General features: G+C 59.1%; 55 protein-coding genes, 1 tRNA gene and 3 pseudogenes (2 of these 59 cut by a window edge). 15 read left to right on the plus strand and 44 right to left on the minus strand.

The window, feature by feature from the left end:
* The 3 genes in view from wecB to SGN16_RS18855 are tightly spaced (at most 60 nt apart) and all read left to right on the plus strand, a layout consistent with a single transcriptional unit that may run on beyond the window.
* Positions 1-374, plus strand: the 3' portion of a protein-coding gene (gene wecB / locus SGN16_RS18845) for a UDP-N-acetylglucosamine 2-epimerase (non-hydrolyzing) (protein ID WP_335944365.1). 730 nt of this gene lie to the left of the window's left edge; only the last 374 of its 1,104 coding nucleotides appear in the window; its start codon lies beyond the left edge, outside the window; it ends in the stop codon at positions 372-374.
* On the plus strand, positions 371-1,477 hold the full coding sequence (locus SGN16_RS18850) for a glycosyl transferase (protein ID WP_210639511.1): 1,107 nt from the start codon (positions 371-373) through the stop codon (positions 1,475-1,477). Before wecB ends, SGN16_RS18850 begins: the two co-directional genes overlap by 4 nt.
* 60 nt (positions 1,478-1,537) lie before the next feature.
* Entirely contained in the window at positions 1,538-1,801 is a 264-nt protein-coding gene (locus SGN16_RS18855) for a hypothetical protein (RefSeq protein WP_210639512.1), read from the plus strand.
* Positions 1,802-2,140: 339 nt separating this feature from the next.
* On the opposite strand, the pseudogene SGN16_RS18860 reads toward SGN16_RS18855, so the two are convergent.
* A pseudogene (locus tag SGN16_RS18860) lies at positions 2,141-2,340 on the minus strand (type II toxin-antitoxin system ParD family antitoxin).
* Between the two features lie 28 nt (positions 2,341-2,368).
* Between SGN16_RS18860 and SGN16_RS18865 the strand changes: the two are divergent.
* Positions 2,369-4,378: a DKNYY domain-containing protein gene (locus tag SGN16_RS18865; protein WP_335944366.1), complete on the plus strand. Its 2,010-nt coding sequence runs from the start codon at positions 2,369-2,371 to the stop codon at positions 4,376-4,378.
* A gap of 64 nt (positions 4,379-4,442) precedes the next feature.
* On the opposite strand, the gene SGN16_RS18870 is transcribed toward SGN16_RS18865, so the two are convergent.
* From SGN16_RS18870 to SGN16_RS18890, 5 genes are all read right to left on the minus strand, one after another.
* On the minus strand, positions 4,443-5,687 hold the full coding sequence (locus tag SGN16_RS18870; RefSeq protein WP_335944536.1) for an OprD family porin: 1,245 nt from the start codon (positions 5,685-5,687) through the stop codon (positions 4,443-4,445).
* A 206-nt stretch (positions 5,688-5,893) separates the two neighbouring features.
* Positions 5,894-6,823 carry a dihydrodipicolinate synthase family protein gene (locus tag SGN16_RS18875; RefSeq protein ID WP_335944367.1) on the minus strand — a complete coding sequence of 310 codons (930 nt, stop codon included), beginning with the start codon at positions 6,821-6,823 and terminating at the stop codon, positions 5,894-5,896.
* Positions 6,824-6,957: 134 nt separating this feature from the next.
* On the minus strand, positions 6,958-8,349 hold the full coding sequence (locus SGN16_RS18880) for an MFS transporter (protein ID WP_335944368.1): 1,392 nt from the start codon (positions 8,347-8,349) through the stop codon (positions 6,958-6,960).
* A 129-nt stretch (positions 8,350-8,478) separates the two neighbouring features.
* Complete coding sequence (locus tag SGN16_RS18885) at positions 8,479-9,330, minus strand: IclR family transcriptional regulator (protein ID WP_210639516.1); 852 nt, start codon at positions 9,328-9,330, stop codon at positions 8,479-8,481.
* 415 nt (positions 9,331-9,745) lie between these two features.
* Positions 9,746-10,786, minus strand: a complete 1,041-nt coding sequence (locus tag SGN16_RS18890) for a zinc-dependent alcohol dehydrogenase family protein (RefSeq protein WP_335944369.1) — start codon at positions 10,784-10,786, stop codon at positions 9,746-9,748.
* Between the two features lie 115 nt (positions 10,787-10,901).
* On the opposite strand from SGN16_RS18890, the pseudogene SGN16_RS18895 reads away from it, so the two are divergent.
* Positions 10,902-11,300 (plus strand): annotated as a pseudogene (locus SGN16_RS18895) (OprD family outer membrane porin); the annotation flags it as partial.
* Between the two features lie 224 nt (positions 11,301-11,524).
* On the opposite strand, the gene SGN16_RS18900 reads toward SGN16_RS18895, so the two are convergent.
* The 9 genes from SGN16_RS18900 to urtA all read right to left on the minus strand — a co-directional run bounded on the left by SGN16_RS18900 (position 11,525) and on the right by urtA (position 20,321).
* The gene (locus SGN16_RS18900; protein WP_335944370.1) at positions 11,525-12,568 is read right to left on the minus strand and encodes an AAA family ATPase; all 1,044 of its coding nucleotides are present in this window, start codon (positions 12,566-12,568) and stop codon (positions 11,525-11,527) included.
* Between the two features lie 3 nt (positions 12,569-12,571).
* Positions 12,572-13,615, minus strand: a complete 1,044-nt coding sequence (locus tag SGN16_RS18905; RefSeq protein ID WP_335944371.1) for an aliphatic amidase — start codon at positions 13,613-13,615, stop codon at positions 12,572-12,574.
* 14 nt (positions 13,616-13,629) lie between these two features.
* A complete protein-coding gene (locus SGN16_RS18910; protein ID WP_335944372.1) occupies positions 13,630-13,977 on the minus strand; it encodes a zinc ribbon domain-containing protein in 348 nt (115 codons plus the stop codon).
* 36 nt (positions 13,978-14,013) lie between these two features.
* Positions 14,014-15,243: a formamidase gene (fmdA, locus tag SGN16_RS18915; protein WP_335944373.1), complete on the minus strand. Its 1,230-nt coding sequence runs from the start codon at positions 15,241-15,243 to the stop codon at positions 14,014-14,016.
* Positions 15,244-15,394: 151 nt separating this feature from the next.
* Positions 15,395-16,084, minus strand: coding sequence for an urea ABC transporter ATP-binding subunit UrtE (urtE, locus tag SGN16_RS18920; protein WP_335944374.1), 690 nt, complete (start codon positions 16,082-16,084; stop codon positions 15,395-15,397).
* A 10-nt stretch (positions 16,085-16,094) separates the two neighbouring features.
* Positions 16,095-16,853, minus strand: coding sequence for an urea ABC transporter ATP-binding protein UrtD (gene urtD, locus SGN16_RS18925; RefSeq protein ID WP_003203582.1), 759 nt, complete (start codon positions 16,851-16,853; stop codon positions 16,095-16,097).
* Positions 16,850-18,037, minus strand: coding sequence for an urea ABC transporter permease subunit UrtC (gene urtC, locus SGN16_RS18930; RefSeq protein WP_335944375.1), 1,188 nt, complete (start codon positions 18,035-18,037; stop codon positions 16,850-16,852). The genes urtD and urtC overlap by 4 nt, the downstream gene beginning before the upstream one ends.
* A gap of 10 nt (positions 18,038-18,047) precedes the next feature.
* A complete protein-coding gene (gene urtB / locus SGN16_RS18935; protein ID WP_003203586.1) occupies positions 18,048-18,965 on the minus strand; it encodes an urea ABC transporter permease subunit UrtB in 918 nt (305 codons plus the stop codon).
* Between the two features lie 111 nt (positions 18,966-19,076).
* A complete protein-coding gene (urtA, locus tag SGN16_RS18940; protein WP_003203587.1) occupies positions 19,077-20,321 on the minus strand; it encodes an urea ABC transporter substrate-binding protein in 1,245 nt (414 codons plus the stop codon).
* A gap of 320 nt (positions 20,322-20,641) precedes the next feature.
* Here urtA and SGN16_RS18945 point away from each other — a divergent pair, with 320 nt between their 5' ends.
* Both SGN16_RS18945 and SGN16_RS18950 read left to right on the plus strand, forming a co-directional pair.
* Positions 20,642-24,034, plus strand: coding sequence for an ATP-binding protein (locus SGN16_RS18945; RefSeq protein ID WP_335944376.1), 3,393 nt, complete (start codon positions 20,642-20,644; stop codon positions 24,032-24,034).
* The gene (locus tag SGN16_RS18950) at positions 24,009-24,701 is read left to right on the plus strand and encodes a response regulator (RefSeq protein WP_335944377.1); all 693 of its coding nucleotides are present in this window, start codon (positions 24,009-24,011) and stop codon (positions 24,699-24,701) included. Before SGN16_RS18945 ends, SGN16_RS18950 begins: the two co-directional genes overlap by 26 nt.
* Before the next feature lie 145 nt (positions 24,702-24,846).
* Here the strand turns inward: SGN16_RS18950 and SGN16_RS18955 are convergent.
* The 10 genes and pseudogenes from SGN16_RS18955 to thrS form a co-directional block, all read right to left on the minus strand.
* Positions 24,847-25,284: pseudogene (locus SGN16_RS18955) on the minus strand (acyl-CoA synthetase); the annotation flags it as partial.
* Positions 25,285-26,120: 836 nt separating this feature from the next.
* Positions 26,121-26,197 (minus strand) — tRNA-Pro (locus tag SGN16_RS18960).
* Positions 26,198-26,286: 89 nt separating this feature from the next.
* Positions 26,287-26,643, minus strand: coding sequence for a MerR family transcriptional regulator (locus tag SGN16_RS18965; protein WP_003179985.1), 357 nt, complete (start codon positions 26,641-26,643; stop codon positions 26,287-26,289).
* A complete protein-coding gene (gene ihfA, locus SGN16_RS18970; protein ID WP_002553164.1) occupies positions 26,624-26,926 on the minus strand; it encodes an integration host factor subunit alpha in 303 nt (100 codons plus the stop codon). Before ihfA ends, SGN16_RS18965 begins: the two co-directional genes overlap by 20 nt.
* A gap of 3 nt (positions 26,927-26,929) precedes the next feature.
* On the minus strand, positions 26,930-29,308 hold the full coding sequence (gene pheT, locus SGN16_RS18975; protein ID WP_210639543.1) for a phenylalanine--tRNA ligase subunit beta: 2,379 nt from the start codon (positions 29,306-29,308) through the stop codon (positions 26,930-26,932).
* 35 nt (positions 29,309-29,343) lie between these two features.
* Positions 29,344-30,360: a phenylalanine--tRNA ligase subunit alpha gene (gene pheS / locus SGN16_RS18980; RefSeq protein ID WP_210639544.1), complete on the minus strand. Its 1,017-nt coding sequence runs from the start codon at positions 30,358-30,360 to the stop codon at positions 29,344-29,346.
* A 109-nt stretch (positions 30,361-30,469) separates the two neighbouring features.
* Positions 30,470-30,826 carry a 50S ribosomal protein L20 gene (rplT, locus tag SGN16_RS18985; RefSeq protein WP_002553161.1) on the minus strand — a complete coding sequence of 119 codons (357 nt, stop codon included), beginning with the start codon at positions 30,824-30,826 and terminating at the stop codon, positions 30,470-30,472.
* Between the two features lie 30 nt (positions 30,827-30,856).
* The gene (rpmI, locus tag SGN16_RS18990) at positions 30,857-31,051 is read right to left on the minus strand and encodes a 50S ribosomal protein L35 (RefSeq protein ID WP_002553160.1); all 195 of its coding nucleotides are present in this window, start codon (positions 31,049-31,051) and stop codon (positions 30,857-30,859) included.
* A 60-nt stretch (positions 31,052-31,111) separates the two neighbouring features.
* Positions 31,112-31,663, minus strand: a complete 552-nt coding sequence (infC, locus tag SGN16_RS18995) for a translation initiation factor IF-3 (protein ID WP_169432615.1) — start codon at positions 31,661-31,663, stop codon at positions 31,112-31,114.
* On the minus strand, positions 31,663-33,585 hold the full coding sequence (gene thrS, locus SGN16_RS19000; RefSeq protein ID WP_014337550.1) for a threonine--tRNA ligase: 1,923 nt from the start codon (positions 33,583-33,585) through the stop codon (positions 31,663-31,665). The genes infC and thrS overlap by 1 nt, the downstream gene beginning before the upstream one ends.
* A 375-nt stretch (positions 33,586-33,960) precedes the next feature.
* On the opposite strand from thrS, the gene SGN16_RS19005 reads away from it, so the two are divergent.
* A complete protein-coding gene (locus SGN16_RS19005) occupies positions 33,961-34,263 on the plus strand; it encodes a hypothetical protein (protein ID WP_335944378.1) in 303 nt (100 codons plus the stop codon).
* 288 nt (positions 34,264-34,551) lie between these two features.
* Positions 34,552-34,764 (plus strand): cold-shock protein, encoded by a 213-nt coding sequence (locus SGN16_RS19010; protein ID WP_003179963.1) that lies wholly within the window; start codon positions 34,552-34,554, stop codon positions 34,762-34,764.
* A 68-nt stretch (positions 34,765-34,832) separates the two neighbouring features.
* Here the strand turns inward: SGN16_RS19010 and SGN16_RS19015 are convergent, their stop codons facing one another.
* Both SGN16_RS19015 and SGN16_RS19020 read right to left on the minus strand, forming a co-directional pair.
* Positions 34,833-35,147 carry an I78 family peptidase inhibitor gene (locus SGN16_RS19015; protein ID WP_210639546.1) on the minus strand — a complete coding sequence of 105 codons (315 nt, stop codon included), beginning with the start codon at positions 35,145-35,147 and terminating at the stop codon, positions 34,833-34,835.
* A gap of 163 nt (positions 35,148-35,310) precedes the next feature.
* A complete protein-coding gene (locus tag SGN16_RS19020; RefSeq protein WP_109754693.1) occupies positions 35,311-35,616 on the minus strand; it encodes a hypothetical protein in 306 nt (101 codons plus the stop codon).
* 130 nt (positions 35,617-35,746) lie between these two features.
* On the opposite strand from SGN16_RS19020, the gene SGN16_RS19025 reads away from it, so the two are divergent.
* Entirely contained in the window at positions 35,747-35,944 is a 198-nt protein-coding gene (locus SGN16_RS19025; RefSeq protein WP_210639547.1) for a hypothetical protein, read from the plus strand.
* A gap of 48 nt (positions 35,945-35,992) precedes the next feature.
* On the opposite strand, the gene SGN16_RS19030 is transcribed toward SGN16_RS19025, so the two are convergent.
* From SGN16_RS19030 to SGN16_RS19065, 8 genes are all read right to left on the minus strand, one after another.
* Positions 35,993-37,021 (minus strand): nucleoside hydrolase, encoded by a 1,029-nt coding sequence (locus SGN16_RS19030; protein ID WP_210639548.1) that lies wholly within the window; start codon positions 37,019-37,021, stop codon positions 35,993-35,995.
* A 28-nt stretch (positions 37,022-37,049) separates the two neighbouring features.
* A complete protein-coding gene (rbsD, locus tag SGN16_RS19035) occupies positions 37,050-37,454 on the minus strand; it encodes a D-ribose pyranase (protein WP_335944379.1) in 405 nt (134 codons plus the stop codon).
* On the minus strand, positions 37,451-38,365 hold the full coding sequence (rbsK, locus tag SGN16_RS19040; RefSeq protein ID WP_335944380.1) for a ribokinase: 915 nt from the start codon (positions 38,363-38,365) through the stop codon (positions 37,451-37,453). The genes rbsD and rbsK overlap by 4 nt, the downstream gene beginning before the upstream one ends.
* 23 nt (positions 38,366-38,388) lie before the next feature.
* Entirely contained in the window at positions 38,389-39,408 is a 1,020-nt protein-coding gene (locus tag SGN16_RS19045) for a LacI family DNA-binding transcriptional regulator (RefSeq protein WP_210639551.1), read from the minus strand.
* 3 nt (positions 39,409-39,411) lie between these two features.
* Positions 39,412-40,389 carry an ABC transporter permease gene (locus SGN16_RS19050; protein ID WP_210639552.1) on the minus strand — a complete coding sequence of 326 codons (978 nt, stop codon included), beginning with the start codon at positions 40,387-40,389 and terminating at the stop codon, positions 39,412-39,414.
* Positions 40,386-41,939 carry a sugar ABC transporter ATP-binding protein gene (locus SGN16_RS19055; RefSeq protein WP_335944381.1) on the minus strand — a complete coding sequence of 518 codons (1,554 nt, stop codon included), beginning with the start codon at positions 41,937-41,939 and terminating at the stop codon, positions 40,386-40,388. Before SGN16_RS19055 ends, SGN16_RS19050 begins: the two co-directional genes overlap by 4 nt.
* 57 nt (positions 41,940-41,996) lie before the next feature.
* Positions 41,997-42,953 carry a sugar ABC transporter substrate-binding protein gene (locus tag SGN16_RS19060; RefSeq protein ID WP_210639554.1) on the minus strand — a complete coding sequence of 319 codons (957 nt, stop codon included), beginning with the start codon at positions 42,951-42,953 and terminating at the stop codon, positions 41,997-41,999.
* A gap of 134 nt (positions 42,954-43,087) precedes the next feature.
* Positions 43,088-43,534 (minus strand): hypothetical protein, encoded by a 447-nt coding sequence (locus tag SGN16_RS19065; RefSeq protein WP_335944382.1) that lies wholly within the window; start codon positions 43,532-43,534, stop codon positions 43,088-43,090.
* Between the two features lie 197 nt (positions 43,535-43,731).
* Here SGN16_RS19065 and SGN16_RS19070 point away from each other — a divergent pair, with 197 nt between their 5' ends.
* Complete coding sequence (locus SGN16_RS19070; protein WP_176689649.1) at positions 43,732-44,031, plus strand: DUF1654 domain-containing protein; 300 nt, start codon at positions 43,732-43,734, stop codon at positions 44,029-44,031.
* Between the two features lie 5 nt (positions 44,032-44,036).
* Complete coding sequence (locus tag SGN16_RS19075; protein WP_335944383.1) at positions 44,037-44,726, plus strand: endonuclease I family protein; 690 nt, start codon at positions 44,037-44,039, stop codon at positions 44,724-44,726.
* Between the two features lie 157 nt (positions 44,727-44,883).
* Here the strand turns inward: SGN16_RS19075 and SGN16_RS19080 are convergent, their stop codons facing one another.
* Positions 44,884-45,249: an SPOR domain-containing protein gene (locus SGN16_RS19080; RefSeq protein ID WP_210639557.1), complete on the minus strand. Its 366-nt coding sequence runs from the start codon at positions 45,247-45,249 to the stop codon at positions 44,884-44,886.
* Between the two features lie 248 nt (positions 45,250-45,497).
* On the opposite strand from SGN16_RS19080, the gene csrA reads away from it, so the two are divergent.
* Entirely contained in the window at positions 45,498-45,692 is a 195-nt protein-coding gene (gene csrA / locus SGN16_RS19085) for a carbon storage regulator CsrA (RefSeq protein WP_003179932.1), read from the plus strand.
* Between the two features lie 198 nt (positions 45,693-45,890).
* On the opposite strand, the gene SGN16_RS19090 is transcribed toward csrA, so the two are convergent.
* From SGN16_RS19090 to SGN16_RS19100, 3 genes are all read right to left on the minus strand, one after another.
* The gene (locus SGN16_RS19090) at positions 45,891-46,346 is read right to left on the minus strand and encodes a DUF2214 family protein (protein ID WP_210639558.1); all 456 of its coding nucleotides are present in this window, start codon (positions 46,344-46,346) and stop codon (positions 45,891-45,893) included.
* A 193-nt stretch (positions 46,347-46,539) separates the two neighbouring features.
* Positions 46,540-47,922: a cysteine--tRNA ligase gene (cysS, locus tag SGN16_RS19095; RefSeq protein ID WP_135846218.1), complete on the minus strand. Its 1,383-nt coding sequence runs from the start codon at positions 47,920-47,922 to the stop codon at positions 46,540-46,542.
* 21 nt (positions 47,923-47,943) lie between these two features.
* A complete protein-coding gene (locus SGN16_RS19100) occupies positions 47,944-49,641 on the minus strand; it encodes a glutamine--tRNA ligase/YqeY domain fusion protein (protein WP_335944384.1) in 1,698 nt (565 codons plus the stop codon).
* Positions 49,642-49,891: 250 nt separating this feature from the next.
* Between SGN16_RS19100 and SGN16_RS19105 the strand changes: the two genes are divergently transcribed.
* Together SGN16_RS19105 and lpxH are read left to right on the plus strand one after the other, a co-directional pair.
* Positions 49,892-50,395: a peptidylprolyl isomerase gene (locus SGN16_RS19105; RefSeq protein ID WP_210639560.1), complete on the plus strand. Its 504-nt coding sequence runs from the start codon at positions 49,892-49,894 to the stop codon at positions 50,393-50,395.
* Positions 50,392-51,141 (plus strand): UDP-2,3-diacylglucosamine diphosphatase, encoded by a 750-nt coding sequence (lpxH, locus tag SGN16_RS19110; protein WP_210639561.1) that lies wholly within the window; start codon positions 50,392-50,394, stop codon positions 51,139-51,141. Before SGN16_RS19105 ends, lpxH begins: the two co-directional genes overlap by 4 nt.
* A 130-nt stretch (positions 51,142-51,271) precedes the next feature.
* Here the strand turns inward: lpxH and SGN16_RS19115 are convergent, their stop codons facing one another.
* From SGN16_RS19115 to SGN16_RS19135, 5 genes are all read right to left on the minus strand, one after another.
* Positions 51,272-52,801 (minus strand): DHA2 family efflux MFS transporter permease subunit, encoded by a 1,530-nt coding sequence (locus SGN16_RS19115; RefSeq protein ID WP_210639562.1) that lies wholly within the window; start codon positions 52,799-52,801, stop codon positions 51,272-51,274.
* A 196-nt stretch (positions 52,802-52,997) separates the two neighbouring features.
* The gene (locus SGN16_RS19120) at positions 52,998-54,197 is read right to left on the minus strand and encodes an HlyD family efflux transporter periplasmic adaptor subunit (protein ID WP_210639563.1); all 1,200 of its coding nucleotides are present in this window, start codon (positions 54,195-54,197) and stop codon (positions 52,998-53,000) included.
* A 16-nt stretch (positions 54,198-54,213) separates the two neighbouring features.
* Positions 54,214-55,683, minus strand: a complete 1,470-nt coding sequence (locus tag SGN16_RS19125) for an efflux transporter outer membrane subunit (protein WP_210639564.1) — start codon at positions 55,681-55,683, stop codon at positions 54,214-54,216.
* On the minus strand, positions 55,680-56,153 hold the full coding sequence (locus tag SGN16_RS19130; RefSeq protein ID WP_210639565.1) for a MarR family transcriptional regulator: 474 nt from the start codon (positions 56,151-56,153) through the stop codon (positions 55,680-55,682). Before SGN16_RS19130 ends, SGN16_RS19125 begins: the two co-directional genes overlap by 4 nt.
* A gap of 224 nt (positions 56,154-56,377) precedes the next feature.
* On the minus strand, positions 56,378-56,478 hold the 3' portion of the coding sequence (locus tag SGN16_RS19135) for a translocation/assembly module TamB domain-containing protein (protein ID WP_335944385.1). The gene runs 3,586 nt beyond the window's last position; only the last 101 of its 3,687 coding nucleotides appear in the window; the start codon falls outside the window, past its right edge — the gene reads right to left on this strand; the stop codon is at positions 56,378-56,380.

Genomic DNA, 56,478 nt, shown 5'->3' on the forward strand with positions numbered 1-56,478 from the left:
AGGATGTCGCGCATCAATTGCTCGGCCAGACTCCGAACATCATCCTCTGCGCGCCACTGGATTACGCTCCGTTTATCGCGGCAATGAAGCGCTCGTACCTGATCATCAGCGACTCCGGGGGCGTGCAGGAAGAAGCCCCGGCCCTGGGCAAACCCGTGCTGGTTCTGCGCGAGGAAACCGAACGCCCGGAGGCGGTCCACCTCGGCGTGGTCAAGCTGGTCGGCGCCAACCGGGACGCCATCGTCGAACGGGCACAGCGTCTGCTCGATGACCCGCAGGCTTATCAGGGCATGGCACGTGGGATTTCCCCCTACGGCGACGGCAAGGCCACAGCGCGCATCGTCGACGTTTTACGGCAGTATTTCCAGCCATGAGAATGATCTACCTGTCCCCCATGCCATGGGCCAGCTTCAGCCAGCGCCCCCATCACTTCGTCAACTGGTATCACAACCAGACGGGGGCGCCGGTACTCTGGATCGATCCGTACCCTACGCGCTTACCCACGCTGAACGATTTCAGGCGCAAGCCGCCTGTTGCCGACCAGCAAAACGCCACCGTTCCCCCTTGGTTGCAGGTCTGCAAACCCCAGAGCTTACCCATCGAGCCCATTCCAGGCTCGGCAATGCTCCTCAAGCGACTGTGGCGCAACCTGTTCAAACAGGCTGCGGCATTTTCCGCCGGCAGCCCGTGCATGATGTGTGTCGGCAAGCCTTCCGAACTGGCCTTGCAGCTGCTGGCGCTGATCCCGCAAAGCCATGCCGTCTACGATGCGATGGATGATTTCCCGGCCTTTTATCAGGGCCTGTCGCGCAGGTCCATGGAGCGTCGCCAGGCGCAGCTCATTCGACGGGTATCCAAAGTACTGGCGTCCTCCACCCCCCTTTGCGACAGACTCCTGGGCATGACCGACCAAGTAGAACTGGCCCTCAATGCCTGCGACATGCACGAACTGGCGCCAGTCGAAAACCTGGACCTGGGTGCCAAGCAACGGGTACTCGGCTACGTCGGCACGCTGGGACGTTGGTTCGATTGGGACCTGGTCATCGCGCTGGCGCACGCTAATCCTGGAAACCGGATCCGCCTGATCGGCCCCCTCTTCACACCGCCGCCTTGCGCACTGCCTGCCAACATCGAGTTGCTCCCCGAGTGTCCCCACGCCAAGGCAATTGAGGCCATGGCAACGTTTTCCGTGGGTTTGATCCCGTTCAAGCTCAACCGCCTGACCGCCTCGGTGGACCCGATCAAGTATTACGAGTACCGCGCCCTCGGCCTGCCCGTCATCTCCACCCGCTTCGGTGAAATGGCCTTGCGCGACCGGGAACCGGGCGTCTGGATCGTGGATGAAGGCACCGATCTGCGTAAAACCACCGTTGAAGCGCTCGCCAGTCAAAGTGATTGTTCGACAGTTCATCAATTTCGTGAGGCACACCTTTGGACGCAGCGTTTTTCTGCGATAAATCTCAAAAATGGCAAATAACGGCCGATACCCAGGATAAGCCCCCGCGACTGGGACGCTGGACAGAACGGTAGGTCAGTCATGACAGAGATTTATTTGCTGATTGCACACGGCACGGATCAGGGCGAAGCGTACGTCCTGGGTTGGTTCGATGACAGGGCCAAAGCCAGGGAAGTGGCCGAGCAGAAAGAATGGGAGGCTTACCGCGCAAGCCTGAAGGCAGAGCATCCATGGTCAACCCACAAACCCTTGGCGCCGGACCAGACGGACTATCGGCGCTACTGGATCAAGACCATCTCAAAATTCGAGCATGTGCCAGTGCCAAGGTCCTTTGCGGTTCATTGATCACCACGAATGAATATTCAACGAAACGAGCGTTATCGGTAGCGGTCTAGACGATTAAGCCCATCCGATGAGAGCGTTCTTATGTTGAAATTCCTTGGCGGCACCGTAGGTATCATTTTCCTGATAGGCCTGATCGTGGTGATCGCGCTGTTCAAGTTCATTTTCTAAGCGCGGCAGCGGCGGCCATTGGCTTGGCTCTGTAGGCGCTGGCGAAGCCTGCGATCTTTTGATCTTTCGCTTGGGATTCAAAAGATCGCAACCTCGTTGCACTCGTCAGCTCCTACACGGCTGCCACAGGCTCAGTGGGGGCTTGGCTATGTAAATTCGCGGACCTCATCCTTACCCTTCTTTGGCTCGGAAGGACTCAAAGTAGTCGCCATTCACTGGAACAGCGGGAGCTGACTCCGCCCCAGCTAATACCAGGCTACGCAGGTGCTGCCGATTCTGATCGTTGCGAATCAGTTCCCGTGCATATTCACTACGGGTACTGTAATAAAGAATTTGAGAGCGTCTGGCAGGGTGATGCTCAAGGTAGTCACCACCATCAGACGTTCAGGTCGCAATGACATGACAGACTTAGACACGGCTATTGCTGACTGGGAGCCGTTGCAGCTTGAATGGCATCTAGGTTTCGCGTTCATGGACGGTGTGCTGCTGGGCGATGGGCAGGTGCCTGATGTGTACATCATGCTCAACCCCGAAGGCGCACGACCTGACGCGTTAGCTCAATGTGCCAGCGCTGGGCACTATCCGCCCTCGCCTTTGCTGGCCGGTCAGCCGGCTTGGCGGCATCGACGCAACCCTTGGGTCTTGCGCGATGCTCTGCGCGATTACTACCTGCTTCCAGCCTACCGGGAGCGCCATGGCTACCACGCGATTCAGGCCCTGCCGTTTCGGTTCGACAAAGGCCTGGAAAGCCTCGGCTACCAGTACTGGCGTGACGAAACCGGCGCCTATTGGTTCGGCGAATACGCGATCACTGAAATCCCGCAGGCACGCCCCGGCAGCCTGGCCCTGCTGGTATCGTCGTCTGCCTCTTTGACCGCAGCTTCTGCCCTGTTCAGCGATGGTGTGAATATCTTCCTGCATGGGCAATTTATCGCCAACGCCACGGCGCGGGTACGTTATTGCAATCACCCTTCCTATCGAGTGATCGACAATCAGGTCTACAAGGGCTTCAACCCCCTGCACCAGAAGGACGGCACGCCGCTGCCAATCGCCAACCCGGACGACTTCCAGATGCTCGCGCGTCGCTGGGGAACCGATGGGCAGTCAATCATCGTGCAAGCGCAGCAAGGCTCAAGCATTTCATATGAGTACTTCTACCGCATCGACAATGCCGACCTGGCAACCTTCACCGTGCTTAACGAACGCTACGCCAAAGACCGACAACGCGCCTATTACCTGACCGGCAAGAGCATTCGCTACGTTGGCGATTTCCACCTGCTCAAGTGCTGGCAACCAGTGTTCGATGAGTGCGGCCGTGTGGTCAGCGCCAGCGAGCGCGAGGATGACTATTTTGCCGTGGACGAGACGTTCGTCTATGCCGCCGGGACCCGTTTGCGTGATGCCCATGGCCCGAGCTTTCGCCACTTGGGATTCGATTACTACCGCGATCATCAGCACGTCTACAGGCGCCAGAAACGCCTTGATGTCGACGTTGAGAGCTTCGTGGTGACCCAGCTCTATCGCAATGACCAGGATTACTCGCCTGTACTGGCAGGCGACAAGAATGGCCCGCTGGGCTCTGGCGGCGTCATCGATGCGGCCATGCAACTGCAATGGGCACCCTACTTCGAGGCGCATCCACAGCTGAAGGACTATTGGTGGCACCGTCTGCAAGCCCTGCCTGAAGCATCGCAACACCACACCGAAACGCAGCCCTTACGGGCCATCGGCCTCGGTTTCGAGCTGGGCCGCCAAGTGTATTTCCATGGTCGCGTGATCAACGGGCTGGACGCGGCGAGTTTCAAATTGCTCGACACTCACCTGTGCGGCGACGCCCAGGGCTTGTATCTGATTCCGTTTCATAACGCCGAAACTGAAGTACCCGAACGGTTCTCCCAGGAGCCCGCCGAGCATTTCCGCTCACTGGGTGCGCCCTACCTGACTGACGGTAAGACCGTGTTCTGTCACCGGATCTTCTATCATCCCCCCGAACCGATTCGTAAGGCGCAAGCGGCCACGTTCGAGTCCTGCGGGCATGGCTGGGCCAAGGATCGGGACACGGTGTATTACTACGGTGAGGCGAAAAGACATCTACACCCCTCCAATACCCGCATGCTCGGTACGTATGCTGTCAGCCCGACCCTGATCCTCTCGGAAGGCAAGCCGCTGGATGTGCAGTTCGATCCCGACGAGGTTCGCGTGCCGCACCCCGATTTCCTGCAGCTGGGCACGCGTAAGTTGTTCTGTCACCGACGCCCGTTGAGCGCCAAGCGGATCGACCTGGCCACCTTCGAATTTCTGACTGAGCGCTATGCCCGTGACCAGCATCGAATCTACCAGTACGACGGTTATGCGACCCTGACCGAAGTTGACGAAGCGCAGTATCGGGAATCGCTCAGTCATCGCTGATAATCATCTCCCGGTGCCCCGCGCTGATACCGAGCCTCTGCGCCAGCGGCCAAGGCAAACGATTCTAAAGAATACCCAAGGGGTAACTGATGATCACGCGATTCTCATCGTAATCCAGGCTGTTGAATCCACGGCGTACACTTGAGTTACGCCAACGCAAGGCCAAATTTTTCAGCCGACCGCTCTGGATCACATACCCAAGCTCACTCTCCCGCACCCACTCCGACCCATTTTCGACGCGTTGCAACCTCACATCGTCGCCGTGAACATAACGGGTCATAAGCGACAATCCCGGTACGCCATAACCGGCAAAATCCAGGTCGTAGCGCAGTTGCCAGGATCGCTCTCCAGAGTTATCGAAGGCATGGTTGAACGTATTGTTCGCCAGGTAGATACCTCCAGTACCGGAGACTCTCATCCAGCCAGTCTCACCGCTGACCTGTTGCCAACCAAGACTGAACGTGTGCTGATCAATGCCCAGGCCAACCATCAATGACGCCGTGCGATTATCCAAACGACCAGCTTTGGCGGCACCGTCGTGCTTACCCCAGAAATACCCCAGGTTAGTATTCAATGCGACGCTCGAGGATAACGACCAGCGCTGGTTCAGACCGACATAATGCTGCTGGTAGATATCCTTCAACTGCCCACTCCATAGACGAAATGTGGTGTTTTTAGATGCTGAACGGTAGTCGGCCCCCAAATAGTTGAACGCGTCGCTATGAGCACTACCGAAAGCCAGATCCTCCATGGATGAATCGTTACGCAGGCTGGTTTTATTGAATTGCCCGGCGAAAAGTGTCCAGTACTTCACATCCTGCGAAGACAACTGCGTCCCTTCGAACGTTTGTGGCAATGCGCGAAAATCGTCGGCGGTGATAATTGGCAGATTGGGCATCCATTCGCCTACCTTCAATTCGGTGGCGGAAATTTTCGCTTTAAGGGCGACGCCAAGTCGGCCAAAGCTGCCCGCCGGCTCCCCATCACCATCCTTAGGCAACAACAACGCACCATAACGTCCCGCCCCACCGTCCAGCTTGACGGCATACTTGCCCAATACGTCGGCACCCACACCCACGGTACCCGAGGTAAAGCCGGATCGAAGATCGAAAATAAAACTCTGTGTCCACTCCCGTGCCTGGCCCTGTACGGCATCAGGCGCAGTGAAATGACGTTCGAAGAAGAAATTTCTGAGGGTTAGCGTTGCCTTGCTGTCATCAACCAAACCTTGGGCGAACACCCGAGGCGACAGCAATCCGACGCACAATAAAGTGCCAGCGAGACGCAGCGTTATTGTTTTCACGACCATGATTCCCCTGTTGTTGTTATTGAAGGGCACACGCGGTCTGCTCTCCCCCAGGAAACGACTTATCGAATCGCGCAAGGGATGGAGCTGATCGATGGTTGGATCGGATATTTCAGTAGGTGCTAATCGAGCAAAAGGGTCCCGAGATCACGGAACCCTGTTCGGCCAGGCACAACAGGAGGGGCGCATTGTCAGCGCCCCTCCTCGGGTCAGATCAGCCCAGCGGAACGCAAGGCGTCGGCGATCTCGCGATCAGCACCTTCCGCCAGTGGCAGCAACGGCGAACGCACCGTGGCGTGGTCCAGAATGCCGCGCGCCACCAGGCCATGCTTGAGCGCCACCGTGCCTTCCATGTGAGAGCCACGGTGGTAGACGTTGCGCGTAACCGGCAGCAATTTGTCATGGATGGCGCGAGCGGCCGGATAATCCCTGCGCTTGCCGGCGGCGATCAACTCGATCAACGGCTCAGGCGTCAGACTGCCGTAGCCCACCAACGCCCCGTCCACATCGAACATGGTGTGCAACAGGTACTCATCATGGCAGGTGAGGATCTGCAGGTCCGGAACCTCACGACGTACCACTGGGATCTCAGTGTCCCAACGGCGCATGTTACGCACGCCGTTCTTCATGGCGAAAACCCCTGGCTGCCTGGCGATTTCCAATTGAGTTTCCAGGTCATAGGTGGCCTTGGTCACATCTGGATACTGGAACAGAATCAGCGGCAGACCGCTGTGCTCATAAATCGCCCGATAACGATCCTGTGCGGCTCCCTTCTGGTAGCCAAAACGCAGCCAGCCATGAGAGGGATAAACCAAGCCCGCGCTGGCACCAGCGTCAACGGCACGCTGGGCTTCTTCAGCTGCCACTTGGGTGCCTTCCCCTGTGATGCCGGCAATGATCGGGATCCGCCCGCCAACCGACTCCTTGAAGCTCTGAATCACCGCGGCTTGCTCGGCTTGGGTGAGGAACGTGCCCTCGCCTGCGTGCCCCAGCACCACCAAGCCCTTGACTCCATCGAAGCTACCCAACCAGGAACCCAACTTCTGGATCGCGTCATGGTCGACCTTGCCGTCACGGGTAAACGGAGTGACTGGAGCCGGTACCAGGCCTTTTAGATCAATCGTGTTCTTAGTACTCATTTTATTTCCTCTGGTTTACTAAGTGTCCGCAACTGACGCGTGCAGGAACGCAAGCAATACAATCAAATATCACTTGAGGTTTATTGGAAAATTAAGTGTGCAGCTAATTAATCAATGATCCGGCGCAACATTTATCAAGGGGAAAGTTCCTCCAGTATTCGCCCCTTGGTTTCAACAGCAAATAATGCAGTGACACAACCGGTGATGATTAATATCACTGCGAATATTCCAAACACATAATGCGCACCGACATTGGATACTGTCAGCCCCACCACCAACGGCCCAGTGGCGGACCCCAAGCGCAACCAGGCACTGCCCAGTCCGGTACCCAATGCACGCAGGCGCGTGGGATATAGCTCTGCCGAGTAAAGATAAAGTGAGAACGTAACGGTTTGCACCAGTGCGTACCCAAGGCCGGCCAAGAGCAGGATCTGCAAGGGTGACGTCGCACCAGTCAGCGCCAGGACCGACAAGGGAATTGCAGCGAGAAACAGCGCTCCCATATACCAGCGGCGACGACCGACCTTGTCGATTAACAAGGCACAGATAACAGCTGCAACCACGCCAGCACCCGAAGTGATGAAGCCATAGGCCAAACTGGTGTCCAGAGGCAGATTGAAATGCTGGCGATAAAGCGTTGGCAACCAAGTGATCAAACCATTGGCAACCATGTAGGCACCAAACCACATTGCCCAGATGACCATGGATCGTTTGAAATACATGCCATGGAACAGTTCACGCCAACCTTGGGCCCCTTTGGGTTTTTCTATCTGTGGCACTTCTACAGCGGGCGCAAGTTGCTTGCCTGCTTTCAACACGCTGTTTTCCAGGCGCGTCACAATGCGATCGGCCTCCTGCAGCCGGCCTTTGGAGGCCAACCAACGTGGCGACTCGAAGAGAAAGAAGCGCAGGGGGATCAAAATCATGGCAGGGACAAGGCCCACCGCGAACATGGCCTTCCAGCCGTAGATCGGTACCAGCAGGTAACCAATGATTCCCGCACCTACCAAGCCGAGGAGGAACATGACTTCATAGAGTAGAAAAAACTTGCCGCGCTTTTTCGAGCCGATCAGTTCATTGACATAAGCGCTGGCGACCGGCACCTCGCCTCCCGTGCCGATGCCTTGCAGGAAGCGGAATAGGATCATGGAGCCGGCGCTCCAGGCGAACAGGCAGGCCACGTCCATGGCAACGAATAGAAGAATGGTGAACGTCAGTACTTTCATCCGACCAATACGTTCCGCCAACCAGCCGAAAAACACGGCTCCGAATAACTGGCCGAGGTAACCGAACGAAAGAATCATGCCGATCTGGGTCGCGCTCAGATTCCACTCTTTGGCCAGCACGGGCATTGCATAGGCAATCGCGATGACCGTATAGCCGTCAAAGAACGTGGCGGCACCAATAATATTCCTGGCCCAGAAGACTTGCCGGGTAATAGGCAAGCGCTCAAGTCTCGCACTTATATTCGCTTGGCTTTTAAGCCCATCAATCCCGGGCTCTGTTTCTAGGTTCTGCATCAACATGGCACTTCCTTTCTTATTTTCAATATTGTCGGGGCGTGCAGGTGCTAGCGTTGTGATATTCACAATGCTTGAAACTCATTGAGGCAATAGACGGGCTTTAACTTGAACCCGCGCGTGAACGACTAACGTTTAGAAGTTCGAACCGATACTTCCATTGGCCTCCAATGCCTTGCCGATGTCCTTGGCGGCTTCCAGGGTAGAACTCAGGGCACGGCTTTTAAGCTCCTGCGCAGTACACCGGACCGAAGGAGCGGCAATACTGATCGCCCCCACCGGGTATCCGTCGATATCCAGCACGGGGACCGCGAGAATTCTCAATCCATCGGTGAACAGCGATTCGGTCAAGACGAAGCCATCGTCGCGAATTTGCCCGAGCAGTTCGGCCAGCGGACGCTCCAGGGCATGTGGCTTCATAATAAATGGCGTCGTCGGCGTGAGTTCCTGGACTTTCTGCACCTGTTGCTCCGGCAGGAAGGCAAGGATCGACTGGCCGATAGCTGTCTGGGTTGCAGGCACCGTGGTGCCGATACGGATATCCACACCCAACCGGGTGATGCCCGCCCGCACCCGCTCCAGATAGAGCACATCGGCGCCCTGCAGGACGGCAAAGCTGGCAGCTTCACTGGTTTCACTGACCAGGCCTCGAAGGATAGGCCGCACGATGCTGCGCAAGTCTGTCCGGGCAATGGCATGAAAGCCCAGATCCAGCACCTTGAGCGTCAATGCAAAACGGCGGCTTTCTGGAATTCTTGAGACATACCCCAAATCGACCAAGGTATTGAGCATACGGAAGGTGGTACCGGGATCGAGATCAGCGGTTACGGCGATCTGACTCAAGGTCAATTCATCGTTTTCGGCAGTAAACGACTCCAGTACGCGAAAACCCTTGGCTAAGGATTGAACGGTACTTCGGGCCTTCTTTTCATCCCAGCCCTGGATCGAATCGGCGCTGCGTTCTGAATGTTTTGGAGTCTTGATCATTTTTTTCGCTCTTTTTGATTTTTTCGGATTGCGAAATTATTTTCTTTCGATTAGGATATTATTTTGGCAGCGCCTTGTCCTATATCTATTGAGACAAGATTTTATTATTTATATGTTTTTTGGCTATATCGGATGACAGCCCCCCCGCCGTTCAGCACTCAGGCCTGGACAGTTGGACGCTTTCGATAAGTGAGAATTGAACGTTCGTCGACCCGAACAATCACCGACCTGACACGATGCACTTGCAAACGCGCTCGAATGCCAGATGAAAAATATTTTTCATCTGGAGCTTAAAACGTCTGATTTAGGGGCCCCTGCTTTCCCACTCTGAGATGCAGGCAACGAATTGCCTGCATTCCTTCATCCTCCCGCCCACTAGAACGCAATCGATAGTGGAGAACGTCACCGTTACCACTTAGAACTCCGTCACAACCGTAACACCTGTCGTGTCAAACCGGTCCATGTTCATGAGCGCATCAATGGACTGCTCAAGGCTGATGGTCTTGCCGACCAGCTTTTCAGGCGCCAGCTTGCCGGACGTGATCATCTCCAGCATCGCGCCGTAACGGTGAGCCTGCATGCCATGGCTGCCACAGATCTCCAGCTCGTAGGCAATGACCTTGCTCATTGGAATCGCCGGCGTGCTCTGGTCGGCCAGCATCAAACCGACCTGGACATGCTTGCCTCGCCGTCTCAGATTATTGATGGAGTTGAAGCAGGTGGTTGGATGACCGAGAGCATCCAGCGAAACGTGCGCGCCGCCCTTGGTGATTTCAAGTACCGCCTCAGTGACATCAGCGACGCGGCTCTCATTGACGGTAGCGACGGCACCGAGCGATTGGGCCAGCTTCAGTTTGTCGTCCGAGATATCGATGGCGATGACGTTCGCTCCGATCGCTTGGGCGATCATGACAGCGGACAGCCCCACCCCACCGCAGCCATGAACCGCCACCCACTGACCTGCCGTGACCTTGCCTTGATCGACAACCGCACGGAACGACGTGACGAAACGACAGCCAAGACTCGCCGCCGTGGCGAAATCCATGCTTTGAGGCAGCGCGACCAAGTTCAGATCCGCCTTGTGAATCCCCACATACTCGGCGAAAGACCCCCAATGGGTGAAACCGGGCTGAAATTGGCTGTGACACACTTGTTGGTTGCCGCTATTGCACTCCGGGCAAGCACCACAACCACCGACAAAAGGAACGGTGATGCGATCGCCAACCTTCCATCTTGTGACATCTTTGCCGACCTCAGCCACGATTCCTGCCAACTCGTGACCGGGCACATGAGGCAACCGGATGTCAGGGTCATGACCTTTCCAGCCATGCCAGTCGCTTCGGCATACGCCGGTGCCGAGCACTTGAACCACGACACCATGAGGCTCAGGCGTCGGGTCTTCGACCGTCATCAAACGTGGGGGTTGGGAAAAGGCTTCGTAAACTACGGCTTTCATGAGGATCCCTCTGCTTTAGAAAAGCGCTGTACGCGAATGCGACCAAGCGGCTCGGGGTCAAGCGACTATCGGGTGGCCAATACAGTAGCTGATCCGCGCCATGCCTGGCGCGCGCGCTGCCGGCCTGCAGCAAGTCAGCGGCGACAGCGATGCGGTCTGGTTGAACCAGGGTGACGGCTCTACCGCCTACTTCATGACGGAATCGATGATCGGCAAGTTCCAGCGCGCAGGGGAAACTACCTGGCAGGTTCGCTATGGCTATGATTTCGCCAAGGTCGGGGTTCCCGGCTTGAGTTTCCTGGGCATGTACGAAAGCGGCTCGAACATCCGTACCCCCACCGGCGACAAGAGCGAGTGGGAGCGCAACCTGACGGTGAGTTATGTCATCCAGCAAGGTCCGCTCAAGGACCTGAGCATTGCCTTGCGTCACGCCTCATTGCGCACCGAAGTGTCTACGCAACGGGACAGTGATGAGCATCGGGTGATCGTCAGCTATCCGTTGAACATTCTGTAAATGCCGACACGCTGGGTGATGCGCATCGTCACCCAGCGTGGTGCGACAGCGATTCCCGAGGCTATAGCGTCAGCTTGATTCGTCGTAGAACTACCGCAAGAAAACGGCCAAAAGTTTGCACCGGCTGAATCCTCGACTGCTGAACTCGACAAGGAGACACTGAATGCTGGTCAGGATCGCCGGTAAGCGGGATATCACGGCGGACCGCGATCCAGTGTCGTCTCTTACGACAATGGAACAACCTTGAGCCGGTTTGATTCGACCGTCGCAGTCATCTGCATTGCCTGCGGATAAGCCAGCAAACATTCAGCGATGGCAGGCTCCAGCTCAACCCTCACTCGCCTTGTCAGGGCCCGAGCACCGAAGCGTGGGTCATGCTTTCGGCACAGCCAGTCGCTTGCCGCAACGTCCAGGAGCAGCGTACGGCGATGCTGATCGAGACGTTGGTTGAGTTTGCTCAGTTCGATCTGCAACAACGCTTCCAGCCATTGGGTTTCGATACGTTGGAAAACCAGGATGCGATCAATACGGTTTAGAAATTCCGGTTCGAACCAGGCGTGCAACGCTAGCTCCAACATAGCCTGCTCACCTTGTGGGGCGATGCCGAGCCAGCGCCGCCAACCGCGTGAGAAACGTTCCCTGTAGGTGGTCGCTTGCCGGGCTCCAATGTTGCTGGTCATGAAGATCAGGCTATTGCGAAAATCCAGCGTTCGGCTACCGCCCGCCAAGGTCAGTTGGCCGTTTTCAAGAATGCCCAACAAGCTGCGCACCACTTCCTTGCTGGCCTTTTCCAGTTCATCGAACAGCACGATGCCTGGGCGACTGTAGGTGCCTTGAATCAATTCGCTATTGAACAGACTGACGCCCTCTTTACTCCCCACATAACCAGGTGGCGCTCCGATGAGCGCCGCCGAGTAATGCTCCTGGGCCAAGGTGTGCATGTCGATGCGACAAAAAGCATCGGCGCGACCGTGTATGGCCAGAGCCAGCAGACGGACGATTTCGGTCTTGCCGACACCGGTCGGCCCCATGAACAGGTTTACCGTCAACGGCCTCTCGCGTTCACCAATATCGACCTTAACCACGTTTAGCAACGCCTCGACCGCGCTCATGGCGTGTTCTTGGCCGACAATTCGACTGCGCAACAACGCCATGACTTGGGCGGGGTTGAAGACGAAACGCGAGGTGAACAAATCTGCTGCCGGTGATGCGCTGGTCAGGTTAGGCTGTAGGTGGTTTGGGTCGATGCGATCATTCACGAAAGGCATGGTTTAGCCTGCGTTTTTTTCTTTACCGTCGTGGGGAAGCTCTCCCACCGGGCAATGAGCCACGCCGACGGTGCTACGGGTAAGTTTTTCGACGTTTTCCTGAGCTTTCTGCGCATCCAGTACCCAGGTGCGGTAAAAGTCGAACGGGCAGTCAGCCACGCCCTTGTCGCCGTCCCCGGAGTTATAGACCCCGGTGTAACCGCGATGCAGCAGCTTGAACAAATGATTCTGTGATTGGTCGTTCGCTCGCGCATCGCGGATTTGCGAAACGGATAATTGTGCGTACTGAATGCCCATTTCCTCTTCACCGCATTCGCCCAGGGTGCGACCGTCGAAGCCAATAATCGCCGAGTGACCAAAGTAGGAATAAACCCCATCGAAGCCGGCAGCGTTGGCCACTGCCACATAACAACTATTGGCCCAGGCCATGCTCTTGGACATCATCACCTGCTGCTCTTTAGCCGGGTACATATAGCCTTGGCACCGGACGATCAACTCCGCACCCTTCATTGCACAGTCGCGCCAGATCTCCGGGTAGTTGCCGTCATCACAAATGATCAAGCTGATCTGCAGGCCCTTGGGACCCTCGCAGACATGGGTTCGATCGCCCGGATACCAGCCTTCAATGGGGCACCAGGGAATGCACTTGCGGTACTTCTGGACGATTTCGCCCTGGTTATTGATCAACACCAACGTGTTGTAAGGGGCTTTGTGGGGATGCTCTTCATGGCGTTCACCGGTCAGCGAAAACACCCCCCACGTGTCAGCCGCACGGCACGCGGCGGAAAAAATCGCAGTCTCTTCGCCTGGAATACTGGCGGCAGTCGCCATCATCTCATCGCGGTCGTACATGATGCCCATGGTGCTGTATTCAGGAAACACCACTAGGTCCATGCCGGGGAGGCCGCGTTTCATACCGGTGATGATGTCGGCTATCTTGCGGGCGTTTTCAATGACCTCGGCCTTCGAATGCAGACGCGGCATTTTGTAATTGACGACGGCGACACCCACGGTGTCCGGGCTGCTGGAAATATCACCATGACGCATGAAACTTACCTCTGTTAATGGCTGATCATCCAAGGTCTGGAGCCGGTTTTACTCTTGAGCCCTTGTGGATTTTCTTTGGTCGGGGCCAGCGGTTTGTTCGGTGCGCAACAACTGCACCCACTGGGATGACGACGGTTCTGCTGGTACTCGCCAAGCGTCTGCGGCGCGTGGACACTTCGCTCGTTGGTCGCCATGGCCTGGCGTTGACTGCTCGACAACGTCGTCAGTGCCGGCGCAGACAACAGCAACCGCCCTCCTGGGCCCGCGCAAGATGGGCACTGGCACGACTCGTGCCGTTGGGCCATAGGCCGCAACATTGTGAAAGAGCCACAGGTTTGGCATTCGTACTCATAGGTCGGCATGGCGCTCTCCAGACATTGATCGAGCTCGGACGTGTCTCAAAGGTCCGGGGCGATCGGCAGATCGATACTGCCGTCGAGGTGTTTGATGGGGCCGTTGGCATTGGGGTTGATGTCGAAGTCGAAGATTTCGGTGGGTAACCAGAGAGTCGCGCAGGCGTTGGGGATGTCGACCACGCCGCTGATATGCCCTTGCACTGGCGCAGAGCCCAACAGTGCATAGCCTTGGGCGGGCGAATAACCAAACTTGGTCAAGTAGTTGATCGCATTCAGGCAGGCCTGGCGATACGCGACATTCACGTCCAGGTAGTGCTGTTTGCCGGCTTCATCCACCGAGATACCTTCAAAGATCAGGTAGTTCTGGTAGGTCGGGATGATCGGGCTGGGTTTGAACACCGGGTTCTTGATCCCGTACTTGGCCATGCCGCCCTTGATCAGCTCGACTTTCATATGCACCCAGCCGGCCATCTCGATAGCACCGCAAAAGGTGATCTCGCCGTCGCCCTGACTGAAGTGCAGATCCCCCACCGACAACCCGGCGCCTTTGACGTAGACCGGGAAGAAAATCTTCGAGCCTCGGGACAGGTCCTTGATATCGCAGTTACCACCATGTTCACGCGGCGGCACGGTGCGTGCGCCCGTGGCCGCGGCATCATCCCGGGCCTGGCCTTTGAGCTTGCCCATGTGCGCGGTGGCGGCCAGCGGGGCGTTGGCCAAGGGCGGCACGCGGGTCGGGTGGGTGTCGATCAGCTCCTGCTCGCGGCGGTTCCAGTCGCCGAGCATTACCGGGTCGGGCAGGCAACCGATCAATCCGGGGTGGATCAGGCCGGCAAAGTTGACCCCGGGAATGTGCCGCGAGCTGGTGAACATGCCTTTGAAATCCCAGATGGCTTTCTGTGCGCTGGGAAAATGCTCCGTGAGGAATCCGCCACCGTTCTGCCGCGAGAAGAAACCGTTGAAACCCCACATGGATTCGGCCTTGGCGCCGATGTCCAGCAGGTCGACCACCAGCAGATCCCCCGGCTCGGCGCCATGCACGCCCACCGGACCGGACAGGTAGTGCACGGTGGACAGGTCGACGTCACGCACATCCGAGGCGTCGTCGTTGTTCTTGATCGCGCCGGCGGTCCAGTCATAGGTCTCGAGAATAAAATCATCCCCAGGCTTGACCCAGCAGGCCATGGGAATGTCCGGATGCCAGCGGTTATGAATCTGTTCGTTCTCGGTGGCGGGCTGGTTGAGGTCGACTTTGATCAAGGTATCGGTCATGGCGAAGCTCCTGAACATTAGGGATGTACCGCGTTGGAACCAGTCTCGAATGGCGGCACGAATCGGCCAATACGTTGGATGACGTACCCCAGAACTGGCTTGACAGCTGCTACAAAGGGGGCCAATAAACCATCGCGTCGCCCAGCCGCACTTACACGCAGAGGTAGCGACTGATGGTGGCTTCGTCGACCTTGTCCCGGGTCTCTTCAATCACGAAGCGGCCCTTCTCGATCACCAGGAAGCGGTCGGCGATTTCCAGGGTGAATGACAGCACCTGCTCGGAGACCACAATGGTCAGGTCGCGCAGGTTGCGGATCTCTTTCAAAGTGCGGGCGATATCCTTGATGATCGACGGCTGGATGCCCTCGGTGGGTTCATCGAGCAACAACACCTTGGGATTGGTCGCCAGCGCCCGGGCAATGGCCAGTTGCTGCTGTTGCCCGCCCGAAAGGTTGCCCCCCTTGCGCAAGCGCATGTCGTGGAGTACCGGAAACAACGCATAAATATCTTCGGGCACCTGGCCCCGGGCCGATGCCGGCAGGCCGGTCTGAATGTTTTCCAACACCGTCATGCTGGGGAAAATCATCCGTCCCTGAGGCACATAGGCGATACCGTGCTCCACCCGCTCGTGGGTTTCCAGGTTCGAGACTTCCTGGCCATCGACGCTGACCTGCCCCCGCCACTGCGGAAGGATGCCCATCAAGCTCTTGAATAGCGTGGTCTTGCCCATGCCGTTGCGTCCCATCACGGCGACGATTTCGCGTTTGGCCACGGCTAGGTCGAGGTCGTGGAGGATCTGGCTCTGGCCGTAACCACAGGACAGCTTGTCTACGTTGAACATGCCTGCTTCCTCAATGGCCTAAATAGACTTCGATGACTTTCGGGTTGTTCTGCACCGACTCCATGCTGCCCTCAGCCAGGACCTTGCCCTGGTGCAGCACCGTGACCTTATGGGCGATGCTCTTGACGAATTCCATGTCGTGTTCGATCACCAGCACCGAGCGTCCCTGGCTGATGCGCTTGAGCAGCTCCGCAGTCTGTACGCGCTCGTTGACGCTCATCCCGGCGACCGGTTCATCGAGCATCAACAGGTCAGGGTTCTGCATCAGCAGCATGCCGATCTCCAGCCACTGCTTCTGGCCGTGGGACAGCAGGTCGGCCTGCTGCTGCAGCAGTTCGCCGAGAAATATCTCCCGCGCCACCTCTTCAACCCGGGCAATCACGGCGGCACTGCGTTTGAAAAACAACGCGCCAAACACCTTGCGCCCCGCCGGGTAGGACATCTCCAGGTTCTCGAACACCGTGAGGTTTTCGTAGATCGACGGGTTCTGGAATTTTCGCCCGACACCGGCACGGACGATGTTGTACTCGCGCATCTTGGTCAGTTCCTTACCATCGAACTGGATGCTGCCGCTGGTGGCGCGGGTCTTGCCGCAGATCAGGTCGAGTACCGTGGTCTTGCCTGCGCCATTGGGCCCGATCACCACCCGCACTTCATTGCGGTCGATGTACAGGTTGAGGTTGTCCACGGCCTTGAAACCGTCGAAGGACACCGTCAGCCCCTCGATAACCAGCACCGGCTTGTTCATTTGAAAACCCACGGCGGTCATGGCTGCGTCTCCAGCGAAGGACGTTCAGGAGCCGGAGTCGGCAGCGCAGTGCGCGGCGTCTCCGGCAGGGGCGCGGCAACGGCAGCTTGCTGCGGGGTACGCCGCAATAAACGGCCAAGGGTCAGGCGGCCATGGCTGTCCCAGAGTCCGGCCAGGCCGTTGGGAAAGTACATGACCACGGCAATGAACAGCCCGCCCATCAGGTACAGCCATAGCTCGGGGAAGGACTCGGAGAAATAGGTCTTGCCGTAGTTCACCAGCAAGGCCCCATACACCGCGCCGAGTAGCGACATGCGCCCGCCGACGGCGGCAAAGATCACCATCTCGATGGACGGCACGATGCCGACGAACGAAGGCGACATGAAGCCCACCTGCAAGGCGAACATGGCGCCGCCAATGGCCGAGAAGGCAGCAGCGATGCAGAACACGAAAATCTTGAAACTGGCCACGTCATAACCGGAGAAGCGCACCCGCTCCTCTTTGTCGCGCATCGCCATCAGCAGCCGCCCGAGCTTCGACGCGAGGACGAAGCGGCCGATGAAAATGCAGCCGAACAGCAGAGCCGCGTTAATGAAGTACAAAAGCAACTTGGCGCTGTCGCTGCGCAGGTCCCAGCCGAGCAACGTCTTGAGATCGGTGATGCCATTGACCCCGCCGGTCAGGCCCTGCTGGCCGACGATCAGCACCGTGAGAATCAGCGCGATGGCCTGGCTGACGATAGAGAAATAAACATCCCCCACCCGCCGCTTGAACAGCGCCATGCCAATGATGAAGGCCAGCACCACCGGCACCAGGATCACCGCTAACAGGGTGAAGCTGAAACTGTGGAACGGCACCCAGAGCCACGGCAGTTCGGTGATCTGGTTCCAGTCCATGAAATCCGGAATGCCCGGCGTCGACTGGATTTTGGTGCTCTGCGGGTCGGAGGCTTCGAGCTTGAGAAACATCGCCATGCAGTAGCCGCCGACGCCGAAAAACACCCCTTGCCCGAGGCTGAGAATGCCGCCATAGCCCCAACACAACACCAGACCGACAGCAACGAAGGCATAGGTCAGGTACTTGCCCACCATGTTCAGGCGAAAGGCATCCAGGGTCAGCGGGAAGACCACGAAAATCAGAAGCGCCAACAGGGCCACTCCCAACAGGTTCTGCTTGCCCGCCAGCATCTTGTCTAAAAGCTTCATCGGCTTGCCTCTACTTGCGCACTTTGATGGAGAACAACCCTTGAGGGCGCAACATCAGGATCAGGATCACCCCGGACAGGGTCAGTACCTTGGCCATCGAACCACTGAGGAAAAACTCCGAGATCGATTGGGTCTGGGCAATGACGAACGCCGACGCAATAGTGCCGAACAGGCTTTGTGCGCCGCCGAAGACCACCACCAGGAAGGTGTCGACTATGTACTGCGAGCCCGCGGTGGGCCCGGTGGAGCCAATGGTGGTAAAGGCCGCGCCGGCAACCCCCGCGACACCACAACCAAGGGCAAAGGTCATGCGGTCGACCTTGCGCGTATTGATGCCCACGGCACGGCTCATCAACCGATTCTGTACCGTAGCCCGTACTTGCAGACCCCAGCGTGAGCGGTAGAGCAAGAGGAAAATGGCCCCGGTGAGCAGCAGGGTCAAGGCCATCATGAACAGACCGTTGCGCGGGATCTCGATGGACTCGGTGAAGTTGAACGAGCCCATCAACCACTCCGGCGGCGTGGCGCTGACTTCACGGGCGCCGAACACCGAACGGAAGGTCTGCTGCATCACCAGGGACAGCCCCCAGGTCGCCAGCAGTGTGTCCAGCGGACGCTTGTAGAGCCGACTGATCATCGCCCACTCCACCAGCCAGCCAATGGCCCCGGCCACCAGAAACGACAGGGCGATGGCGATGAAAAAGTAATAGGGTTGAAACCACGGGGTGAAATGGCTGGTCAGGCTCGAACAGACATAGGTGGTGTAGGCGCCGATCGTGAGGAACTCGCCGTGGGCCATGTTGATGACCCCCATCTGGCCGAAAATGATCGCCAGCCCCAATGCCATCAACAGCAGCACGCAGAACACGGACAAGCCGTTGAACCCCTGCATTGCCGCGATGGCACCAAATTCCGATAGCCATTCCATGATGATGGACTCCTGCTGAAGGGAGGATGTGGAAAACCGTTGGGGCCCCATCGCCAGCCAGCTCCTACACAACGCCCGTAGGAGCTGGCTTGCCAGGGGTGGCGCCAGCCCTTACTGGTAGCCTTTAGGAAAAGGATTCGGTTCGATCAGATCGGACTCGTACACCACTTTGAACTGGCCATCGGGCTGTACTTCACCGATACGGGTCTTGCTCCACAGGTGATGGTTTTCATGCACTTTGACGTAGCCTTCAGGCGCGGTTTTCAGCTCGATGCCCGGCGAGGCTGCCACCACTTTGTCGACATCGAAGCTGCCGGCTTTTTCCACGGCAGCCTTCCACAGCCATGGGCCCAGATACGCGGCCTGGGTCACGTCACCGATCACCGAATCCTTGCCGTACTTGGCCTTGAAGGCGTCGACGAAGGCTTTGTTGTTGGGGTTGTCCAGGCTCTGGAAGTACTTCATCGAGGCATAGAAACCGGCCATGTTCTCGCCGCCGATGCCCAGCAACTCATCTTCGGTGACTGAGAGAGTGAGCAAAGTCTGCTTGGCCGAATTGACGCCCGCCGCATTGAGTTGTTTGTAGAAGGCCACGTTGGAGCCACCCACCACTGCGGCGAACACCACGTCGGGTTTCTTCAGCTTGACCTTGTTAATCAGCGAGCCAAACTGGGTGTTGCCCAAGGGGTAGTAGTCTTCGCCGACCACGGTACCGTGCAGCACGTTTTCAATGTGCTTGCGGGCGATCTTCATCGAGGTGCGTGGCCAGATGTAATCCGAACCCACCAGGTAGAAGGTCTTGGCGCCCTTGGTCTTGGCGATCCAGTCGAGGCTGGCGAGGATTTGCTGGGTGGCTTCCTGGCCGGTGTAGATCACGTTCTTCGACTGCTCCAGCCCCTCATAGAAAGTCGGGTAGTACAGCAGGCCGTTTTCTTTCTCGAAAATCGGTAGCACGGCCTTGCGCGAGGCCGAGGTCCAGCAGCCGAACACTGTGGCCACCTTGTCATTGACCAGGAGCTTCTTGGCCTTCTCGGCGAAGGTCGGCCAGTCGGAGGCGCCGTCTTCCTGAATCACCTTGATCTGCCGACCGAGGATGCCGCCTGAAGCGTTGATCTGCTCGATGGCCAAGCGTTCGGCCTGGATCGAACCGGTCTCGGAAATTGCCATGGTACCGGTGGCCGAGTGCAACTGGCCGACCGTGACTTCAGTGGCGGTCACCGCCAGGCCGGTGCTATTGGCCTCGTCCGCCCATACACCCTGGCTGAACACACTGGCAGCCAATAACGACAGGGCCGCAGCCCCTAGCGCCAAGCGGCGCGGCAACAGGCCTTTAGTCCGGATCAATGGTGGTTGCATGCTGCTACTCCTCTGCGGTGACGCTGGTGGTACGCCCTATGGCGGCCAGCAACGGTGGTGGTATCAGCATGGAGGGGCGTCTCGACGACGGGTATACGCAGCCTGACGTAAGCGCGTACGTCATTTGACGTAGGGAAAAATGCACCAAGGCGGCGCAGGCTATTGCTCCAGGTCCCGACCGACCGGCACTGCGCGGACGCGTGCGCAGGCACCAGCTGGCGCGGCAAGACGGCGTGGTGCAGGGCATGAAAATTGCTCGGCTATCCGCCACGGGCACACCCGCCAGGCACGGAGCGCCTTGACCCCAGGAGTCTTTCACCGTGCTTCCACCTGGCACCCAGCGCATCGCCAAGATCCGTCGCGACTACAACAGCTGGGTCGCCGACGAAACCATGGAAGACTACGCCCTGCGTTACACACCAAAGTCCTTTCGCAAGTGGTCGGAACTGCGCATTGCCAACACCGCCCTGGGCGCGGTGTCGTTCCTGGCCCTGGAGGCGATTGGCGGGGTACTGGCCCTGAGCTACGGCTTCACCAACACCTTCTGGGCAATCCTCGCCGTGAGCCTGATCATCTTCCTCACCGGCCTGCCCGTCAGCTACTACGCCGCCCGTTACGGCGTCGATATGGACCTGTTGACCCGCGGTGCCGGCTTCGGCTACATCGGCTCGACCATCACCTCGCTGATCTACGCTAGCTTCACCTTTCTGTTCTTCGCCCTGGAAGCAGCGATCATGGCCCTGGCCTTGGAGCTGTACTTCCATATCCCATTGGCCTTTGCCTATGTGATCTGCTCCGTGCTGGTAATCCCCCTGGTGGCCTATGGGGTGACCCTGATCAGCCGGCTGCAACTCTGGACCCAGCCGCTGTGGCTGGTGCTGCTGGTGTTGCCCTATCTGTTTGTGCTGCTGAAAAACCCCGAGGTCTTCAGCGACTGGACCAGTTTCCGGGGCCGTGATGCCAGCGGCGACTTCAATCTGCTGGCGTTTTGCGCAGCCTGTACCGTGGCCCTATCCCTGGTGACGCAGATCGGCGAACAGGTCGACTACCTGCGCTTCCTGCCGGAAAAAACCGCGGCCAACCGCAAGCGCTGGTGGGCCGCCCTGCTCTGCGCCGGCCCCGGCTGGATCCTGCCCGGCGCCCTGAAAATGTTCGCTGGCGCCTTCCTGGCGTTTCTTGCTCTGCAACACGAGATCCCCATCGAGCGCGCTACGGAACCGACCCAGATGTACCTGGTGGCCTTCGGTTATGTGTTCGCCTCGCCGGAATGGGCCCTGGCGGCGATGGTGCTGTTCGTCTTCGTCTCGCAGATGAAGATCAACCTGACCAACGCTTACGCCGGTTCCCTGGCTTGGTCGAACTTTTTCGCCCGAGTCACCCACAGTCACCCCGGCCGCGTAGTTTGGCTGGTGTTCAATGTGGCGATTGCCCTGATGCTGATGGAGCTGGGGGTATTCGACGTCATCGACCAGGTGCTCGGTCTCTACGCCAACATCGCCATCGCCTGGATCGGCTCGGTGGTCGCCGACCTGGTGATCAACAAACCCTTGGGATTGTCACCGAAACACATCGAGTTCAAGCGCGCTCACCTCTACGACATCAACCCGGTGGGCGTCGGTTCCATGCTGATTGCCTCGCTGCTGTCGGTCCTCGCCCACTTCGGTCTATTTGGTGCGCTGGCCCAGGCCGCTCCGCCCTTCGTTGCCCTCGGCACCTCTCTGGTCATGACCCCGCTGCTGGCCTGGGCCACCCGCAGCCGCTATTACATCGCCCGCACCAGCGATCCGCTACTGCTGCAACCGGTGGCACCGAGCACGCAGATCACCTGCGGCCTGTGCAGCAACCCGTTCGAAACTGCCGACATGGCTTTCTGTCCGGCCTACAGCACGCCCATCTGCTCACTTTGCTGTTCCCTGGACGCGCGTTGCGGCGATCGCTGCAAACCCCACGGGCGTCTGTCGGCGCAGTTCGAAGCGCTGTTGCATTGGCTGCTGCCCAATGCCACGGTGCCACGCCTGCACACCCGGCTAGTGCATTACTTGGGCCTGCTGCTCGCGCTGATCCTGATGCTCAGCGGCGCTCTGGCGCTGATCTATGGCCAGGCCTCTCAGGGGCTGCCTCACTCGCCGCAAGCCCAGGCGACGCTGTACCAGGCATTTTTCAAGGCCTTCCTGACGCTCTCGGTACTGGCGGCCATCCTCGCCTGGTGGGTGGTTCTGACGCGGGAAAGCCGCCGCGTGGCCCAGGAAGAATCGGACCGCCAGACCCTGCTGCTGATGCAAGAAATCGAAGCCCACCGCTTGACCGACCAGGCCCTGCAAGATGCCAAGGAGGCTTCCGAGGCGGCCAACGCGGCCAAGAGTCGCTACGTCACCGGACTGTCCCACGAACTGCGTACGCCGTTGAACAGCATCCTCGGTTTTACCCAGATCCTGCAGCGCGATGCGGCCATGCCGGAACAGCATCAGGATGCCCTGGCGACCATCCTGCGCAGCGGCTCTCACCTGCTGTCGCTGATCGACGGCCTGCTCGATGTAGCCAAGATCGAGGCCGGCAAATTGCGCCTGGAACCGACGGAAATCCCCTTCCCGGAACTGATCCACGATCTGGAGCTGATGTTCACCCCACAAGCCCGGGACAAAGGGTTGCGCTTTCGCCTGGAGCTGATCGGCAAGATACCGGCGGTAGTGCGGGGCGACGAAAAGCGCGTCCGGCAGATCCTCATTAACTTGTTGGGCAATGCGGTCAACTTCACCGACAGCGGTGAGGTCTGCCTGCGGGTCAGTTACATGCGCGAGACGGCAACCTTCGACATCATCGACACGGGTATCGGCATCGACCCCGAGCACATCGAGCGAATCTTCCAGCCTTTCGAGCGCGGTGATCTGATGCGCCAGGACAAGGGCGTTGGCCTGGGCCTGACCATTACCCGCATGCTCACCTCGCTGATGGGCGGCGAGTTACAGGTCAAGAGTCAGCAGGACAAGGGCACCTGTTTCCAGGTGCGCCTGTTTCTCTCGCAAGTACGGGTGCCACAAGCGGTGATCCATGTCGAACACGACATCATCGGCTATCAGGGGCCGCGGCGTCTGGTGCTGGTAGTGGACGACCATGTGGACCATCGCAAGGTCCTCAGCGGCATGCTTACGCCCCTGGGCTTTGAGGTGATCCAGGCCAGCAACGGCCAGGAAGCGATTCGCCAGGTCGCCCTGCTGGGGCCGGACCTGATCCTCATGGACCTGTCGATGCCGACGATGGATGGCTGGGAAACCAGCCGGCTGATCCGCCGCAATGCGTTGTCCACGGCACCGATCATCGTGATATCGGCCAATGCCTTTAACGACGAGCGCGAGCGCAGCCTAGCCAGTGCCTGCAACGACTACCTTGCCAAGCCGGTACACACCCCGGAGCTGCTCGAACGGATCCAGCAGCAGCTCGACCTGCACTGGCTGCGCCGCGAAAAACCAGCCCCTGCGACATTCCCCGAACCAGGGTTATTGCCCTCAAAGCCTGACCTCATCGCCCTCGGCGAACTCAGTGCCATTGGCTACGTACGCGGTCTGCACGAAAAGCTCGACGCCATCCAGGCCGAGACGCCAGCCACCGCCCCTTTCATCAGTTCGCTACGCAAGCTGCTGAAAAACTTTCGCTTGGACGAAATCAACCGCGCCCTCAAGGAGGCAGAAGATGAATGTATTGACCACAGTCGCTGAACCCGGTGTCGTGCTGATTGTGGACGACACCCCGGACAACCTCGCCATGCTCTCCGACGCCCTCAACGATGCCGGCTACATGGTGCTGGTGGCCCTCGACGGGCTCAGCGCCCTGAACCGCATCGAACGCCGGCGTCCGGACCTGATCCTGCTGGATGCGATGATGCCGGGCCTGGACGGTTTCGAGACCTGCCGGCGGATCAAGGAGCAACCGGCCAACGCCGATATTCCGGTGCTGTTCATGACCGCGCTGACGGAAAGCAGGCATGTGGTCCAGGGCTTTGAAGTGGGTGGCAGCGACTACGTGACCAAGCCGATACAGACCGACGAAGTGCTGGCCCGGGTCGCCGCACACTTGCGCACCTCGCGCATCCTGCTGTCGGCCCGAGCGGCGTCACAGCCAACCGCGCCGAGCCTGGATGACGAGCCGGCGCAGAGGGTGTTGTCGGCACGATTTCAGCTCACCGGTCGGGAAGTCGAGGTTCTGCGCTGGGTGGCCTGCGGCAAGACCAACCGCGACATCGGCACCATTCTTGATCTGAGCCCACGCACCGTGAACAAACATCTGGAGCATGTGTATGTGAAGTTAGGTGTAGAAACGCGCACAGCAGCGACCTCCGTGGCCTTGTCGGCCATGACCGATTCTCGCAACAGTGTTTCAAGGTAAGCCACGATAACCAGATGTATTGTTGGATGAGCACTAGCTGGTGGATGAAGCAGGAACCTTGGAAACGGCTCTCGCCAAATTACGTTTGTATCGCGGCAATGTCTTTGATGATGTGCCGACGTCTTATCGGTCAAGCGGGTTCCTTTCAGAGTGCCTTGGCCCAGCCGCGCAGTACGTACTTCTGGATTTTGCCCGTCGAAGTTTTCGGCAACTCGCTGAACACGACGGTTTTCGGGAGTTTGAACCCTGCCAGACGCTCACGACAGAAGCGAATGATCTCGGCTTCCCGAGTGTCCTGGCAGTCGGCTTTGAGGGTGATAAAGGCACACGGAGTTTCACCCCATTTTTCGTCCGGACGGGCGACCACCGCAGCGTCCAGTACCGCCGGGTGACGATACAAAATGTCCTCAACCTCGATGGTGGAAATGTTCTCTCCTCCCGAGATGATTATGTCCTTGAGCCGATCCTTGATTTCGACATAGCCGTCGGGGTGACGAACCGCCAAGTCGCCGGTGTGGAACCAGCCGCCCTTGAACGCCTCACGGGTGGCATCGGGGTTCTTCAGATAGCCTTTCACTGTGTTGCAGGGGAACGAAGGTCGAACGCCTATCGGGTGGCAAAGCTACCGAGACTGTGAGTTAGCAGCGGATTTGGCACCGACCAGGACCTTGCAAGAGATTTCCGAGCTGACCGCTAGAAGCCGCGGCCGACGGATCTTTCGAGGGTTCAGCGACACTCAATCGGTGCCAACTACCTGCAAAATGGTTTGTCACCAAAACAGCAAGAAGTCGGGTGAATTTGCGGTCTGTTTGGCACTGCGGTTTGGGCCCAAAAACGTCGAATTTGGAGGTGTGAGGCAGGCTCTCGGACGCGATTGTTTGCTTCAAAATCGGCCCCTGGGCCTTGTGATCGAAGGGTCTTCAGAAGACCCACAGCCCGTCAGCAATCAATTCGAATAGATGCGCCCTCCCCGCGCTCTGTTCCGTTTCCCTAGCGCACAATCGGAAGTCCGGCCTAAAGGTGCTTCCGTTTGTCTTCAAAGGCACGGCCCGCGTGACGTACAGCCTGTTTCGCGGATGTTGGATGGTGACCTTTAAGAACGAAGAATCGGAACTGAGCTTCCAGGGTTTAGCGCCGCGGAGCCGGTGAGGAAAAACGCCCTAATCGCCCGGAAACAGGGCTTTTGGCAAGGCTATCTGACATGCGAAAAAGCTGAGAAAGGAAGAGAAATATCAGACAGGATTGGTGCCAAAGGCAGCGCGAAAAAGGGCCAAAACGGCGTGAACTCACACTTGGTCGAAGGCAATTCCAGACCTCAAAATCAGCGAAATAACCGAGTAGTTTTGCGCGAGTTTTGCGCAGGCACAAAAAAGCCGATCTATCTGATCGGCTTAAGTGCCTGATTTTACTCAGTAAATATGGTCGGGACGGAGTGATTCGAACACTCGACCCCTAGCACCCCATGCTAGTGCGCTACCGGACTGCGCTACGCCCCGACTAGGCGTGAATCTTGTCCCGCTTCTCAACGGAACGCTCAGGAATATATCGCAAGCTTTTGAAAACTGGAAGATTTAAAAGCAGAAATTTATTTCTTGAGCACCACCAGCACATCTTCAAGCTCGGCGATCATCTGGCGGATCATTTGTTTGTATTGCGTTGTATCGTCTTTAGCCTCATCACCGGAGAGGCGCAGACGTGCGCCGCCAATGGTGAACCCTTGGTCGTATAGCAGCGCGCGGATCTGCCGGATCATCAGCACGTCTTGGCGCTGATAATACCGGCGGTTCCCGCGACGCTTGACCGGGTTGAGTTGAGGAAACTCCTGCTCCCAATAGCGCAGCACGTGCGGTTTTACCGCGCACAGCTCGCTGACTTCACCGATGGTGAAGTAGCGTTTGCCCGGGATGACGGGTAGTTCGTCGTTATGACTTGGTTCCAGCATAAGCCTCAACTCGGGCCTTCAACTTCTGCCCTGGACGAAAGGTGACCACACGGCGAGCCGTGATCGGGATTTCTTCTCCCGTTTTCGGATTGCGGCCAGGCCGCTGGCGTTTGTCCCGAAGGTCAAAATTGCCGAAACCGGACAATTTGACCTGCTCGTTGTCTTCCAGAGCGTGCCTGATTTCTTCGAAAAACAGTTCGACCAATTCTTTGGCCTCCCGTTTATTCAGGCCCAACTCCTCATACAGACGTTCCGCCATCTCAGCTTTCGTCAGAGCCCCCATACGTCACTTCCTTAACGTGGCGTTCAACCTGTTTTCGAGCGAGGTGAGGATGTTCTGCGTTGCGGTATTCACCTCATCGTCATTAAGAGTGCGCGATGGATGCTGCCAGGTCAAGCCGACTGCAAGGCTTTTTCTATGCGGATCAATGCCTTTACCCTGATACACGTCAAATAGCCTGAGGTCCGTGAGCCATTCGCCTGCATTTTCACGGATTACGTCCAGTACAGCGCTGGAAGCAACGTCGCGGTCGGCCAGCAACGCCAGGTCACGCCGCACTTCAGGAAAGCGCGATAACTCCTGGAATTTCGGCATTTTCCCCAACGCCACTTCGGCCAGGACCAGCTCGAAGACGAACACCGGACGATCAAGGCCCAGGGTCTTCGACAGTTCAGGGTGAATCGCCCCCACATAACCGACTTCACGCCCTTCGCGCTCGATGCGTGCGGTCTGCCCCGGGTGCAGCGCCGGATGCTTGCCCGGTACGAATGTGAACGCGTCGAGTGCACCGGCAAAACCCAGCACCGCTTCGACGTCGGCCTTGACGTCGAAGAAATCGACGACATCACGACCTTGCGCCCAGCCTTCCGGCAAACGGCTGCCGCAAACAACACCGGCCAGCATCGGCTCTTGTTTCAAACCTTCCAACTGACCAACGAAGCGCAGGCCGCTTTCGAACAGCCGCACGCGATCCTGCTGGCGGTTCAAGTTGTGCTGCAGCGACTTGACCAGACCTGGCCACAGGGACGAGCGCATGGCCGCCATGTCGTTGGAGATTGGGTTGGCCAGCAACAGCGGCTCGACACCGGGGTTGAACAGCTCGAACTGACGCGGATCGATGAAGCTGTAAGTGATCGCTTCCTGATAACCACGAGCCACCAGCAGGCGACGCAGTTCCGGCAGGTCGCTACGGGCTTCAGCCTTGGCCTGTGGGGCCAGGCGAGCTTGCGGGTAGCGAACCGGCAGGCGGTTGTAGCCGTACAGGCGGGCCAGTTCTTCGATCAGGTCGACTTCCAGGCTGATATCGAAGCGATGGCTTGGCACTTCGACACGCCACTGCCCTGCCCCATCAGCGCTGATGTTCAGGCCCAAGGCACTGAGCAGGCGCTCGACTTCGGCCGGGTCCATCTCCATTCCCAGCATTTGGGTAATACGTTGGGCACGCAGGGTGACCGGCGCAATCTTGGGCAGGTGCTGTTCGCTGACGGTTTCGATGATCGGGCCAGCTTCGCCGCCGGTGATTTCCAGCAGCAGGCCAGTAGCACGCTCCATGGCTTCACGGGCCAGTTGCCAGTCCACGCCACGCTCGTAACGGTGTGAGGCGTCAGTGTGCAGGCCATAGGAGCGAGCCTTGCCAGCGACAGCGATCTGATCGAAGAACGCGCTTTCCAGGAATACGTCGCGGGTCGTGGCGGACACACCACTGTGCTCGCCGCCCATCACGCCGGCAATCGCCAGGGCGCGGGAATGGTCAGCAATCACCAGCGTGTCACTGCGCAGGGTCACTTCCTGGCCGTCGAGCAGGACCAGCTTCTCACCCTCTTCGGCCATGCGCACGCGGATGCCACCGTTGATTTCGGCGAGATCGAACGCATGCAGCGGTTGACCCAGCTCGAGCATCACATAGTTGGTGATGTCGACGGCAGCGTCGATGCTGCGCACGTCGGCGCGACGCAGGCGCTCGACCATCCACAGCGGCGTCGGCTTCGACAGGTCGACGTTACGGATCACGCGCCCCAGGTAACGTGGGCACGCCGCCGGCGCCAGTACTTCAACCGAGCGCACTTCATCGTGCACGGCTGGCACGCTCGCAACCACAGGACGCGTCACAGGGGCGGCATACAGCGCGCCGACTTCACGGGCCAGACCAGCCAGGGACAGGCAGTCGCCACGGTTCGGCGTCAGGTCGACCTCGATGCTAGCATCGTCCAGGCCCAGGTACTCACGGATGTCCTGGCCCACCGGCGCGTCAGCTGGAAGCTCCATCAGGCCATCATTGCCTTCGCCAATCTGCAGCTCGGCCTGGGAGCACAACATGCCGTTGGACTCGACGCCACGCAGCTTGGCTTTCTTGATCTTGAAGTCGCCCGGCAGTTCGGCACCGATCATGGCGAACGGGATCTTCAGGCCTGGGCGCACGTTGGGCGCGCCGCAGACGACCTGGAATGTTTCCGCACCATTGCTGACCTGGCACACTCGCAGCTTGTCAGCATCCGGGTGCTGCTCGGTGCTCAGCACCTCGCCCACGACCACACCGCTGAATTCACCGGCGGCGGGGGTCACGCTATCGACCTCGAGGCCGGCCATCGACAGGCGAGCAACCAGCTCGTCCCGACTTACCTGCGGGCTTACCCAGCCGCGCAGCCATTGTTCACTGAATTTCATCCTGCTCTCCCAATAGATTCGTTACGGACTGCGGCCTAGCGAAATTGCGCAAGGAATCGCAAGTCGTTGTCGAAGAACAGGCGCAAGTCATTCACACCGTAACGCAGCATGGCCAGGCGCTCGGCGCCCATGCCGAAAGCAAAGCCCGAAAATTCTTCTGGATCGATCCCGGACATACGCAGCACGTTCGGATGAACCATGCCGCAGCCCATGACCTCCAGCCAACCAGTCTGCTTGCAGACGCGGCAGCCCTTACCGCTGCACATCACGCATTCCATGTCGACTTCAGCGGATGGCTCGGTGAACGGGAAGTACGAAGGGCGGAAACGCACCGCCAGTTCTTTTTCGAAGAACACCCGCAGGAACTCTTCGATAGTCCCTTTCAGGTCGGCGAAATTGATGTCGCGATCGACCAGCAGGCCTTCGACCTGGTGGAACATCGGCGAGTGGGTGATATCGGAGTCGCTGCGGTACACACGGCCTGGGCAGACGATGCGGATCGGCGGCTGCTGCGATTCCATGGTGCGGACCTGTACCGGCGAGGTATGGGTGCGCAACAGCATGTTCGCATTGAAATAGAAGGTGTCATGCATCGACCGGGCCGGGTGATGACCAGGGATGTTGAGCGCTTCGAAGTTGTGGTAGTCGTCTTCGACCTCAGGGCCTTCGGCAATGCCATAGCCAATGTGGGTGAAGAACTGCTCGATGCGTTCCAGCGTCCGGGTCACCGGATGCAGGCCTCCGGAAGTCTGGCCACGGCCAGGCAGGGTCACGTCAATGGACTCGGCGGCGAGTTTGGCAGCCAGATCCGCCTCCTCGAGCAACGCCTTGCGCGCATTAAGGACCTCTGTGACACGCTCCTTGGCAACGTTGATCAGCGCGCCGACCTGCGGGCGCTCTTCGGCCGGCAAGTTCCCCAGGGTCTTCATCACCTGGGTCAATTCGCCCTTCTTGCCAAGGTACAGAACCCGGATTTGCTCCAGGGCATTGATATCTTCAGCGCTTTGCACAGCCTCTAGTGCTTGAGCGACCAGCGCATCCAGGTTTTCCATGTACAGACTCCAGATACAAAATAGGGGAAGAGCTTTAAGGCTCTTCCCCTATTTATGACGTTTAACACCTGGGCCCACAGAGGTGAGCCCCGGTGACTGTCGGGGGTACTTAAGCCAAGGTGGCTTTAGCTTTCTCGACAATCGCAGCAAACGCCGCTTTTTCGTTCACTGCCAGATCAGCCAGAACCTTGCGGTCGATCTCGATGGACGCTTTTTTCAGGCCGGCAATGAAACGGCTGTAGGACAGACCGTTAACACGAGCACCAGCGTTGATACGAGCGATCCACAGAGCGCGGAACTGACGTTTTTTCTGACGACGGTCACGGTAGGCGTATTGGCCTGCCTTGATTACCGCTTGCTTGGCAACACGGAATACGCGGGAACGCGCGCCGTAGTAGCCTTTAGCAAGTTTCAGAATTTTCTTGTGACGCTTACGGGCAATGACGCCACGCTTTACACGAGCCATGAGTTACTTCCTCTATTCTTGATCCAAAAATTAACGAAGGCGCAGCATGCGCTCGACTTTTGCCACGTCAGACGGATGCAGCAAGCTGCTACCGCGCAGTTGACGCTTACGCTTGGTCGACATTTTGGTCAGGATGTGGCTCTTGAAAGCGTGCTTGTGCTTGATACCGTTAGCAGTTTTCAGAAACCGCTTAGCAGCACCACTTTTGGTTTTCATCTTTGGCATGTTCGGATACTCCGCATTCAGTTGATAAACATAATCGCAAGGCCTGCCGTGCCCTGTTGATTACTTCTTCTTTTTCGGGGCGATGACCATGATCAGCTGGCGTCCTTCCATCTTAGGATGCTGTTCGACCGAACCGTACTCGAGCAGGTCTTGTTCAACCCGCTTGAGGAGTTCCATCCCCAGCTCCTGGTGGGCCATCTCACGGCCGCGGAATCGCAAGGATACCTTGGCCCTGTCCCCGTCACTCAGGAAACGTACCAGGTTGCGCAGTTTTACCTGGTAATCCCCTTCCTCCGTCCCTGGACGAAACTTGATTTCTTTTACCTGAATCTGCTTCTGGTTTTTCTTCGCCGCGGCAATCTGCTTCTTCTTTTCGAAGATCGACTTGCCGTAGTCCATCACCCGGCAAACCGGTGGGACTGCGTCTGCGGAAATTTCTACCAGATCAAGCTTGGCTTCTTCAGCAATACGAAGCGCTTCATCAATCGAGACGATGCCAATCTGCTCGCCGTCAGCGCCAATTAACCGAACCTCGCGTGCCGAGATATTCTCGTTGATCGGGGCTTTCGGTGCAGCTCGTTTATCTTGTCTCATTTCACGCTTAATAATAATTACTCCAAATCTGGGCGACCACGCCGGGAAACCGCTTGCGCGAGAAACTCAGCGAATTCGGCGACGGGCATCGAGCCCAGGTCAGCACCTTCACGAGTACGCACAGCGACAGTCTGCATCTCGACCTCCCGATCTCCAATAACCAAGAGAAAGGGAACCTTGAGCAAAGTATGCTCGCGGATTTTAAAGCCGATCTTTTCATTTCTCAAGTCGGACTTGGCACGAAATCCGCTTTGGTTGAGAGTTTTTTCGACTTCGGCGGCAAAATCTGCCTGTTTATCAGTGATATTCATGATCACTGCCTGGGTCGGTGCCAGCCACGCGGGGAACGCACCCTCGTAGTGTTCGATCAGGATCCCGACGAAACGCTCGAAGGAACCGAGGATCGCGCGGTGAAGCATGACCGGGTGCTTGCGGCTGTTGTCTTCGGACACGTATTCGGCGCCCAGACGGATCGGCAGGTTGAAATCGAGCTGCAAGGTACCACACTGCCACACACGGCCGAGGCAATCTTTCAGCGAGAATTCAATTTTCGGACCGTAGAAGGCCCCCTCGCCCGGCTGCAGGTCGTACGCAAGGCCCGCGCTATCGAGGGCGGCGGCCAGGGCCGCTTCGGCGCGATCCCACAGCTCGTCCGAGCCGACGCGTTTTTCCGGACGAGTGGACAACTTCATTTCGACTTCGGTGAAGCCGAAGTCCCGATAGACGTCCATGGTCAGCTTGATGAAGGCGGCGGATTCGGCCTGCATCTGCTCTTCGGTGCAGAAAATATGTGCATCGTCCTGGGTAAACGCACGCACGCGCATGATGCCGTGCAGCGCACCCGATGGCTCGTTACGGTGGCAGGCACCGAACTCGGCCAGGCGCATCGGCAACTCGCGGTAGCTTTTCAGGCCTTGGTTGAACACCTGCACATGGCAAGGGCAGTTCATTGGCTTGATGGCGTAGTCGCGGTTTTCCGACTGGGTGGTGAACATGTTGTCGGCGTAGTTGGCCCAGTGCCCGGATTTCTCCCACAGGCTGCGGTCCACCACTTGCGGCGTCTTGATCTCGAGGTAACCGTTTTCACGCTGGACCTGGCGCATGTACTGCTCCAGCACCTGGTACAGGGTCCAGCCGTTCGGGTGCCAGAACACCATGCCCGGGGACTCTTCCTGGGTGTGGAACAGGCCCAGGCGCTTGCCGATCTTGCGGTGATCGCGTTTTTCGGCTTCTTCGATGCGCTGGATGTAGGCTGCCAGCTGTTTCTTGTCGGCCCAGGCAGTGCCATAGACACGCTGCAACTGCTCGTTCTTCGCATCGCCACGCCAGTAGGCGCCGGACAGCTTGGTCAACTTGAAGGATTTCAGGAAGCGCGTGTTCGGCACGTGCGGGCCACGGCACATGTCGACGTATTCTTCGTGGTAGTACAGACCCATGGCCTGTTCGTCCGGCATATCTTCCACCAGACGCAGCTTGTAATCCTCGCCACGTGCCTTGAACACTTCGATGACTTCGGCGCGCGGGGTGACTTTCTTGATGACGTCGTAATCTTTCTCGATCAGCTGCTGCATGCGCTGTTCGATGGCGGCCATGTCGTCCGGCGTGAAAGGACGCTCGAAGGCGATGTCGTAATAGAAGCCTTCATCGATGACCGGCCCGATGACCATCTTCGCGCTCGGATACAACTGTTTGACCGCATGGCCGACCAGGTGCGCACAAGAGTGGCGAATGATCTCCAGCCCCTCTTCATCCTTTGGCGTGATGATTTGCAGCGTAGCGTCGCTGTCGATGACGTCGCTGGCGTCGACCAGTTTGCCGTTGACCTTGCCGGCCAGGGTGGCCTTGGCCAGGCCCGCGCCGATGGATGCGGCGACCTCGGCTACGGAAACCGGGTGATCGAATGAACGTTGACTGCCGTCGGGAAGAGTAATAGTTGGCATGGCGCCTCCTCTCCTAGTGGTGACCCCTACCAAAGGTCACGTGGGTTGGGATGAGCCAGTACAAGATCCAGTCCAGGCCATTCAATGACGAACGCCTGCCTTACAGCGGCAGGAGCCTTGCGGCCAACCGGGAAAACCGAACCAGAGTGACTGGGATTCAAATCAGGGTTATTCGAACATTTGCCGCTGCCGGGGCGGGTTGCCGTCCGGAGCCTGGAAATACCCGAGCCCGGCATGCTAGCACAGATGAACGGTCATCGATGCACAAGGCTGTCACAGGAAGGCAAATCGTCCGCTTTTATGCCAGAGTGCTGAACTTGATAGGCCCTAGAGCCCTCGAATAACAGCACATTGACCCACAAGGAGCATCCTCGCATGCGTCTCAATACCCTGTTCGCCGTAGTCGCCCCCATTGTCCTGCTGCTGCCGTTGAGTGCCCACGCCGACTGGCCGAAGGGCGAGCGGGATAAATACATGGCCCAGTGCACGCAGGCTGCTACCCCACAGATTGGTGTAGCAGCGGCGAAATCCCACTGTGCCTGTGGCGCCGACGCCATCAAATCCTACCCGGCAAGTGATATCCAGGCGCTGATGGACAACAAGGCCACCGCCGAATTGCAGCAGAAAGCCCTTGGCGAGATCGCCAAATGCAAGGCCAATGCGCCTGCGAAAAAGTGAATAACTGGAGCCTTTGATGCAGCCCGGGGCCGATAAAAGGCCAAAAAAAGCGCTTTTTCGTACTATTTATGCAGGTTTTACAGCTTTTTTTATCGTCTTTACTTTGCGCTGAAAGCCTTTAAAACCGGGGCTTTCAGCCGCCTCAGGCGGTAAAGAAAACACGACTGATTGGCAAACAGTGCCTGCGGGGGGCTCCCAAATCGAACATTTCGACTATGATACCCGGGTGTGCCCAGTTGGCCTGAGCAGCACAGTACACTGAAAATATATGTTTCTTGGAGATACACCATGTCTAATCGCCAAACCGGCACCGTTAAATGGTTCAACGATGAAAAAGGCTTCGGCTTCATCACTCCTCAAGGTGGCGGTGACGACCTGTTCGTACACTTCAAAGCTATCGAAAGCGACGGTTTCAAAAGCCTGAAAGAAGGCCAGACCGTTTCCTTCGTGGCTGAGAAAGGCCAAAAGGGTATGCAAGCTGCACAAGTTCGCCCTGAGTAATTTCTCGGCGCACTAAAAAAACCCCGTCCATGTGACGGGGTTTTTTATGGGCGATTGAAAACCGACTATCAGCCGCAATTCACCCGGTTGACCACCAGGTTGGCGTCGGTGCTGAGATTCAGGCGGTCGGAGCGGTACTCAAGCGTCACCATGTCGTTGGGCTTGAGAATCCGGGCATTCTGCGCGCCAGCGCGGGCGCGCGCCTGCTCCAGCAATTGCGGCGAGGCCTGCTTGCCAATGGCGAACTCCGCGGCCTTGGCTTCGCAGCGGCTGTGGCCGGTCTCGGCTGCCACAGGGTCAGGGGTCGATTCAGAGGTGCTGCTGCAACCGCTCAAGAACGCGGCGCCCAGCAAAGCACCCAATGACACGAGCTTCCAAGGCATGAAGCCTCCTTTTTCGATAAATAAACAGAGAGCGTGCGACAGCCCGAACAGCGCTTGGTTTCAACACCACGGCCATCAGCCTGCCTGCCCCAGGAGAAACCGGCAGTTTGCCTGACCCAACCGCTCTGTTCAGGCATGAATCGTGACTGAATATGAACGACGCTCAGTAGACGTCAATGTAATCAAAGGGTGGATTTGGCCAGTTGTCTTTCAGCGCATTGTAAATCTGCATGACCCAGACCTCGTCACTGGCCGCGACTCGACCGACGTAGCCCGACCCTTTGGCCCACGTTTCAAGACGAAACAGCAAGCCATCGATGTCAACGCCACCCACCACCCCCGAAGACAAATAGGCGATCCCTCCCTTGGTCACACGCAATTGGGTGTGCTCGTCATCACTGGCAGAAGCGAGCAACTGACGAACAGACTCAAGGGTCAACCCATCAGGCGCGTTCAAATCGATCTGCACGGCAGGGCTCCTTCAGAAGTCAAAAAAACAAGTGTCGCACAGCCCTCACCCGATGCCTAAGTCGCAGTGCCAAACCCGCTGCAAAAATGGTTAACTCCGCCTACAGACCTCCCAACTCGCGAGCCCCACCATGAGCACCGTCAGCATCGAAGTCACCATCAATGCCAAATGGTCAGAGGGACACAGCTCCTACAGCCCCAGTACCGCGGAGGAACTGGCAATCATTGGTATAGACCTGTTGGTCAAGGAGCTGGGAACGGAGGCCGCGCAGAAATTCATCCAGCAGGCGTTCGAGCGATATCCGAACGTCACCGAAACGGTTGAGTGAAGCTCGAGCACCCGCAGGCCATGGCCTGCGGGCCCGCCGCGAGGCAAGTTACTTGAGGCGTGCCAGACGCTCGGTCAGCAGGTCGAAGAAACCCTGGGCATCACCGTTCTCCACCCAGAAGGCATTCTTGGGCGCCTTCAGGCCGTCGTACCAGTCGACGATGGTCTGCCCGAAAGTCGGGCCTTCGCGACTGTCCACCACCAGGTTGACCGAACGACCGGTAAACAATTGCGGCTTGAGCAGGTAGGCGATCACCGTTGCGTCATGCACCGGCCCACCCGTCATGCCGTAGTGCTCCATATCGCCCTTGACGTATTCGTTGAGGATATCGCCCACCAGCTTGCTGGCGTTGTTGTTCAGCGCGGCGATCTGCTTGAGGCGCGCTTCGCTGGTGAGAACCTTGTGGGTCACGTCCAAGGGCAGATACGTCAGCTTCAGGCCGCTTTTCGCGACGATCTCCGCCGCCTGTGGATCGGCGAACAGGTTGAATTCAGCCACCGGCGTGATATTGCCACCGTTGAAATGCGCACCGCCCATGATCACCACTTCCTTGATGCCCTGGACGATGTCCGGCTCCTGGATCAGCGCCAGGGCCAGGTTGGTCTGCGGACCGAGCATGGCAATGGTGATGCTGTGGGGCTTGGCAGCCTTGAGGGTGTCGATCAAGTAGTTGACGGCATTGCCCTCGGCCAGCCCCTTCTTCGGCTCGTGCACGGTGACACCCGACAGGCCTTCCTTGCCATGGATGTTTTCCGCATAGATTGGCGTGCGCATCAACGGTTTTGGTGCACCGGCATACACCGGCACGTCTTCGCGCCCCGCCCACTCCCGTGCCAGGCGAGCGTTGCGGGAGGTCTTGTCCAATCGCACATTGCCGGCGACCGTGGTCAGCGCACGGATATGCAACTCTTCAGGGGACGCCAGGGCGAACAGCAGCGCCACCACGTCATCGGCCCCAGGGTCGGTGTCGATGATCAAGTCGATTTTTTCCGCCGCCTGGGCGCTTGTAGCGGTGATCAATGACAAAAGCAGCAGACTCCGGACCAGTTGGTGCATTTTCTGGGCATAGCGGTGCATGGCGCACTCCTTGTGCAGGTTGACAGGATTAGAACGTGACTCCAGCGATCAGTACGATGTTGCAGTACGGCGAACACTCTCCGGTGCGGATAATCGCCCGAGCCTCACGACTGAGGATCTTGAACTGTTCATGGCTGACGCGCTCCCGCGTCCCCAGCGCACCTTCGGCGTGCAGCGCCTCCAGCGTCGTCAGGGCCGACGGTTGTTTATCGAAGATTTCCTCGGCCAGCACATGGCGCTCCACCTGCATTTCGCTGAGGACTACCTTCAAGGTACTGACAAAATCGGGAATGCCATGGGTCAGCGCCAGGTCGATCAATTCGACCCCGGGCGGCACCGGCAGACCAGCGTCACCGATGACCACCTTGTCGCCGTGACCAAGGGAGGCGATCAGCCGCGACAGTGCCACATTCAACAACGGCGTTTTTTTCATGATTTGAAAGCCTGTACTTCCAGCAAGGTGGGGATGGAGGGTTGCGCGCCTGCGCGAGTGACCGACAGCGCTGCGGCGACCTGGCCGAAACGAATCGCTTCGACCTCGTTTTGGCCGCCGGCCAGGGCAGCCGCAAAGCCGCCGACAAAGGTATCCCCTGCCGCCGTGGTGTCCACGGCCTTGACCAGCGGCGCCGGAAAGTGCTCGAAGCTCGAGCCATTGGCGAACATCAGCCCCTGGGCACCCAACGTCACGATCACCTTGCCGGCACCGGCGGCGATCAGGTGCGTCGCGGCAGCTTCGGCGGTTTCCAGGGAGTCCACCGCCAGCCCGCTCAGGACCGCCGCTTCGCTTTCATTAGGGATCAAATAGTCGACGTAGGCGTACCAGTCGGGCGGCAACGCATGGGAGGCCGGCGCCGGATTGAGGATGACCGTCTTGCCCAATTCGCGACCGCGCTTGAGGGCATGACCGACAGTGGCGTCCGGTACTTCGAGCTGGCAAATGATGACATCGGCGCTTTGCAGCACCTCATCGAAACGGTCCAGGACCTCCGGCGTCAGCACACCGTTGGCACCGGCGACGATCACGATCGCATTCTGACTATTGTCATCGACGACGATCAGCGCCACGCCACTGGAGCCATCCACCACGCTGACCGCCTGGCAATCGATGCCCTCGGCCAGCAGCGCCCCGCGCAATTGCTGGCCGTAGGCATCGCTGCCCACGCAACCGACCATCGACACCTGCGCCCCCAAGCGCGCGGCGGCCACAGCCTGGTTGGCGCCCTTGCCGCCCGCAATGGTGGAAAACGACTCACCGATCAGCGTCTCACCGCCCCGGGGCAGCCGTGGTGCCCGGGTCACCAAATCCATGTTCAGGCTGCCTACTACCACTACTTTTGCTGGCATACATCACTACTCTTCAATTCGGTTCAGCGGTATTGGGCGAACGCACCGGACAACGGTGCGGTCGACTCACGCAAGACAATGCTGGGCGTCACGATCCGCTGATCGGTGGCAAGCGCCGGCGTGGCGATCCGCCGCAACAGCACTTCGGCGGCCATCTCACCAAGCTGCAGGATCGACTGCCCCACTGTGGTCAACGCCGGGTAGACATAACGGCTCATCTGGATGTCATCGAAACCAATGACCGACAGTTCGCTGGGCACGCGTACGTTACGTTCGGCAGCGGCGCGCAGCACGCCAATGCCGATCATGTCGTTGGCCGCAAAAATCGCGCTCGGCGGCTGCTGCTCAAGCAGTTGGGCGGCGGCGCGGTAACCACCGGGGCTGGTGAAATCGCTTTCAAGCATGCGCTCGACAGGCAGCTCGATCCCCGCCTCTTTCAGCGCCCGGCAGTAACCGGCCAGACGCATCTGCGCCACGCTGGTGTCCGCCGGCCCGCCGATAAAAGCGATATCGCGGTGCCCCAACTCCAACAGGTGCCGGGTCGCCAGGTAGGCGCCGTACTCATGGTCGATGCGCACCAGGTCCGCGTCAACGCCGTCGAGCCCACGGTCGACGATGACCATGGGCGTGCGCACATTGGCCAGCCCTTGCGCCAGGCCGACGTCGCCGCCGGCGGACGCGACGATCAAGCCGTCGATGCGTTTTTCCAGCAGCACTCGCAGGTAACTGCGCTGCTTGTCCGGGTTGTCGTCGGAGTTGCACAGGATCACGCAATAGCCGTTGCGCTCACAGTAGTCCTCAATGCCCCTGGCCAATTCGGCGAAGTACGGGTTCAGACTATTGGGTACCAACAGGCCGATAGTCGCCGTGGTCTTGGCCTTGAGCGAGCGAGCCACGGCACTGGGCACATAGTCGAGGCGCTCGATCGCAGCCTCGACTTTGAGTCGCACTTCTTCGCTGACCGGCCGCGTCTTGTTCACCACGTGGGACACGGTCGTATAGGAAATCCCCGCGAGCGCCGCCACATCCTTGATCGTCGCCATACTTCAGGCCCGCCGACTGGCGCGCTGGCTGCGATAAGTGTCGAGCACCACTGCAACCACGATCACCGCCCCGGTAATGATGCGCTTGGTCGGCTCGGTGGCGCCGATCTGCGCCAGGCCGGCCGCCAGCACGGAGATGATCAGCACGCCAAAGAAGGTGCTGATGACCGAACCGCGCCCGCCCATCAGGCTGGTACCACCGATCACCACGGCAGCGATCACCTGCAACTCAAGCCCTGAGCCGGCATTCGGATCCGCCGCCTCCAGGCGGGAAATCTGGAACAGCGCCGCCACACCGGCCAGCAACCCCATCAGACTGAATACCAGGATCTTGTAGGGCTTTGGATTGATGCCCGCCAGACGCACGGCTTCTTCATTGGTGCCGATGCCGATCAGGTAGCGACCGAACACGGTGCGGGTCAGCACTGCCTGGGCAATGAAGATCACCAGCAAGGCAATGATGAACGAGGGCGAAATGCCGAAGGCGATGGGGTTGGACAACCAGGCGAAGGAGTCGCCGATATAGGCCGTACGCGAACCGGTCATCTGGTACGCCAGGCCCCTGGCCATTTCCAACACGCCGAGGGACACGATGAAGGATGGAATCCGCCACGCCACGGTTATCGAACCGGTAACGGTCCCCGCCAGCGCCGCCACGGCCATGCCAAGCAATGCCGACGGCCAGACGCTCCAGCCCCAGCCGAGAACGGCCACGCTCACCGTCGATGCCGCCAGTGCCAGCACCGAGCCCACCGACAGATCGATACCGCCAATGATCAGGATGAAAGTCATGCCGACCGCCAGCACCATCAGGTCTGGAATCTGGTTGGCCAAGGTGCTGAAGGTGTCATAGGACAGGAAATGGCTGCTCAGTGCCGAGAACAGCGCGACCATGGCCAGCAACGCGCCGGCCAGGCCCAAGTAGGTACCGAGGCCATAGAAGTTGCCAGTCGATTTGCCGACGGCGGATGCGGTTTTCATGAAAGATCCCTAGGCGCTGCTTCGTTGAGCAACGCATCACGTTTCTGGTAGCCGGCGAATGCGGCGGCAAGCAAGTCATCCTGGGTCCAGCTGTCGCGCTCGAAGGTGTCGATCAGGCGCCCGGCGGACAACACGCCGATGCGGTCACAAATCAGCATCAGCTCCCGCAGGTCACTGGATACCACGACCAGCGCCTTGCCCTGGCGAGTCAACTCACCGAGCAGTGCATAAATGTCGAATTTGGCGCCGACGTCGATGCCACGGGTCGGCTCATCAAACAGCAGCACCGAGCAATCGCGTTCGAGCCAGCGACCGATCACCACTTTCTGTTGATTGCCGCCCGACAGCTCGGACACCAACTGCGTCGGGCTGGAACTGCGGATGCGCATGGCGTCGATCTGCCGCTGAGCCAATGCCAGCTCTTCGCCGCCATTGACCAAACCAGCGCTGGAAATCTCCGGCATGTTACCCAGGGCAATGTTCGCGGCGATGGATTGCGTCAGTAGCAGGCCTTCGCCCTTGCGGTCCTCGGTAATCAGGGCGATGCCATGGCCCACCGCATCGGCCGGGGAGCGAATGCTCACCACCTTGGCCGGCGAGCCCAGCGCCACGGTGCCGCTGTCGGCCGCATCGGCGCCGAAGATCAACCGCAAGAGCTCGGTGCGCCCTGCCCCGATCAAGCCGGAGATGCCGAAGATCTCGCCGCTGCGCACTTCAAAGGACACATCACGGACCTTGTCCGAACGCGTCAGCCCTTTAACCGTCAGGGCCGGCGCGCCGATCTGGCGAGGACCGAGGTCGATGTGCTCGCCCAGCTCCCGCCCGACCATCAATGTGACCAGTTGCTCGCTGTTGTAATTGGCCATCGGCTCGACGCAGACCAGGTTGCCGTCGCGCAGAACCGCAATGCGTTGGGCCACCCGCGCCAATTCTTCGAGACGATGGGAAATGTAGATGATCGACACGCCCCGTGCCTGCAGGCGAGTGATCTGCTCAAAGAGCATCTCGACCTCCCGGGCCGTCAGCATGGCGGTCGGCTCGTCGAGAATCAGCACATGGCAATCGCCGATCAGGTTGCGGGCGATTTCGACCATCTGCTGGTGACCGATACCCAGCTCACCCACCAGGGTGTCGGGATCGATCGCATCGAGCCCTACCTGGGCCATGGCTTCGATCGCTGCCTTGCGCAATTGCTTGCGACTGATCCAGCCGCCATGGCTGGGCAGGTTGTCGAGAAACAGGTTTTCGGCCACGGAAAGGGTCGGCAACAGATTGAGTTCCTGCATCACCATCCGCACCCCCAGCTCTTCGGCCTGGGTACGGCTACCGGGACGATAATCCTGTCCTTGGAACTGCATCTGCCCGGTCGTCGGCGTCACCAACCCACCGATGATCTTGGACAAGGTGCTTTTACCAGCGCCATTTTCCCCGGTCAGCGCCAGCACCTCCCCGCGCATCAACGTCAGGTCGATACCGCTCAGTACGGGCTGGGCATAGGTCTTGCCGATGCCGCTGACAGAAAGGACAGCGTTCGGGTCGCAAACGGACATAAAAAACTCTCCATGCGCTCGCCCGGATGGGCGAGCGTCATTGTGTCGCCAGGATAACTACTTGGTCACCAGCTCGACCGGAGTTTCGATAACGCCGTTGGTACCGCTGTCGACTTTTTCGCCCTTGAGAATCTTCAAGGCCGTCTCGATACCGAATACCGCTTGCTTGGCAGCAAACTGGTCGGCAGTCGCCAGGACGCGACCGTCCTTGAGCATGGGCTTGATGGCATTGATGTTGTCGTAACCGACCACTTGCACCTTGCCCGCCTTGCCCGCCGCGCGCACTGCCGATACCGCGCCAACCGCCATGCTGTCGTTACCGGCCAGCAGTGCCTTGATGTTCGGGTATTCGCTGAGCATCGACGCGGCAACCTGGTTGCCCTTGTTGATTTCCCAGTCGCCGGACTGCAGGGAGACGACCTTGATCTGCGCGGCTTCCATCGCATCCTTGAAGCCCGCAGTACGCGCCTGAGCATTGGTAGTGGTGGACACACCTTCGATGATGCCGACCTCGTCACCGGCCTTGAGCTGCTTGGCCAGGTACTCACCCACCAGGCGCGCGCCCTTGCGGTTGTCCGGACCTACGAACGGCACGTTGATGTTCTTGCTCTTGACCACGGCCGGATCGAGCTGGTTATCGATGTTGATCACCGTGATGCCAGCGTCGACGGCTTTCTTGATCACCGGCACCATGGCCTTGGAGTCCGCAGGCGCGATGATCAGGGCATCGACCTTGGACACGATCATCTGTTCGACGATACGGATCTGGTTGGCGGTGTCGGTTTCATCCTTGATCCCGTTGGAGATCAGGTCGAAATCAGCGGAGTGTTCCTTCTGATAAGCCTTGGCGCCGTCTTCCATGGTCAGGAAGAATTCGTTGGCCAGGGATTTCATGACCAGGGCGACCTTGGGTTTTTCAGCGGTCTGGGCGAATGCCGAGGAGAAAGGCAACGCAGCGGATGCGGCCGCGAGCATTGCAACAGCGAGAAGGCGTCCAGCGAATGGCAACTTCATAGGTTCACTCCGATCTTATGATTATTGTGAGCAAATCATCGCACGGAACGCCGCGCAAACGTTTGCGTAAAATGAACTATGGTAAGGCTTCGCGGATTTGTCAACGTTGCGGTTTTATCCGCAACGTCCAGGCATCAGGCCGTTGTATTGACCATTGCCCCTGAACTGGCCCCCTTCGCCAGTTCTGTTACCAAACGGCCGGTGACCTCCAACAATGCACCACTGGTATCGGCAATTTGCCCCTGGACCGCCATGACCGCCGAGGTCTTGGCTTCCGCGGTCGGATAAGCGCGCGCCTGCGCGGCAGCCAACTGTTGTTGCTGCTCTCTGAGCTGTTGCTGAAGCTCCTGCATTCGCTTGAGCAATATCTGGACGGCAATGCTCTGGGTGCTGCCGCTCTCTTGCGCCTGATCGGTCGCTTCAGCCCCCATATTCGTACGGACCTTGCCGGGCGCTTGCGTTTCGCCCAAGGCCTCATCGGCGGCCTCGGCACCCGCCTCGTTCAAAGCCTTCAGGGTGGCTGCGGATTGACCGCCAATGGTCACGGCCGCCGCATTGGGAAAGCCGACAGAAAACGACATAACAAAACTCCATGGATGGGATTCCTACACAGAACATCGCCCGCCGAGGCAATTTCTTTAGCCCTCGCACCAATCCGTCGCAGGCCAGAGCGGTGGATCCACCCGTTTATGCCTACCAATAAAAAATTCCTTTCTCCTACACCAAAACGAAAAAAGTGCTGTCAGACGATTTTCTTGAATTTTAAGCAGTTGCGTAAATGCCTACGGTTAAATACTGTATGCACGTACAGCTTAATAAGGATAATCCTGTGGCCACGCCCTCCGCTGCAACTACCCCTTTAGATTCCTATACGCGACTCGGCCTACGGGTCTCGAAAATCATCAACTCCCCCACCGCACAAAAAGCCAAGGCAGCCCTGATCTTCCGTCTTCCCGACGAGCCTGTGGATGAGTGGGAGCGCTTGCTGGAAGAAATCGACGAGAACGACAACGTGACCCTCGCCTATCGCGACGACGGTGGCGTGCAGGTTTTCTGGGTTGTGCCGAAGGAAGATTGAGCCTGATGATCGTACGTTGTTTTGCTTTATTGCTCGTCTTCGTCGCCCTGGGGGCACAGGCCGGCGCGCCCCGCACCTTTAACGAAGCCAAGAAAGTCGCCTGGAAACTCTACGCACCACAATCCACCGAGTTTTACTGTGGCTGCAAATACACCGGCAATCGTGTGAACCTGCAAGCCTGCGGTTATGTACCGCGCAAAAATGCCAGGCGCGCCGCGCGCATCGAGTGGGAGCACATCGTCCCGGCGTGGCAGATCGGTCATCAGCGTCAATGCTGGCAACAAGGCGGTCGCAAAAACTGCACCCGCTATGACCCGGTCTATCAACGGGCCGAGGCCGACCTTCACAACCTGGTGCCGAGCATCGGGGAAGTGAATGGCGATCGCAGCAATTTCAGTTTTGGCTGGCTGCCGGTACAAACGGGTCAGTACGGCTCCTGCCTGACCCAGGTGGATTTCAAGGCCAAAAAAGTCATGCCTCGGCCTTCTATCCGGGGAATGATCGCCCGGACGTATTTCTACATGAGTAAACAATACGGCCTGCGCCTCTCGAAACAGGACCGGCGCCTGTATGAAGCCTGGGACAAGACCTACCCGGTACAAAGCTGGGAACGCCAGCGTAACCAGAGCGTGGCGTGCGTCATGGGACGCGGGAACGAGTTCGTCGGCCCGGTGGATATGAAGGCCTGTGGTTGATCCTCACATTTGTGAACAGCGCAAATCGACTGTGGGAGCGAGCTTGCTCGCGATAGGGGCATGCCAGTCAACATCGACGTTGGCTGATCCGGCGCTATCGCGAGCAAGCTCGCTCCCACAGGTTTTGTGGTTCGACTGACTTTTTTGTCCCGCCCGATTATTGGGCGCTCGGGTAATCCACCACCTGCAATTCGATGTTGCGCTTTTTCGCTCGAACCAGAGCGGCAGAGACCTCTTCCTGTTTTGCTTCAGCTTCGGCCTTGGCATTGAAAGGGCCGACCAGGACGCGGTCCTTGCCGTTTTCTCGCACCACGTTGGACATGAAACTGTGCTCAAGGAGCCACGCGGTCAGGTCGCTGACAGCCTGCGGAGTCTCGCCTCGAACCTCGACGCCCCACTGCGGCGCAGAGGCAGCCGCGGGTGTGGAAGCCGCCACCGATTTCGGCTTCGGTGCCTGGACATCACGCCCTTCACCACACCCTGCCAGTACCAGTACCGCGATAACCCAAGCCAATTTGCGCACAACGTTTTCCCCTGGAAGACATGAGGCACGGATTTTAGCACTCACATCCACCAAGAACGCCGCAAACAATGCTCAAAACACGAGAATCCTGTCCGGCGTCTCTGTATAGTCGCACCCTGGGAATTAATGCTGCGTCTGCGCGTCAGAAAGAGGCACCCACATTGTGACACTTAGCACTAATCTATAAGCAGTACCGACATCTGCACTGTCTGAATCAGGTGCCCTATAAAGCAATCAAGGAGAACACCATGCTGATACTCACCCGCAAAGTCGGTGAAAGCATAAACATTGGTGACGACATCACGATCACCATTCTGGGCGTGAGTGGCCAACAAGTCCGGATCGGCATCAATGCCCCGAAAAACGTTGCGGTGCATCGCGAAGAAATTTATCAGCGCATTCAGGCAGGCCTTACCGCCCCCGACAAACCGCAGACTCCCTGAGCCTTGCGGTAGTCCGTAGCCAGCCCGTTCGCATCGCCGCAAGGCTGGCTAAAGATTCCAGGCAGACCGTGCCGTACCCTGCTTCACCCCGCCTTTGATTTTTCGTCCAGCCCGTGAAACCGATACTACTGGCATGGCAAGTAGCATGGCTGTCAGACGTTTCGTTTTAATGGCAGCGAAGCAGGCGTACGCGACCGGTCAGCTCATGCTTGCGCCCCGGGCCATACCGGTGGCGGCGATCACCATCAGGACCAGCAACAAGGCTTCTATGTGGCTGACCCGGGCAAACCGGCCGGCCTTCGATGGATCGATCGTCCCCCCTTTGCCCAGCGCTATGCGCCATTTGATCAAGGCGATCATCGGCGCAATTTCAAGCAGCAGGATCAACAGGAACAAGGTCATCTTCAGATGAAACAGGGGTTGGTGCAGGTAATAGTCCGAGCCCTTTTCATAGCCACCAAAAGCGCGCATCCCACCGGTCACCAGCAGCACCAGCGCCGACAGCCCCCACACGTTATCCGCCATCAGCACGTTTCGAACCGCATCCGCACCGCCCGCCAAGCGTCGTAGCGCCGTGCCGCGCGTCAGCACCGCCCAGAACCCGAGGGCGAACGCCAGAAGATGAATTGCCGCCAGAGACCAATGAGCCAACATGGAAGAGCCCTGTCAGAGAACGTCGAATCGACCTGACAGTACTAGCTCATAAAACGATGATTGCCAGACCTGGCATGCAAAAAACTGTGGGAGCGAGCTTGCTCGCGATGGCGGTGTATCAGTCGACAAAAATGTTGTCTGACACTTCGCTATCGCGAGCAGGCTCGCTCCCACAGTGGTATTGCGTAAGACTTCAGTCCGCCAAACGCCAGGTCGTCCCGCCCTTGCCGTCTTCCAGCACCACGCCCATGGCGGTGAGCTGGTCGCGGATCCGGTCGGATTCGGCCCAGTCCTTGTTGGCCCGCGCGGTCAGGCGCGCCTGGATCAATGCGTCGACCTCGGCGGCATCCACACGGCCTTCGGCACCGGCTTGCAGGAATTCGTCAGCCTCAAGCTGCAACACGCCCAACACGCTGGCCAGCTCCTTCAGACGCGCCGCCAGCCCCGCCGCCGCATTGAGATCGCTCTCTCGCAGGCGGTTGATCTCGCGCACCATCTCGAACAGCACCGCGCAGGCTTCCGGCGTGCCGAAGTCGTCGTTCATCACCTCGGTAAAGCGTGCAACGAACGCTTCGCCGCCGGCCGCAGGCACATTCGGCAAGCCTTTCAACGCATGATAGAAACGCTCCAGGGCACCCTTGGCGTCCTTGAGGTTGTCTTCCGAGTAGTTGATGGCGCTGCGATAGTGGCTCGACACCAGCAGATAACGAATGACTTCCGGGTGGTATTTTTCCAGCACGTCGCGGATGGTGAAGAAGTTGTTCAAGGACTTGGACATCTTCTCGCCGTTGATCCGGATCATGCCGCAATGCATCCACGCGTTGGCGTAGGTCTTGCCGGTGGCCGCTTCGCTCTGGGCGATTTCGTTTTCGTGGTGCGGGAACTCCAGGTCGCTGCCGCCACCGTGAATATCGAAAGTCTCGCCCAGGCAGCAGGTAGACATCACCGAGCATTCGATATGCCAGCCCGGACGCCCGGCGCCCCACGGCGACTCCCAGCTCGGCTCGCCCGGCTTGGCAGCTTTCCACAATACGAAGTCCAGCGGGTCCTGTTTCGACTCATCGACTTCGATGCGCGCGCCAATGCGCAGGTCTTCGATCTTCTTGCGCGACAGCTTGCCGTAGCCCATGAACTTGGCGACGCGGTAATACACGTCGCCATTGCCCGGCGCGTAGGCATAGCCCTTGTCGATCAAGGTCTGGATCATGCTCAGCATGCCAGGAATGTGGTCCGTGGCACGGGGTTCCAGGTCCGGCTTGAGGATATTGAGGCGCGCCTCATCCTCATGCATGGCCTTGATCATGCGCTCGGTCAGCGCATCGTAAGGCTCGCCGTTTTCGCGGGCACGGTTGATGATCTTGTCTTCGATGTCGGTGATGTTGCGCACGTAGGTCAGGTCATAACCGCTGAATCGCAACCAGCGGGTCACCAGGTCGAACGCCACCATGCTGCGACCATGGCCAATATGGCAGTAGTCGTACACAGTCATCCCGCAGACATACATGCGGACCTTGTTGCCATCCAGCGGCTTGAAGACTTCTTTGCTCTTGGTGAGCGTGTTGTAGATCGTAAGCACAGGGTTTCCCTTAAGACTTGATCACTGACCCCAGGAATCGCGCAAGGTCACGGTACGGTTGAATACCGGAGCACCAGGTTTCGAGTCCTTGATATCCGCGCAGAAGTAGCCTTCGCGCTCGAACTGGAAACGGTCTTCCGGCTGTGCGTTGCCCAACGAAGGCTCGGCACGACAACCAGTGAGTACTTGCAGGGAGTCAGGGTTGATGTTGTCCAGGAAGCTGGCGCTGTCTTCGGCCTTCTCCGGGTTCGGCGAACGGAACAGGCGATCGTACAGACGCACCTCGCACTCGACGCTGGCAGCAGCCGGCACCCAGTGGATCACGCCCTTGACCTTGCGACCTTCCGGGTTCTTGCCCAGGGTGTCGGGGTCGTACGAGCAACGCAGCTCGACGATGTTGCCGTCGGCGTCCTTGATCGCTTCGTCAGCGCGGATCACATAGCTGCCACGCAGGCGCACTTCGCCGGCAGGCTCCAGGCGCTTGTAGCCTTTTGGCGGCTCTTCCATGAAGTCTTCACGGTCGATGTAGATTTCCCGGGCGAACGGCAGGACGCGCACGCCCATGTCTTCTTTCGGGTGGCGCGCCAGCTCGAGGTTCTCGACCTGACCTTCCGGGTAGTTGGTGATCACGACTTTCAGCGGACGCAGCACGCACATGGCGCGCGGGGCACTGTGATCCAGGTCGTCACGGATGCTGAATTCCAGCATGCCGAAATCCACCACGCCGTCGGAACGGTTGGTGCCGACCATTTCGCAGAAGTTGCGGATCGATTTTGGCGTGTAGCCACGACGACGGAAGCCCGACAGCGTCGACATGCGCGGGTCGTCCCAGCCATTGACGTGCTTCTCGTCCACCAGTTGCTTGAGCTTGCGCTTGCTGGTGATGGTGTAGTTCAGGTTCAGGCGGCTGAATTCGTACTGGCGCGGATGGGCCGGCACCGGCAGATGCTCGAGGAACCACTCGTACAGTGGACGATGGCTCTCGAACTCCAGGGTGCAGATCGAGTGAGTGATGCCCTCGATAGCGTCCGACTGGCCATGGGTGAAGTCGTAGTTGGGGTAGATGCACCACTTGTCACCGGTCTGGTGGTGATGGGCATGACGGATGCGGTACATGATCGGGTCGCGCAGGTTCATGTTCGGCGAGGCCATGTCGATCTTGGCGCGCAGCACCCGTGCGCCATCCGGGAACTCACCGGCGCGCATGCGGGCGAACAGGTCCAGGTTCTCTTCCACGCTGCGATCACGGAACGGGCTGTTCTTGCCCGGCTCGGTCAGGCTGCCACGGTACTCCTTGGCCTGCTCGGGGGTCAGGTCGCAGACGTAGGCGTTGCCGGCCTTGATCAGCTCCACCGCCCAGTCGTGCAACTGGTCGAAATACTGCGAGGCGTAGCGCACCTCACCGGACCATTCGAAACCCAGCCACTTGACGTCGCTTTCGATCGCGTCGATGTATTCCTGGTCTTCCTTGGCCGGGTTGGTGTCGTCGAATCGCAGGTGCGTGACGCCGCCGAACTCCCGGGCCAGGCCGAAGTTCACGCAGATCGACTTGGCGTGGCCGATGTGCAGGTAGCCGTTGGGCTCCGGTGGGAAGCGAGTGACGATCTGTGTGTGCTTACCCGAGTCCAGGTCCGCCTGGATGATCGGGCGCAGGAAGTTGACCGGCACGGCCGGGCCGGTCTTGGAATTCGAGGTAGGGTCGACAGTGGGCTTGCTCATAGGATCCTTGAACAGACAAGTGCGCGGCCGGGTGCGGCCTGATAAATCAAAGCCCGTATCATAGCCGATGCTGTCAAGCAGCTGACAGGCCAGGTCGGTAAACGATTGAATTTAATCGACGACCAGATGAAAAACAGCCTCGAAATTCGTGCCTGGCGCGCTAAACTGCCCAGCCTGGCCCATTAGCGGCCAGACCGGTTGCGGGCATCACAGCCCCAAAACCCACGAATTCCTTGAAAGAGTACCGATCATGACCCAAGTCAAACTGACCACCAACCACGGCGACATCGTCCTGGAACTGAACGCTGAGAAAGCGCCGCTGACCGTTGCCAACTTCGTTGAATACGTCAAGGCCGGCCACTACGAAAACACCGTGTTCCACCGTGTCATCGGTAACTTCATGATCCAGGGCGGCGGTTTCGAGCCAGGCATGAAAGAAAAGAAAGACAAGCGCCCAAGCATCCAGAACGAAGCCGACAACGGCCTGCCGAACGAAAAGTACAGCGTCGCCATGGCCCGCACCATGGAGCCGCATTCGGCCTCCGCACAGTTTTTCATCAACGTGGCGGACAACAGCTTCCTCAACCACAGCAGCAAGACCACCCAGGGCTGGGGCTATGCCGTGTTCGGCAAAGTGGTTGAAGGCACCGACGTGGTCGACAAGATCAAAGGCGTCTCCACCACTTCCAAGGCCGGCCACCAGGACGTCCCTGCAGAAGACGTGATCATCGAGAAAGCCGAGATCATTGAGTGATACTGCTGATTTCAGATTTGCATCTGGAAGAGGAGCGCCCGGACATTACCCGGGCGTTTCTGGATTTACTCGCCACACGCGCCCGCTCGGCGCAAGCGTTGTACATCCTGGGCGATTTTTTCGAAGCCTGGATTGGCGACGATGCCATGACGCCGTTCCAGCGCTCCATCTGCCAGGCCCTGCGCGAATTGAGCGACAGCGGCACGGCCATTTTCCTGATGCACGGCAATCGCGACTTCATGCTGGGGCAGGCCTTCTGCAAAGCGGCCGGCTGCACCCTGCTCAAGGACCCGAGTGTCGTGCAGTTCAACGGCGAGCCGGTGCTGCTGATGCACGGCGACAGCCTCTGCACCCGCGACGAAGGCTACATGAAACTGCGGCGCTGGCTGCGCAACCCGCTCACGCTGTTCATCCTGCGCCACCTGCCGCTGGCCAGCCGCCGCAAACTGGCGCGCAAACTGCGCAGCGAAAGCCGCACGCAGACGCGGATGAAAGCCAATGACATCGTCGACGTCACGCCCGAAGAGATCCCGCGGATCATGCAGCAATACGGCGTGAAGACCCTGATCCACGGCCACACCCATCGCCCCGCCATCCACAAGCTGCAACTGGGCGAACACGCCGCCCGGCGCATCGTGCTGGGGGATTGGGACAAGCAAGGCTGGGCGCTGCAGGTGGATGAGCAAGGGTTTGCGTTGGCGCCGTTTGGTTTTGGCAATGCGCAGTTGGCGTTGCCAAGCCATTAAAGAACCCATGAGATCCCTGTGGGAGCGAGCTTGCTCGCGATAGCGATGTGTCAGTCGACATCAACGTTGACTGTCATGCCGCTATCGCGAGCAAGCTCGCTCCCACAGTGGATTGCATTTCACTTCTGAATCAGTGCCCCGCCGACGCAGGCCCCGCCTTCGCCGCAAACGGCGGCTTCGCCAGCCACACCAGCACAATCAAACCCATGAACGCCCAGCCCAGCAGCGTGAAGTAATCCACGGTGGAGAGCATGTACGCCTGGCTGGTGAGGACCTGGTCAAGCCGGGCATAGGCCGGTGTGCTCGCGCCGCCGAGCTGGTTGAGCGCCTCGCGGGTGGCCGGTTCGAAGGTGCTGATGCTTTCGCTCAGGTAGGCATGGTGCTGATCGGCGCGGCGGATCCAGATCCAGGTGGTCAGGGACGCGGCGAAGCTGCCGCCCAGCGTCCGCAGGAACGTCGCCAGCCCGGCGCCGTCGGCAATCTGGTGCGGCGGCAGGTCCGACATCAGGATGCTCAGGGTCGGCATGAAAAACAGCGCCACGCCGATGCCCATGAACAATTGCACCAAGGCGATGTGCTGGAAATCCACCTCGTTGGTGAACCCGGCGCGCATGAAGCAGCTCAGACCGATGGCCAGAAACGCCAAGCCGGCCAACAGACGCAGGTCGAACCGGTGGGCGTACTTGCCGACGAAGGGCGACATCAACACCGGCAGGATGCCGATGGGCGCCACCGCCAACCCGGCCCAGGTGGCTGTGTAACCCATCTGGGTCTGCAACCATTGCGGCAGGATCAGGTTGATGCCGAAGAAGCCGGCATACCCCCCCACCAGGACGATGGTGCCGATGCGGAAGTTGCGGTAGGCGAACAGCCGCAGATTGACCACCGGATGACGGTCGGTCATCTCCCAGATCACGAACACCGCCAGGGCAATCAGCGAAATCACCGCGCCAATGATGATGAAGTTCGACTCGAACCAGTCCAGGTCGTTGCCCTTGTCGAGGATCACCTGGAGCGCACCGACCCCGATGATCAGGCTGATCAAGCCGACGTAATCCATCGGTTGGTAGCTGGTGACGACCGGCCGCGCCTTGAGCTGCTGACGCACCACCATCACCGCAAAGACCCCGATGGGCACATTGATGAAGAAGATCCACGGCCAGCTGTAGCTGTCGGTGATCCAGCCACCGAGGATGGGCCCGGCAATTGGCGCTACCACCGTGACCATCGCCAGCAACGCCAGGGCCATGCCGCGCCTGGCCGGTGGGTACACGGCAATCAGCAAGGTCTGGGTCATCGGGTACAACGGCCCGGCCACCAACCCCTGGAGCACGCGAAAACCAATCAGCTCCGGCATCGAGGTAGAAATACCGCACAGGAACGAGGCGAGCACGAACAGCATCGTCGCCCACAAAAACAGCTTCACCTCGCCAAACCGACGGCTGAGCCAGCCGGTCAGCGGCAGTGCGATGGCGTTGCTCACCGCGAACGAGGTAATGACCCAGGTGCCCTGCTCCGAGCTCACGCCCAGGTTGCCGGAAATCGTCGGCAAGGCGACGTTGGCAATGGTGGTGTCGAGCACTTGCATGAACGTCGCCAGCGACAGCCCGATGGTGCTGAGCAACAGGCTGGGCGGCGTGAAAGACGCGTTATTGCTCATTGCGAAAATCCTATGAAGCGAAACGGATATGACAAAGTTCGCGGAAAAGTCCCAGTGGGATGAGGGACAAAAACTGTGGGAGCGAGCCTGCTCGCGATGGCGGCGTGTCAGTCGCCATCAACATTGGCTGATCCGCCGCTATCGCGAGCAGGCTCGCTCCCACAGGTTCAAGCAGTGACTGACAATCCGTTGATCCTCAGCGCTGGGCAGTCTTGCTGGCAACCGCGCTGTTTTCGTGGATCAGCCGCGTGATCATCGCGTCAGCGTCGGCCAGTTGGCGGTCGTAGACCTGGGTGCTGAACGAGGCTTTTTGCGGCGGCTGCTGGGCCAGTACCGGGCCGCTCTGGTCGTGCAGGTTGACGCTGACCTGGGTCGACAGGCCAACCCGCAGCGGATGCTTGGCCAGTTCCTGGGCATTGACATGAATGCGCACCGGCACCCGCTGGACGATCTTGATCCAGTTACCAGTGGCGTTCTGCGCCGGCAGCAAGGCAAACGCACTGCCGGTCCCGGCACCGAGGCTGTCGATGGTGCCGCTGTATTTCACATCGCTGCCGTACAGATCAGCTTCGATGTCCACCGGCTGGCCGATGCGCATGTCACGCAACTGGGTTTCCTTGAAGTTGGCGTCGATCCACAGCTGATCCAACGGGATCACCGCCATCAGCGCCGTGCCCGGTTGCACCCGTTGGCCCAGTTGCACGGTGCGCTTGGCAACATAACCGGTGACCGGCGCGATCAAGGTGCTGCGGGCGTTGGCCAGGTAGGCCTGGCGCACTTGCGCGGCGGCGGACTGCACGTCGGGATGGGACGACACCACCGTGTCATCCACCAGGGCGCTGGTGGTCTTGAGCTGTTGCCGGGCATTGGCCAGGGCGTTCTGCGCCGAGGTCAGGTCGTCGCGGGCGTGGGACAGTTCTTCCTGGGAAATCGCCCCGCCGGCCGCGAGATTTTTACGCCGGTTGTAGTTCTCCTGGGCCTTCTGTACCTCGGCCTCTTGCGCGTTGACCTGCGCCCGCATGCCGTCGACGTTGCTGTACAAGCCACGCACCTGGCGCACGGTACGGGCCAGGTTGGCCTGGGCACTTTGCAACCCGACCTGGGCATCGTTCGGATCGAACTGCACGAGCACCTGGCCCTCACGTACCAGGTCACCGTCGTCGGCGCCGATACTCACCACGGTACCGGTGACCAGCGGCGTGATTTCCACCACATTGCCGTTCACATAGGCATCGTCGGTGCTTTCGCTCCAGCGACCATACAGCTCATGCCAGCCCCAGACGCCGAGGCCCGAGAGAATGACGATCAGCGTCAGTGTCACCAACATGACCTTGCGCTTGCGTGGGTTGCTGCTGTCCTGCGCATTTTCGGTTTGAGTCGTTTCGGCAGTGGCCATGACAAGTACCTCGAAATCAGTTATTCGGCGTGGTGGAGGCCGGGGTGGCCGAAGCCAGGGTCTCGGTCTGGAAACCACCGCCCAGGGCCTGCATCAGCTGGATCGACAAATCGATCTGTTCGGCATTCAGGTTCGCCAGTTGGCGCTGGGACTGGAGCAGTTGCTGCTCGATGCTCAGCACGTCCAGGTAATTACCGATGCCCGAGCCATAACGCTGGACCACGGTGTCGTAGGAGTTGCGGGCGATATCGGTGGCGTGTTGCTGGGCACCGATCTGCCGCGCGATGTCTCGCAATTGGTTAATGGTGTCGCTGACATCCCCAAGGGCCTTGACCAGGCTCTTGTTGTATTGCGCCACCGCCAGGTCGTAATCGGCGTCCCGGGCATCCAGGTCCGCTCGCAGGCGGCCGCCATCGAAGATCGGCAGCGACACCGTCGGTGCCACGTTGAAGAAGCGGCTGGCCGAACCGAACATCGCATCGCCCAGCAGCGACCGTACCCCCGCCGCCGCGCTCAGGTTGAGGTTGGGGTAGAAGTTGGTCTTGCCGGCCTCGATGTCCTTGCTTGCCGCCTCGACCCGCCAGCGCGCCGCGACCAAATCCGGACGCCGTCCCAGCAACTCGGCCGGCAAGTTCGACGGCAAGGCCACCGCGCTGGCTTGCAGCACGTTGGGCCGGGCGATTTCATTGCCGCGATCCGGACCTTTGCCCAGCAGCACCGCCAAGGCGATTTTCGCGCTTTGCAGGCGTTTCTCCGCGTCGATGCGGGTCGCGTCGGCACTGGCTTCCAGGCTTTCGGTCTGCTGGAACTGATATTCGCTGTCGATCCCGGCGTTGAGGCGGCGCTTGCCCAGGTCGAGCATCTGCCGGGTACGCTTGAGGTCCTCGGCGGCCAGGTCATAAATGATGTGGGCCTGGCCGAGGTCGCTGTAGGCCCGGGCCACGTCGGCGGCCAGGGTCAGTTGTGCGGCCTGGCGATCGATTTCGGCGGCGCGGGCCTGGCCCAGGGCCGCTTCCCAGGCAGCGCGCTGGCCGCCCCAGAGGTCAAAGTTGTAATTGAAATCCACACCCAGCGTTCGCAAGGTACTGTAGGCGCCGCCCTGCCCTTGCGGGTCTTGGTCACGGGACAGACGCGAACGGCTGGCGCCGCCACTGGCATCCAGGGTCGGCAGGCGCGCGGCATTGGCGGCATAGGCTGCGGCACTGGCCTGATGCACTCGGGCGCTGGCGATCTGCATGTCTGGGCTGTCGCGCAGGGCTTCGCGGATCAAACCGTCGAGCTGCGGGTCGCCGAGGCTTTTCCACCAGTCGCTTTTCGGCCACGAGGCTGGCGACAACGTGACCCCGTTCAGGGATTGCCCGGCCTTGAGGCTCTGGGCTTCAAGGCTGACCCCTTCGGTCTTCAGACCGCTGTAGCTGGCACAGCCGGCCAGGCTCATCGCCAACAGCACCAAGCTCAAGCGGGCACGCAAGGTTTTACGAATCATTTGTCCCCCATTCGCAGCACTGTGATGGGATCACCGGCGGCGAGCAGAATTTTCTTGAGGATCTGTTCGAGGGCTTGCAGCTCCTCGCGGCTGATGGCGCTGGCCAACTGGTTCATGGCGTCGGCACCGATGTACGGCAGGCGATCGGCGAGGGCCTGGCCCGCTTCGGTCAGCACCAGTCGCACTTGCCGGCGGTCTTCGGCCGAACGTTGGCGAACCAGGAAACCTTTCTGCTCCAGGCGATCGAGCATCCGCGTCATTGAGCCGCTGTCCAGGGACAGGTACCGGCACAGCTCGGCCGGCGTGTCGATGCCGTGCTGGGCCATGATGATCAACACCTTGAACTGCGCGGCGGTGATGCCGACCGGCTCCATGTGAGTATCGATGATCCGGTCCTTGAGCAGCGCGGCGCGGCCGAGCAGCATGCCGAGCTGGCAATTGTGGAATTCGTCTGGGGTGAAATGCTTCATCTGACCACCGTTTGCTGCCTAGGCAGTGAATGTATGTCGAGATATTACTGCTTAGGCAGCAAATGTCAAACAAATAGATAGGCTGCTATGTACTAACAGACAAAATGCAGACAGACCTGTGGGAGCGAGCTTGCTCGCGATAGCGGTGGATCAGCCAACATGGATGTCAACTGACATACCGCTATCGCGAGCAAGCTCGCTCCCACAGGGTTTGGGGGGAAGGTTTAGAAATCGCGCTTGTAGAAAATATCCAACGAACTGGCGACGCCGCTGGCAGCTTCGAGGTAGACCTTCTTGCTGAGTTTGTAGCGCAGGGCAATGGTGT

The sequence above is a fragment of the Pseudomonas sp. G166 genome, assembly GCF_037027455.2.
Classification (GTDB): Bacteria; Pseudomonadota; Gammaproteobacteria; order Pseudomonadales; family Pseudomonadaceae; genus Aquipseudomonas.

What these genes read in the sequence shown, in the direction of transcription:
- SGN16_RS18850 (WP_210639511.1), top strand. Translation starts at nt 371, where the DNA reads ATGAGAATGATCTACCTGTCCCCCATGCCATGGGCCAGCTTCAGCCAG.
- SGN16_RS18855 (WP_210639512.1), top strand. Translation starts at nt 1,538, where the DNA reads ATGACAGAGATTTATTTGCTGATTGCACACGGCACGGATCAGGGCGAA.
- SGN16_RS18865 (WP_335944366.1), top strand. Translation starts at nt 2,369, where the DNA reads ATGACAGACTTAGACACGGCTATTGCTGACTGGGAGCCGTTGCAGCTT.
- SGN16_RS18870 (WP_335944536.1), bottom strand. Translation starts at nt 5,687, where the DNA reads ATGGTCGTGAAAACAATAACGCTGCGTCTCGCTGGCACTTTATTGTGC.
- SGN16_RS18875 (WP_335944367.1), bottom strand. Translation starts at nt 6,823, where the DNA reads ATGAGTACTAAGAACACGATTGATCTAAAAGGCCTGGTACCGGCTCCA.
- SGN16_RS18880 (WP_335944368.1), bottom strand. Translation starts at nt 8,349, where the DNA reads ATGTTGATGCAGAACCTAGAAACAGAGCCCGGGATTGATGGGCTTAAA.
- SGN16_RS18885 (WP_210639516.1), bottom strand. Translation starts at nt 9,330, where the DNA reads ATGATCAAGACTCCAAAACATTCAGAACGCAGCGCCGATTCGATCCAG.
- SGN16_RS18890 (WP_335944369.1), bottom strand. Translation starts at nt 10,786, where the DNA reads ATGAAAGCCGTAGTTTACGAAGCCTTTTCCCAACCCCCACGTTTGATG.
- SGN16_RS18900 (WP_335944370.1), bottom strand. Translation starts at nt 12,568, where the DNA reads ATGCCTTTCGTGAATGATCGCATCGACCCAAACCACCTACAGCCTAAC.
- SGN16_RS18905 (WP_335944371.1), bottom strand. Translation starts at nt 13,615, where the DNA reads ATGCGTCATGGTGATATTTCCAGCAGCCCGGACACCGTGGGTGTCGCC.
- SGN16_RS18910 (WP_335944372.1), bottom strand. Translation starts at nt 13,977, where the DNA reads ATGCCGACCTATGAGTACGAATGCCAAACCTGTGGCTCTTTCACAATG.
- fmdA (WP_335944373.1), bottom strand. Translation starts at nt 15,243, where the DNA reads ATGACCGATACCTTGATCAAAGTCGACCTCAACCAGCCCGCCACCGAG.
- urtE (WP_335944374.1), bottom strand. Translation starts at nt 16,084, where the DNA reads ATGTTCAACGTAGACAAGCTGTCCTGTGGTTACGGCCAGAGCCAGATC.
- urtD (WP_003203582.1), bottom strand. Translation starts at nt 16,853, where the DNA reads ATGACCGCCGTGGGTTTTCAAATGAACAAGCCGGTGCTGGTTATCGAG.
- urtC (WP_335944375.1), bottom strand. Translation starts at nt 18,037, where the DNA reads ATGAAGCTTTTAGACAAGATGCTGGCGGGCAAGCAGAACCTGTTGGGA.
- urtB (WP_003203586.1), bottom strand. Translation starts at nt 18,965, where the DNA reads ATGGAATGGCTATCGGAATTTGGTGCCATCGCGGCAATGCAGGGGTTC.
- urtA (WP_003203587.1), bottom strand. Translation starts at nt 20,321, where the DNA reads ATGCAACCACCATTGATCCGGACTAAAGGCCTGTTGCCGCGCCGCTTG.
- SGN16_RS18950 (WP_335944377.1), top strand. Translation starts at nt 24,009, where the DNA reads ATGAATGTATTGACCACAGTCGCTGAACCCGGTGTCGTGCTGATTGTG.
- SGN16_RS18965 (WP_003179985.1), bottom strand. Translation starts at nt 26,643, where the DNA reads ATGCTGGAACCAAGTCATAACGACGAACTACCCGTCATCCCGGGCAAA.
- ihfA (WP_002553164.1), bottom strand. Translation starts at nt 26,926, where the DNA reads ATGGGGGCTCTGACGAAAGCTGAGATGGCGGAACGTCTGTATGAGGAG.
- pheT (WP_210639543.1), bottom strand. Translation starts at nt 29,308, where the DNA reads ATGAAATTCAGTGAACAATGGCTGCGCGGCTGGGTAAGCCCGCAGGTA.
- pheS (WP_210639544.1), bottom strand. Translation starts at nt 30,360, where the DNA reads ATGGAAAACCTGGATGCGCTGGTCGCTCAAGCACTAGAGGCTGTGCAA.
- rplT (WP_002553161.1), bottom strand. Translation starts at nt 30,826, where the DNA reads ATGGCTCGTGTAAAGCGTGGCGTCATTGCCCGTAAGCGTCACAAGAAA.
- rpmI (WP_002553160.1), bottom strand. Translation starts at nt 31,051, where the DNA reads ATGCCAAAGATGAAAACCAAAAGTGGTGCTGCTAAGCGGTTTCTGAAA.
- thrS (WP_014337550.1), bottom strand. Translation starts at nt 33,585, where the DNA reads ATGCCAACTATTACTCTTCCCGACGGCAGTCAACGTTCATTCGATCAC.
- SGN16_RS19005 (WP_335944378.1), top strand. Translation starts at nt 33,961, where the DNA reads ATGCGTCTCAATACCCTGTTCGCCGTAGTCGCCCCCATTGTCCTGCTG.
- SGN16_RS19010 (WP_003179963.1), top strand. Translation starts at nt 34,552, where the DNA reads ATGTCTAATCGCCAAACCGGCACCGTTAAATGGTTCAACGATGAAAAA.
- SGN16_RS19015 (WP_210639546.1), bottom strand. Translation starts at nt 35,147, where the DNA reads ATGCCTTGGAAGCTCGTGTCATTGGGTGCTTTGCTGGGCGCCGCGTTC.
- SGN16_RS19025 (WP_210639547.1), top strand. Translation starts at nt 35,747, where the DNA reads ATGAGCACCGTCAGCATCGAAGTCACCATCAATGCCAAATGGTCAGAG.
- SGN16_RS19030 (WP_210639548.1), bottom strand. Translation starts at nt 37,021, where the DNA reads ATGCACCGCTATGCCCAGAAAATGCACCAACTGGTCCGGAGTCTGCTG.
- rbsD (WP_335944379.1), bottom strand. Translation starts at nt 37,454, where the DNA reads ATGAAAAAAACGCCGTTGTTGAATGTGGCACTGTCGCGGCTGATCGCC.
- rbsK (WP_335944380.1), bottom strand. Translation starts at nt 38,365, where the DNA reads ATGCCAGCAAAAGTAGTGGTAGTAGGCAGCCTGAACATGGATTTGGTG.
- SGN16_RS19045 (WP_210639551.1), bottom strand. Translation starts at nt 39,408, where the DNA reads ATGGCGACGATCAAGGATGTGGCGGCGCTCGCGGGGATTTCCTATACG.
- SGN16_RS19050 (WP_210639552.1), bottom strand. Translation starts at nt 40,389, where the DNA reads ATGAAAACCGCATCCGCCGTCGGCAAATCGACTGGCAACTTCTATGGC.
- SGN16_RS19055 (WP_335944381.1), bottom strand. Translation starts at nt 41,939, where the DNA reads ATGTCCGTTTGCGACCCGAACGCTGTCCTTTCTGTCAGCGGCATCGGC.
- SGN16_RS19060 (WP_210639554.1), bottom strand. Translation starts at nt 42,953, where the DNA reads ATGAAGTTGCCATTCGCTGGACGCCTTCTCGCTGTTGCAATGCTCGCG.
- SGN16_RS19065 (WP_335944382.1), bottom strand. Translation starts at nt 43,534, where the DNA reads ATGTCGTTTTCTGTCGGCTTTCCCAATGCGGCGGCCGTGACCATTGGC.
- SGN16_RS19070 (WP_176689649.1), top strand. Translation starts at nt 43,732, where the DNA reads ATGCCTACGGTTAAATACTGTATGCACGTACAGCTTAATAAGGATAAT.
- SGN16_RS19075 (WP_335944383.1), top strand. Translation starts at nt 44,037, where the DNA reads ATGATCGTACGTTGTTTTGCTTTATTGCTCGTCTTCGTCGCCCTGGGG.
- csrA (WP_003179932.1), top strand. Translation starts at nt 45,498, where the DNA reads ATGCTGATACTCACCCGCAAAGTCGGTGAAAGCATAAACATTGGTGAC.
- SGN16_RS19090 (WP_210639558.1), bottom strand. Translation starts at nt 46,346, where the DNA reads ATGTTGGCTCATTGGTCTCTGGCGGCAATTCATCTTCTGGCGTTCGCC.
- SGN16_RS19100 (WP_335944384.1), bottom strand. Translation starts at nt 49,641, where the DNA reads ATGAGCAAGCCCACTGTCGACCCTACCTCGAATTCCAAGACCGGCCCG.
- SGN16_RS19105 (WP_210639560.1), top strand. Translation starts at nt 49,892, where the DNA reads ATGACCCAAGTCAAACTGACCACCAACCACGGCGACATCGTCCTGGAA.
- SGN16_RS19115 (WP_210639562.1), bottom strand. Translation starts at nt 52,801, where the DNA reads ATGAGCAATAACGCGTCTTTCACGCCGCCCAGCCTGTTGCTCAGCACC.
- SGN16_RS19120 (WP_210639563.1), bottom strand. Translation starts at nt 54,197, where the DNA reads ATGGCCACTGCCGAAACGACTCAAACCGAAAATGCGCAGGACAGCAGC.
- SGN16_RS19125 (WP_210639564.1), bottom strand. Translation starts at nt 55,683, where the DNA reads ATGATTCGTAAAACCTTGCGTGCCCGCTTGAGCTTGGTGCTGTTGGCG.
- SGN16_RS19130 (WP_210639565.1), bottom strand. Translation starts at nt 56,153, where the DNA reads ATGAAGCATTTCACCCCAGACGAATTCCACAATTGCCAGCTCGGCATG.